Origin of the sequence: Acinetobacter sp. YH12142, from assembly GCF_013418435.1 — a bacterium.
GTDB classification, from domain to species: Bacteria; Pseudomonadota; Gammaproteobacteria; order Pseudomonadales; family Moraxellaceae; genus Acinetobacter; species Acinetobacter amyesii.
On record NZ_VPCB01000003.1, the window covers coordinates 173015 to 230685 of the forward strand.

Here is a 57671-nt window from a genome sequence, read left to right on the forward strand (position 1 = left end):
AAAGCCCTCATCCAACCAAATGCCGATAAAATCTAAGGCCTAAACGTTCGTCTTCCCATGTATATTCGAAGTAGAAATTCTGTAAATTAAAAAAGTCACAATGGCTGTTGAATATATATGGGACTTTCGTTTAAAACCTACTCAACTATCACAAATGATTATTGATCATGCGTTGCAAGGAATGAGAGCGAACCAGATAAATGCCCAGAGCAATATTTCCTTAAACATATAATTCATCCGAAACAGCTAAAATAGTTAAAAAAACCAGAACAAATACTATACAAATGTAGACATTTTTAGATACTATTTGTTAACAGTTGCATAAAAACGCTTCTAAAATAGGAGCTTGATCATGGAAGGCCCCAATCAACCTTCTCGGAAATCAGTTAAAAACGAATCACAATTACTCATAGAATCGATGAATCGCACTTCTGCCAAACATACGCTCATACAGGCAGAAGCATGTGACTTAGAGAATCGTGTCCGTATTGAGCGTGCTTTATCCGACCCGATTGCACGTATCCCGGCACAGTTTAAAAATGCTTATTACAAATTTTTGTACTACAACCAGAAAGACTATTTAAAGCAGGTCAACTATTTCGCTCAATTGGCATTTTTAATCTATTTTTGGGCAGATCGCTATGTGCTGCCAGACGTAGAAATGCTTTCAGGTGTGATTCGTATCATTGCTATTATTGCTGCATTTAGCCTGAACTATGTTCTGTTTAAATATATCAAACAGATTAAATTGCTCGATTTAATATTACCACTAGCGACTTGCCTTTCTGCAATCCTCTGGTTTGAGATATTACTTCAGTCGAAAAATGAACTGGTTCATAGCTATCAATATGCCGCCATTATTTTGATCGTATTGGGTAATTTAAGTATTCATGTGCATTTTCGCCCTTCGATTATGACCTCAGCCATGATCACGGCAGCGATCCTTTTTGGCGCATGGCGCATTAATGATTTTGGTGATTTTACAATATTTTTATTGGTGTACGTTCCTGTGCTGCTGTTCAGTATGTATATCTGCTGGAACTCTACGCTCAACTCTCGTAAAACGTTTCTAAGAGCGCTGCTAGATGACTGGAACTTTCATACCCTGCGCAAAATTGCCCATACGGATGAATTAACCCAGTTAAGCAATCGTCGCCAATTTGTACATGCTGCCAATAAAAAAATCCAAGAAACCCCAATGACGGTCTGTACCAGTCTTTTGATTTTTGATGTCGATCATTTTAAAGCGATTAATGATCAATACGGACATGATGTCGGCGACCAAGTGCTATGCCAAATTGCTGAAATTGCGCGTAAAGAAATGCGGTTTTACGATATGTTGGCGCGTTTCGGGGGTGAAGAATTTATTGTACTTTTGCCTTTTACCGTCCCAGAAGATGCATTAAAAATTGCTGAACGGTTAAGACATAAAATGGAGCAACATCAGTTTCATATGGATGGTCAATTGGTGAAATTTTCGATCTCCATTGGTGTTTCCAAAATTGACCCTGACCACGCCAAACTCGATCAGTTAATTAAACAAGCCGATATTGCTTTATATGAAGCAAAACGCCAAGGTCGTAATCGGGTTGTACATTTTAATTTTATGAATTTTTGCAGCCAAGCTTTTTAATAAATAAACAAATCAAAATGGAGAAAAACCAGCGAATCCATTACACTCAGAGCGGAAGAAAGAAAGATTAATTACAGTAAAATTCTCAGGTTATCTGCATGCTTAAATGGTTTGAAAACTTAGTTGACGCTTATCCTGAACAGGACTTGAATAAACCATTGCCAACAAAATTTTTCCCCTTTGTATGGCAAGCTGCAACGGGTGTAAAAAAATACCTCTTGTTATTGGTATTCTGTACAGCTGGTGTAGCGAGTTTTGAAGCACTGCTTTATGCCAAAATTGGTGAATTAGTCAATTGGATCAGTAAGTCTCAACCTGAAACCTTTTTACAGCAGCACCAGACCAATCTGACCATTTTAAGCTTTATTTTATTGGCAAATATCTTCTTTTCTTGCCTTCAAACTATTATTAAACATCAGATTTTATACAGTACCTTTCCAATGCGCCTACGTTGGAGATTTCATAACTTATTACTGAAACAAAGTTTAGATTTCTTCCACAACGACTTTGCAGGTCGTTTATCTGCCAAAGTCATGCAAACTTCACTGGCTGTACGTGAGTTTTGGATTATTCTTGGTGACATGTTGGCCTATGTCTTCATTTACCTGATTTCGATCACCGTGATTTTAGGTGCTATATCGCCACTGTTGATTGTTCCATTATTACTTTGGCTGGCTTTATTTATTGGTTCTGCATGCTATTTCATCCCCAAATTAAGCAAAATTTCAAATGAACAAGCCAATGCACGCGCAGTAATGACTGGTCGTGTCACCGATGCCTACACCAATATTCAAACGGTGAAATTGTTTGCCCATGCAGGCCGTGAAAGCCAATATGCCAAAGCCTCAATGAAAGAATTTATGGTGACGGTGTATAAGCAAATGCGACTTGCTGCAAAATACAACATCGCGACGAATTTGCTGATCATTGTTTTATATGGTGGCGTACTTGGAACAGCCGTTTGGCTCTGGATGGATGGTCAAGCTGAGCTTGGGGTCATTGCAGCAGCGACCGCCATGATTTTAAAACTCAGTAGTATTTCCGAGTTTATGATGTGGCAAACATCTGCCCTATTTGAAAATGTCGGGACCATTCAAGATGGGATGAAAACCATGGGCCGCCCAATTCATATTCAAGACAAAGCTGATGCAACCGACTTAAAAGTACCGCAAGGCGAAATTAAATTTGAGGACGTCAGTTTTGCTTATAATGATAAAAATGTCATCGATCAATTTAATTTAACTATTCGACCAGGTGAAAAAATTGGTATTGTCGGGCGTTCGGGTGCCGGAAAATCAACACTAATTCAACTTTTACTCCACTTTTATGATATCAACCATGGTCGTATTTCGATTGATGGCCAAAATATAGAAGATATTACCCAAGATAGCTTAAGAAAAAATATTGCTTTGGTGACTCAAGACACCTCGTTATTGCATCGTACGGTCGAAGAAAATATTAAATATGGTCGCCCGAATGCAACAGATGAAGAAATGTATGATGCAGTGCGTAAAGCGAAAGCTGATGAATTCATTCCTCAATTGATCGACTTACGTGGTCAACGTGGTTATGACGCATTTGTCGGTGAACGTGGCGTAAAATTATCTGGCGGTCAGCGTCAACGTATTGCGATTGCTCGGGTATTTTTAAAAGACGCACCGATTTTAATTTTAGATGAAGCCACAAGTGCGCTCGATTCAGAAGTCGAAGCCGCGATTCAATCGAGTTTAGATGATTTGATGCAAGGCAAAACTGTGATTGCCATTGCGCATCGACTGTCAACAATTGCGCAAATGGATCGCTTGATTGTCTTGGATCAAGGACGTATTGCTGAGCAAGGCACCCACGAAGAGCTTGTTGCTTTGAATGGTATTTATGCACACTTGTGGCAGCGTCAAACCGGTGGATTTTTAATAGAACAACATAAAGTAAAATCAAAGGAAGATGAAAATGCTGTATCTGGAAGACCTTAAAGTTGGTGATCACTTTAGCAGTCGTGAATATGAAATGACTGTTGAAGAAATCAAGCAATTTGCCAACGCTTATGATCCTCAGGAATTTCATACAGATGAAGTCAAAGCCCAACAGCACCCGATCTTTCAAGGATTAGCGGCAAGTGGTTGGCATACCGCTGCTGTAACGATGCGCTTATGGACTGAATGTTTCCCTGTGGCTTATGGCTTAATTGGCTCTGAGTCAAGTCTGCGTTGGCCATGCCCAACACGTCCGGGAGATAAAATTCGTGTAGAAGTTGAAATATCTGCAATTACTCCGTCGAAAAGTAAGACAGACCGCGGCATTGTGACCTATGTTACGCAAGCGCTCAATCAGCACAATGACGTTCTTTATATGTCTACGACCAAAATTGTGGTCTTTTCCAAAGATTTTAAACCGAATTAATCCTTAACGGCCTACTTTACAACGCTAAGGTAGGCCGCTATAAATAGTTGAGCCTAGTCAGTTTGTCCAACAATTTTTGTGGGATACAACACGGAATCATGCCAATATAACCTTGAACAGAAGAAAAACCCGCATTGCAACGGAACGCTATGAAAACAATTAATTCCCGTCAGGATCAGGGTATTCCCGGAGTGTATGGATTGCTCCTTTTAGATGTGGTCTCTCGATGGGGCTACACTGCAGAAACATTATTTAGTCCATTCGGATTAAACAGCGAACAATTGGCTGAACCAGATTTCCGTATTCCAACACCCATCGCCAATCAATTGGTAGAGCACGCACTACGATTAACCGGTGAGCCCACTTTAGGTTTTCATTTGGGCAACCAAATGCGCATCTCTATTCATGGTTTTATTGGCTATGCCATCATGACGGCGAAGGACATAACCGATGCCTTAGTCTTGGCAAACCGTTTTATTCAGCTACGCATGCCCTTTTTACAGCTTTTTTTCTCGACTTTTGGAACCAAAGCGACTGTTCAACTACAAACAGACGTTACGATTGAGCCTTTACGTACTGAGATTTCGATTGCCTTAATTTTTGGCATGATCAGCATGGGCAAAGCAATTACCGGTGTGGATTATTCTGCTGGTGAAATTGATTTTGATTTCCCTCAACCTGAAGGTTTTGAGCGGTTTATTGCCAAATATCCACGGCACCAATTTAGATTTGATCAGCCACACCTTTTACTCAGTTTTGATAAGCAATATTTAACCAATAAATTGGTCCATGCAGACCCGATTGCCAGTCAAATCGCGATTAATCAATGTGAAGCTGAACTCTCCGCTTTGGGCGAACGTCACCGTATTGCCATGCGCGTTCGTGACATTTTAACCAACTCCGAGCAGCACTATTTAAGTATTGAGAGCGTTGCTGAACGGCTACACATGTCCGATCGAACCCTTAAACGCCAACTTGCTGCTGAAGGGACTTCATTTTCAACTTTGGTCGACGAAGTTCGCTACCGCCATGCTACTTCGCTTCTATCACGGACTGACTTTACCTTAGAGCAAATTGCTGATGAATTGGGCTATAGCGATGTTGCCAATTTCAGCCGTGCATTTAAACGCTGGAGTGGTCGTAGCCCAAGCAATTGGCGTAAAGATCCGTACTTATAAGTCTTTTGTTTTACGTAAAAAGCATGTATAACTCATGCCAAAAATGAATTTAATGGATTTAAGGAGTTATCAATGAATCATCCTTCAGATTTAAAGTACGCAAGTACACATGAATGGGTGCGAATTGAAGGTGACCTTGTTGTTACAGGCATTTCTGATCATGCACAAGACGCATTGGGTGATTTAGTTTATGTTGAAGCACCAGATGTGGGTCAACATATCACAGCTGGCGAACAAGCGGGTGTGGTTGAGTCGGTAAAAACTGCTTCTGATATTCATGCTCCAGTTTCTGGTGTGGTTGTTGAAGTCAATCCGGACCTTGAAGATGATCCTGATTTTGTAAATGATGCACCTTATAGCAAAGGTTGGATTTATAAAATTAAACCAGACAATATGGCTGATGTAGATGCTTTATTGACCAGCGAACAATACGAAGCTGGTCTGTAAATATTTATAATATCTAAAAAATCAGCCCTCAGGCTGATTTTTTTATTTCAATAAGATGGCTAAATTGCCTTATATAATATTTGCATAAATATCCAGCTTATATTTCTTCCGAAGCTTCGGTACTTTCAGGTTCTTCTTTCTTTTCTTCAACCATACTAAAAGATTGCGCAGCCGCTGAAGTACCATTTGCACGTGAACTTTTAAGTTTAATTTGCAAACGTAATTCATTAGTTGAATCGGCATTTCTTAAAGCTTCTTCATAAGAAATAGCGCCGTCATTATATAAATCAAATAAAGCTTGGTCGAAAGTTTGCATCCCAAGTTCACGAGATTTTGCCATGATCGCTTTTAGTTCATGAAACTCACCTTTCAAAATCAAATCTGAAATGAGCGGCGTATTTAACATAATTTCAACGGCTGCACGGCGTCCTTTACCATCTTCAGTCCGGATTAATCGCTGAGAAACAATCGCTTTCATATTGCTCGATAAATCCATAAGCAATTGATTTCTTCGCTCTTCTGGGAAGAAGTTAATGATTCGATCTAGGGTTTGATTGGCGTTATTTGAATGTAGCGTACCTAAACATAAATGTCCTGTTTCAGCAAAGGCAATTGCATGTTCCATAGTCTCGGTGTCACGAATTTCACCAATTAAAATCACGTCTGGTGCTTGTCGCAAGGTATTTTTTAAAGCGTTATGCCACGAATGACTGTCTACACCGACTTCACGATGCGTAATCATTGATTTTTTATGCTTATGCACATATTCCACTGGGTCTTCAACAGTGATGATATGCCCTGCGCTGTTTTCATTTCGATAATCAATCAGCGCCGCTAAAGAGGTTGATTTTCCTGAACCTGTACCTCCAACCACTAAAACTAAACCACGTTTTTCCATAATCACGTGCTTAAGCGAAGCCGGTAATTTAAGCTTTTCAAAATTTGGAATTTCTGCCGTAATGGTACGAATGACCATACCCACATGTAACTGTTGCTGAAATACATTGACACGAAAACGCGAAACGTTTGGCACACTAATCGCAAAGTTACATTCTAGTTCTGTTTCAAACTCTTTGCGCTGCTTCTCATTCATCAAACTATAGGCGAAAAGCTTTGTTTTCTCAGCATCAAGTTCTTGCTGCCCAAAGGGTTTCATCATGCCTTGATGTTTAATACTTGGTGGAAAATCTGCCGTAATAAATAAATCAGAACCCCCATATTCAACCACTTTGGTTAACATGTGGAACATAAAACGGCGTGCTTCTTCCAGCAATTCAGCAGTGTACATCAACTTGCCCAATATAAAATTTCAAACACCCAAGCACAGATTGTCATTATTTCAGGCGCTGTATTGGGCTTAGATATTATTGTGCATAAAAAGTGTGATTCACTCAAACATAAAATACTGAATTATCAGTATATATTCTAGGAAATATGCCGTTTTTCAATTTTTATATCGCAGTAAACAATAAAGTAAATTTCAAAATAAAAGCCTTAGAACAATCAATGTTCTAAGGCTTTGGGCTAAATCAATTCAGACTGAGTATGCTCTGGATTGTTAAGCACTACGTTTGATTTGTGATGCACGAAGTTCATTCGCAACCTGTTGAATCAAATCAATGGTTTTGTCCCAACCTAAGCATCCATCTGTTACAGATTGACCATAAGTCATGTCACAACTAATTTTTTGATTACCATCCACTAAATGACTTTCCAACATCACACCACGCACTTGGGTATGCTCACGCTCCGCAACAATTGTGCGTAATACTTCAGGTTGCTTCATTGGGTCTTTATGGCTATTACCATGACTACAATCGATCACTAAAGCTGGTAAATCGCCTTTTACTTTACTGCGAATTTTGTCTATTTCAGCCAAACTATAATTTGGACCTGTATTGGAGCCACGTAAAATCAAATGTGCTTGCGGGTTGCCAACAGATTCTAAAACACACGGTAAGCCAGTTTGACTCATACCTAAAAACTGGTGTGGATGCGAAGCAGATTGAATAGCATCTAGAGCAATTTGGATTGAGCCATCTGTACCGTTTTTGAAACCGATGCTGTATGGCATATGACTCGAGATTTCACGATGAATTTGTGATTCGCTGGTACGCGCACCGATTGCACCCCACGCCAATAGGTCATCAAAATAACCTGTCGCCATTGGGCTTAAAATTTCAGAGGCAATTGGCAAACCCATTTCAATAATTTGTAAGTACAGCTCACGTGATTTTTCTAAGCCCAACTGCATATTAGATGAGCCATCTAAACTTGGGTCATACATATAACCTTTCCAGCCCACTGTAGTTCGTGGTTTCTCAATGTATGCGCGCATCACAAGAAAAATTTGATCTGAAACTTGTGTCTGTAATTGTTTTAATTTTTCGGCATATTCCAAAGCAGCAATTGGATCATGAATTGAACATGGGCCTGTAATAATCATTAGACGCGGATCTTGACCCGTCAAAATATTTTGAATCGTTACACGATGTGCAGCAATTTGTTCCGCTGATTGAGCAGATAAAGGTAATTGTTGTTTCAGTTGATGAGGCAAGCTCAAAAGTATTTCTTTCGACTGCGTAGATTTCTGTTGAATTTCTGAATTTTGAGTTTGTTGTAAAGCTGTATTTAGCGCATTCATTGGTTCTATTCCTTTGGACTGTGTACACAAACAGTCCGATCTTTTATCTGAGCGTTATGGGACTTTGGGACTTCAAGGCTTTAGACATAGACTGACTAAAGTAAAACCAATAACCGTTGCTAAAATATGAATTTTTTACTGTAAACATGAGATTTCTCCAAAATATTATAAAAATCAAGACATAAAAAAACCTGATCAGGGTTGCCGATCAGGTATAAACTTGGTGGGCAACCTTTTTCATGCCCGAACGCGTTCAGGCAATTATCTAAACTGCCAGAAGTAATAATATGCGTTTGAGATTAAAGGTTGCTTTAACATCTTGATTTCATCAAAAAGTATCTGTATGAAAATTAAAATACGCTGTATTCATCGGTTTGACAATAGTTTTTTGCTATTTTGTCGTATTAAATAACTCTACTGTCAATAATTGAGACCTATTTTAAAAATTTGATGTGTTGATTAATAAATCAACATTTACTAGAATGCACAACATTAGGCTGTCTCAAGCTTTTTTCCATTTATTTTTTAATTCGAGTATTTGCCAATGAAGTAAGCCCTGTTTTTTCATCATCAAATCCATTTTTTTGATGTGCAAACACATGGCTAATGACTTTGACTGCATTTTCTCAAATATTGTCTTTTTTATAAAATAAAATTAGTTATTTGTATTGCGCATCTTTGCTATTGCAAGGTGCATCTATGACTCAAACAGCTTGTACAATTTCCCAATTAAGCTTGGAATTTCCCTCTAAAACACTTTTTAAAAACCTGAAATTTAACCTCAATCAACAGCAGCTTTCGGCATGTATTGGTCGCAATGGTTTAGGAAAGTCCTGCATCCTTAAAATCTTACATGAACAAAATCTGAAAGATCTCCCCTATGAAGGTGAAATTTCATGGAATGTACCACATGCCTATTTATCACAATTTTCTCGGCTAGAAGCTGACACGATTGCTTCTGCACTCGGTGTGGAAGATTTATTTAGCGCATTTCAACGTATCGAAATAGGCAATGCCAGTTTTGAAGACTTTGAGCTGACTGAAAACCAGTGGCACCGTCCTGCATTATGGCAGCAACAACTTAAGCAGGCGTCACTTCCGACAGATTTAAATTTCCCTGTCGCTCAGCTGAGTGAGGGTCAAAAAACCAAATTGGCTTTGTGTGCATTATTTTTAAAAACCGACCATTATTTACTTTTGGATGAACCTAGTAACCATTTAGATGCATCCTCACGCTTATGGCTCATCGATCGTTTAGAAAACCATCCTGCCGGTGCATTTATTGTCAGTCATGATCGAGAGTTACTGCAACATGTAGAGCATATCTATGCTTTAAATGAGTTTGGACTCACACATGTTACTGGCAACAATGAAGACTACGTTCAACAAAATGATCTGCAAAATAAAGCCTTACAACGTAATGCTTTACAGCATAAACGTGAGTTAAAACAGCTCAAATTACAGCAACACGAAACACAAATGAAAGCACAAAAACGAGAACAACAAAGTCATGCACTACGCAAGTCGGGCTCCCAAGCCAAAGTGTTACTCGATTTTAAAAAGGAACAAGCCGGTCAAAACCTCGCAACAGTTCAAACACAACAGCAGAAGCAATTGGAAGAAAAGAGAACCCAACTGATTCAATCACAGCAACAACTTGAGCATGTCAAAGAGCAGCAATTTGTTTTTCAACATCGCGCTGAAAAAACTGGAGAAATCTTAAGAGTTAAACATTTTCATAGCAAAATATCTCAGCACCAGCCTTTTGACTTGGCCTTACAGGCAGGTGAAAAAATTCATTTAAAAGGAAAAAATGGTATTGGTAAATCTACATTTCTAAAGTATCTGAGTCAGACCACATCACAGTCTAGCCATGAAATATTTTTGTCTGTGAATACCCTGTATTTAGACCAAAACTTGAGTGATTTATCACCTGAACTGAGTGTTTTGGACAATCTAGCAAAGTTTAATCGTGAGGTTTCCTCAACGGAATGGCGTAATCAACTCGGTCAACTTAGAATCCGTGGTCAAAAAACGGAACTGCCATTTCACTGTTTAAGTGGTGGTGAGCGTTTAAAAGTGACCTTGTTAGGCTTAAATTATTTAACACCGAATATTGAGCTTTTATTGTTAGATGAACCTGAAAACCACTTAGATATAGAGTCTAGAGTGTTATTGGCTCAAGCCATTCAGCATTATACAGGTGCGGTGATCCTCGTTTCACATGATGCATATTTTGTAGAATCTTGTGGTATTCAGAATAGCGTGCAATTAGTTGAATAACTCTTGCTCGCTAGATATATTTAAAAAAGCCAAAGTAGATGAACGCTACTTTGGCGAATTTACTGCTTTAGAAATCGTTCTTATTTAACTGATATTACGCACGTAAAAGTAATTTCGCATTTTTAAAATGCTTTTTCAGTCTATTCTACGGAGTCTTACATCTAGGGTTTAGATAAAGAGATTAGCCTTCGGCTGGAGGTACTCTTACGAAGCACGCTTCTCATTAGGCAAAATGAGAAGCAAAGCTTCGCAAGAAAACCATCTTGCGGTGCAATGCACCTCACCGACAAAACTCGTTCACTACCTTCAAATTATTCAAAGTATCGCAAAAACATTTTTGATGAGAAGTAGTCCTGTCTCAAACAGTTGCGGATGACATTACCGCGTATCGTTCTTTTATTTGAATCAAATTGCGTTTCTGATGTTAATACGTAACTTCAACTTCTAATTTAAGATCTCTTAGGACAATATTGCTAAACAATACTGTTTTTTAACGCCCGATTTTCTTCATGATTTTTTGTTTAACGCGCTGCTGAAGTGATGTTGAGCGTTCCTTGAGCTCGGCACGCCAATCATTCGGCACTGAACATTTCGCGAGGCGAACCCAAACGCTGGCAAACTGTTTGATAAAACTGGCTTCATTATAGTGAATACCATATTCCTCACAAAGTGCTTTAATTTTAGGTGCAGCTTCTGCATAGCGGTTCGCAGGCATATCTGGAAATAAATGGTGTTCAATTTGGTGACTCAAATTACCACTGAGTATATGCAACCATTGTGTTCCACTAAAATTACTTGAGCCACGAATTTGACGGAGATACCACTCTGCTCGAGTTTCGTTTTCGGTATTGTCCATTTCGAAGTTTTCCGCATCTTCAGTAAAATGGCCATTAAAGATGACAGCGGAAGCCCATAAGCTACGAATCACGTTGGCTACAGCATTTCCTGCAAAGACAGGAATCGCATTGGGACCTGCAATAAGCGGAAAAAACACATAATCTTTAATCACTTGGCGCTTAATTTTCTGACGTACATCGGCCGCTTCATGCCATACATCTTTCCAAGTTTTGGTTTTATACGCAATAACATCTTCTAAATGTAAACGTTGAATGCCGACATACCACTCAAAGAAAACCATGAGTTGGGCAGCCAGTGGAATATTAAAAAGGAAACGTGGCTCCCACTTTTGCGATTCACTCACACGGATTAAGCCATAGCCGACATCATGGTCCATCCCCACAATATTAGTATAGGTATGATGCACATAGTTATGGGTATATTTCCAGTCTTGGCCTGTGGCAATGGTATCCCAATCATAGTTAGCACCATTTAAGCTTGGGTCATTTAACCAATCAAACTGACCATGCATCACATTATGACCGAGTTCCATGTTCTCTACGACTTTAGAAATACCCAATAAACCCGTACCCAGTAACCACACTGGTGGAATCCAACCTGCAAACATCAACATGCCACGAGAAGCAATCTCGCTATAACGGACAAAATTGCGAATTTTATAAATATACGCTGCATCTTTTTCACCTACACTCTGCATGATTTCACGGCGAATTTGCTCAACTTTTTCGCCAAATTCAGCAGTTTGTTCGGGTGATAAATAACGTGACTTACTATTCGGACGAATATATATCGATTGATTCATGATGATGCCCCTGATTTGTTTTTATGCGGCTTGGGTTAGAGTTGAATACGTACAGGTGAAATTGCCTGAGAGACACATAATTTGATTTGTGTGTTATTCGCATGATCCATTTCGCCAGTGAGTAAGTTTTTCACTGAACCCTGTAATTTGGTACACGAACAGGTATTACAAATACCCATCCGACAGCCATGCGCAGGTTTTAAACCGGCTTTTTCAGCACTTTCCAGTAAATTTCCCTCTGCCAAAAAATCTTGCTGGGCTAAACTAAAAGTAACAGGTTGAGCAGGTACTGAATCATCAGCAATCATCTGAAAATATTCAGTATTTAAATATTCTGAAAGCCTTAACTCACGATACAATTGCTCAATGCTTTGCATCATTTGCGTTGCACCACAGGCATAGCAATCTCGCAGCTTAAAATCAGGAACCATGTGATTTAGCACCTCTGGTGAGATATGCAATTTGGTTTTCAGCGTATTAATCGCATGTAAATGTACATGGTTAGATTGCTTCGCTAGTTGAATCAATTCATCCAAATAAGCATCATCTCGATTGAAGTAAATCAGGTCAACTGTACGTCCAAGCTGAATGGCTTGTTTAAACAAAGCCATGATTGAGGTAATACCACTCCCTGAAGCAAGCAGTAAAATTGGGCGATCCGAATTTAGCTTTAGACCAAACACACCTTGCGGTTGGGATAATTCAACAACATCACCTGTTTTTAATTGCGTCAGGCAGTTGGACACTTTGCCTTGTTGTTTGACGGCAATCACCACATGACCTGATGTATTGATTTCGACGATGCTATAGCTACGTTGATGACGTACACCATCTTTGACAACTGTCACCAGAACACATTGGCCTGGTCGATAGTTTGCTGCTTTAAAATTTTGATTCGCTAAAAAACTCAGTTCATAAAACCCGATCCCCACACAACGTGATTTGACTAATTGTGCTTTTACACGTTTGTAGGCCCAAATTGCATCAAATTTTTCTGCAATAAAATCAATAAAATCTTCCCGAATCCACTCAGGCTTGTAACTTGTAGTTGTCATTTTTTGCCTCGGATAATGCATTAATATACATTTGTTTTTTAAATTATGCTTACATTAAGTTTAGTGCTAATTCCCCACCATGTGAATTCGGGACAAAATCTATCATTTGGCATTTTTTATCATTTTATGTCTAACAATCTGTCACTTTTTGCAAATCCAAATTTGAAGTTCTGATTTGTCGTAACAACACAAATAAAAAAAACTAGGCCAAAGCCTAGTTTTTAAAACAGTGAAAATTAACGCATTAATATTTAATGATTAGTAGATAAATCAATAATATTTAAATCAATGTTTAGTCTTCAAAATGCACAACAGAGCGAATTGATTTACCTTCATGCATTAAATCAAACGCTTCATTGATTTTATCCAACCCCATGGTATGGGTCACGAATGGTTCAAGTTTGATCTCACCTGACATGGCTTCTTCTACCATACCCGGTAATTGTGAACGACCTTTAACACCACCGAATGCAGTGCCTTTCCAAGTACGACCAGTAACCAATTGGAATGGACGGGTTGAAATTTCTTGACCTGCACCTGCCACACCAATAATCACAGATTGACCCCAACCACGGTGAGCACATTCCAAAGCAGAGCGCATCACATTGGTATTGCCAATACATTCAAATGAATGGTCGACGCCCCAGCCCGTCATTTCTACAATCACTTCCTGTACAGGACGTTCATAATCTTTTGGATTAACAAAATCTGTAGCGCCAAATTCTTCAGCCAGTTTGAATTTGTCAGGATTGGTATCTACCGCAATGATACGACCTGCTTTGGCTTTTTTAGCACCTTGTACCACAGCCAAACCAATACCACCTAAACCAAAGACTGCAACTGAGTCACCTTCCTGAACTTTAGCGGTATTTTTAACTGCACCTAAACCTGTTGTTACGCCGCACCCCAACAAACACACATGCTCATGGTTCGCTTCAGGGTTAATTTTTGCCAAAGACACTTCTGCAACCACAGTATATTCAGAGAATGTTGAACAGCCCATATAGTGATAAATCGGCTGACCATTATACGAAAAACGTGTTGTGCCATCCGGCATTAAACCTTTCCCTTGTGTTGCTCGTACAGATACACAAAGATTCGTTTTACCCGATTTACAGAATAAACATTCACCACATTCTGCGGTATAAAGCGGTATAACATGATCCCCTGGTTGCACTGAAGTCACACCTTCACCGACTTCAACCACAACACCTGCACCTTCATGCCCTAAAATTGCTGGAAATACGCCTTCAGGATCATCACCTGACAATGTAAATGCATCTGTATGACACACACCTGTATGGCTAATTTTGACTAAAACCTCACCTGCTTTAGGTGGTGCCACATCAATTTCAACAATTTCTAAAGGCTGACCCGGTCCAAAAGCAACGGCTGCACGTGATTTCATGTCTAAAAACATCCTGTATGGCTTATATTAACAGATGAGTTACAGTAACCTCTTTTTAAGCCTAGATACAACCTTAAAACATGATGTTATGATGAATTTTTCAAGGAATGATTAATGCTATTCGAATGATACAATTACGTGAAATAAGTTGTACTGTCGGTTTAACTGTTTCGATCAGCCTATTAACTGGATGCAGCTTACCTAGCAATCAGTCAAAAAAAGATGTCCCTATACAATCGCATGCAGAAAAATGGATTACGTCTGCTACAGATTTAGAAAAATTAGAACAAAAACAAACGGCTTATTTAGCCTTAGATGATGCTTTCTTAAGTATTGCTTCTCGCCTACATTTGATTCGAAATGCAAAATACACTATCGATTTGCAATATTACATTTGGGAAAATGATGCTATTGGGCATCTGATGTTTCAAGAATTACTGCATGCCGCTGACCGTGGGGTAAAGGTAAGGCTATTAATTGATGATCAAAACGGGACGAAACTCGATCCGACCTTACAAAGCCTTTCAGCTCATCCCAACATTTCTATAAAACTGTTTAATCCCTATAAATTCAGAAAATTACGTGTCATTGATTATGCATTTCGCTTAAAGCACATTAACCATCGTATGCATAATAAATTAATTGTTGCCGATGGTTTTATGGGCGTAACTGGTGGTCGTAACATCAGTAATGAATATTTTGATGCCAGTGAAAGTTTTCAATTTACAGATTTGGACATCCTTTTCTATGGCGAAGCCATACAACAAGCCAATCAGGTGTTTTTGAACTTTTGGAATGATGATTTGAGTTATTCTGTCCAACAATGGATTGGTGCAGGTACAAAAGAAGAATTAAATCAATTAAGACAAACATACCAAGAAAATTCTGCAACGTTAACTAAAGATCAGCAGCGCATTAACTATGCACAGCAACAACTGGCGGCGCAGCTTAAGCTTAGACCTGTGAATTGGGCCGAAGCACATTTTATTGCGGATAGTCCGAATAAAATACGTGGTGAAGCCAAAGAACAAGAATTGATTTATAACCAATTTTCGACCTTGATGGGACAGCCCAAAGAACGCATGGAATTGGTTTCAGCTTATTTTGTTCCCACACAACAAGGGACTGACTTTCTGACAGGCCTTGCAGGTAAAAATGTAGAAGTCCGCGTCTTAACCAACTCATTTTTAGCCAATGACGTCGCTGTCGTTCATGCGTTTTATCAAAAATATCGCAAAGACTTACTCGAAAATGGCGTGAAATTATATGAATTTAAACCATATATTGAGCGTTCAAAACGCACATGGTATGAGGTCATGACTGGAAATATCATCCCTGCGAAAGGCAAAAATGCCTCTAGTTTGCATGCAAAATTTTTCGATATTGACGGTATGGTGTTTATTGGATCGTTTAACTTTGATCCACGTTCCGCAAATTTAAATTCGGAAGTTGGTCTAGTCGTTAAATCTGATCGATTACAAAACGATATTTCTGCCGCATTAAACCAATACTTACCGCAAATTGCATATGAGCTAAAACTGGATAAAAACGGCGAAATCATTTGGTTAGAGCATCAAAAAAATGGAAAAATCAAAACCTATATTCATGAACCAGAAACAACTCGATTCCAAAGATTTAGCATAAAAGCAGTGTCATACCTCCCGATTGAATGGATGATGTAATGACAATGCACTGCTAAATGATTAAATTTTCCTCATCGAGGCTATTTATTGAAATAATCTGAAAAGTTCGATCAAGTCGAAGATGTTCTTGGTCAGTCTCGTTTATATGAGTGCTGGCTTTTGAAAATAACCAAACCATTGATTTCGCCAAGACATTCCACTTGGCCATAATTGGCTGCTTTAAGCGCTGCTAAATGTTCCTCAACTGACTTATACAACTCATGATTTTGCTGAGCATGTGCTGCATATAAATGATCACATACAAAATACACGCCTTGTGTATTTAACAACGTTTTTACAGTCCGATGAAACTCTGCTGCATACGCCTTATGTCTCAATTCATGTAAAGCCTGATGAATAATAATCACATCAAAGGTACTTTTTTCATTGAAGTGAAGAGATTTTTCCCAATCCGATTGTTTGAAATCCCCTGTTATAAAATTGCATTTTAAGCGTTGCGCTACACTTAGTTTTCCTTTTGCCAAGTCATGCATAGCTTCGGAAAAATCAAATGCTGTGTAGTGAATATTTGGACAATGATTAATTAAAAACTCAGCCAAATAGCCTGGACCTGAACCGAGTTCAAGTACGTGCGCATTCGGATTGAAAGCCAAAATAGAGTCAACATACATTTGAAAGATGTCATAACGCCACGTGCGTTTAAGATTCACTTCAGCTGCCCATTGTTTAGCTTCGATTGGATCTTTTAAGTCTATGGGGCTTGGTACATCGTTTGTGTGTATATTATTTTCGCAATTCATTTTTCTTAGACTTAATTTAGATAGATTGAATGCTATTTATACATAAAATATCTCAATAAAAGCAAAGGTTTTACTCACACTTGATGATGCTTTAACATCCACCTCTTATTTTATTTTATCTCCCCCTAAAGTTTTCTAATGCAATTTTTTGATTTAAGCCGCCAATTTAATTTAAGTGATATTTTAACGCCTTTTATGACACTTCCTGAACTTGGTCATCAAGAATGGTTTTTGTCGAAAGTTCGGGTTGAGCATGACTGCTTATCTGACAATGACATGATTGAAGGCCAAGCTGTACTTAAATCTAATCACAATATTCAAATTGAGTTGGAATGGTTAATTCAAGATACAGGTCATGAATTACAGCTTTTATTTAAAGGCATTGAAACTGCTCCTAGCGAAGAAACTTTGGTGATCGTGAAAGGCGCGCAAATTGTAGATGATGCAAACAAAAAAGTTTCATCCCAGACTCTGAGTTTATGGATCGATGGCACTTTACTGCCTATGCTGCCTCATATTCGCAAAGAAATTAAAGCGCGTTTAAACCTTTGGGATTATGTTGAATATGATGGCTAAGGAGTTGATATTTATCCATAAGATGCCACGTTTTGAGTATTGAATGTTTGCCTGTTTAAAAGGGACATTTTCTTCAAGGTATCTCACAATAACGTAAACTTCCCTAAAGTAAGCCTATATCTTTAAATAAGCTTTGGTAGGCTTCAGCTTTTTTTTCCAGTGCTAGTGGATATGCTCTAGATGATGATGGCATACGATATAAAGTCAAATCTCTGCCTGCAAATTCGATATGAACAGCATGCCCAATGTGTGGTTTTTCAGTATTTTCTGGCATCGAGAGCATCAAAGTATCAGTCGCCTTATCTCCCGTCGTCATAATACTGCGGCAATTCGGCATCTGCGTGAGTAACTTCGCAATATCGGTTGGCTGATAAATCTGTAAAAACTTGTCTGATGCATTACCTTTCAAACGAATCACTTGATAGGCAGTATCAAAAATGCCTATACCTTTTTCATTTAAAAAATCTCGAATGAGCTGTTCTTTAAAAGTCTTGCTATCTAGATTGAGAAAATGATTTTTATCCTGAAAAAAACATAGGCCAAAGATTTTCCACATGTCATTTTGAAAATTTGGATAATAAAAATCCATCTTCCAGCGGGTTTTTGGAGGTGGAAAACTCCCTAACATCAAGAGTTTCCCATTTGATGGCAAAAATGGCGCTAAAGGATGCGTTTCGATTTGCGGATTCGCGTCGGAAATGTCTTTGCTCATATAAATTTAACTTCGCCCAGTGGTTGAATCATAAAATGTCTATGAAAATTGTTCAGTGATATGTTTCGCTATTTTTTCAGCCCATAACTGATAAATTTCTTTACTCGGGTGAAAGCCGTCTTTGGCCATTTGTAAATTTTTTTCACGATATTCTTGTAAATCGTATTCAATTAACCGCATATTCGCTTGAGTATTAACATAATTTTTTAACAGCGCATTCATCTTTTGTGAATATTGTCCAAACAACCATGACAATGGAAACGGTAAAGCTGGAAACTCATTCATTGGTGGCACACCTGAAATGATCAATAGCTGTGGATGAAACTTTTCCTCGACAGCTTGATATAAACGCTGCTGGAGGTTCAACCATTGGTCTGGCTGTTTTAAAGCTGTGACATCATTGACACCAACAGAGCTGATCACGACATCAAAGTTCTGCATAGTGACATTGTCCAAAGCATTGATGATTTGCTGGCTGTTATGCCCCATTGTGGCTTCAAGGCAAAAGTGAACTTGATAATCAGGCGATAAAATTTTAAGCAATTGTCCCAATAATGCATCCGACTGATGCTCGACGCCGACACCTGCTGCTGCTGAATCACCTAGTATTAATACCGATAATGGCCGATTACCCTGACCACTCATCCCACAGCGCTCTCCCACCGGTTCTGCTAAACGTGGGGTATTTTTTTTCACACGGTAACCTTGGATCAGTAATGCAGGTAACAGCAGCAGTGTTGATACTTTGAGTAGCATAATATTTGGGTAATGAATTAAAGCTTGTCGACTGCATTATTTTAATTAGTTTAAAAAACAAAGCATTGACTCTATTGTTATTTTTCTACATTTTCTTTTTTTAAAAGCACCATTCTGCGGCATATTGCTAGTTTTTTATATTAATAATGATTATCATTTATCTGATTTCATTCTACCTATTTTATTATTTCAATGAAAAAACTTTCCCTACTTTTTTTGGCTGGTTCTATGAGCTTTGCTGTTTCTTCTGCTTTTGCCCAAATTCAAAATTCACCCGCTTTAACCGATACAATAGAAAAAAAACATTTTCCCTATGCCGCTGCATGTGAAGATGTCAAAGCGCAAAGCCAAATATTACTAAACCTACAACATCAGTTAGGTCAAAATCCAAAACAACATGCTCAAATACTTGAAGATTTTTGGAAGCGTGTAGAGGTTATGGGTACACCAATCATTGAAAACTATGATGAAAAACATGACCGTATAATTTTTTTATGGAAAGGTGCGCAGCATAATGTTCGTCTTATTGGTGGTCCAAGTAATGACCATGAATGGTTGACGCGCCTGCCAAATACCGATATTTGGTTTAAAGAATCAATTATTGATCATCGTTACATTGGCAGTTATAGCTTTGCTGTCGATTTACCGAACTTAGAAGGTTATCTGTCAAATTATTGTCCGCATCTGAATCCAAAACTTAAAGAATCAAGAACGCAGCGTCGTGCTGTGATACAAGTGCAACGGATTGATCCTTTCAACAAAAACACTTATCTCGCAAGTGATGACACGTCAGGCTTACGTAATGAAAATTTTGTGGCCCTTAAAGATACCCCGCCATTTATTGATCCAAAACAATATCCAAATGTGAAACAGCCCAAATTACTAGAGTTTGTTCTAGATAGCAAAATTTTGAATAACTCACGTAAAATCCTAATTTACCAATCTAAAGCCAAGAAAAACCAAAGCTATATCACTGCTATATTTTTTGATGGTCAGCAATATAACGAGTTGCTTAATGTTCCAAAGGCATTAGATATATTAGTTGAGCAAGGTCAGTTACCGCCAATTCAAGCCATTTTTGTTTCTCCACCGAATGATCAGGAACGACCGAAAGAATTAACACCCAATGCTAAATTTTCAGCATTTTTTAGTGATGAATTGATGCCTTGGATTCAAAAAAATGCACCTGCAAAAGTCGATTCGAAGAAAACGGTACTACTTGGGTCAAGTCTTGGTGGTTTAAGTTCAGCTTATTTAGCCTTAGAAAATCCAAATCAAATTAGTCATGTCGTACCCTTATCTGGATCATTTTGGTGGCAAAATGCGGCGACAGACCTCCCAAATGGCATGAGTAAAATCATTCGTGATAAAACCGCACAACCTAAACAGCATTGGTTTATTACTGCCAATAGTTATGAAAGCTCACGAAATAATAATGAACTGAGTATTTTAGAGACTTCGCCTATTGTTGCAGCCGACTTAAAAAATAAAGGTCATGATGTACATTACCAATCGTATATCGGCGGACATTCCTACGCGGTATGGCAAGTTGCCTTACAAGATGCACTCAAACATTTTTTGCGCAAAAGTAGTTTATAAACGTTTAGATCATAAAAAAGCCCTCAATTGAGGGCTTTTTTTGAAGTTGGTATTAATTTAATTCCAGCGGTTTATGCGTTTAAAGGTTCCAAAGTCATTGAAACGTACACCAACCTCACGCATGACTTGGTGTGCAGTTTTTGCAGTTAGGTGACGAATATAAAATGGTTCTTTAACCACAAAATGGTGGATAGCATGGGTCGAACCGAAGTTAAAGCAAAACAATTGCATTGGGAATAACCACCACGGATTTAACACCTGAGTTTGTTTAATGACATCGCGTGGGTCAATATCACCATAATAATGCATATTTGAGCTGATAAATTGTAAGCAGAAAGAGCGTATAAAGTTCGGAATAATCCAAACCACGGCTAGAAAGTTAATCGTCGGTATTAACTTCACTAAATTGACTGACCAACTAATACATTGTCCTAACATTGGAGCAATACCATTCACAACATGATAAATGACAAATACATACCAAATGCCGTAATAAACAAAACTTAAAGGAAAAAATCCAGTCAGTTGAGAGAACAATTCCGTTTTACGTTCTTTTTCAGGTTGTTTTTCAATGAATTGACTAATCATTTTAAACATTTGAAATGGGCGCAAATACACCGTCATCAATTGATCGCTCATGACCAATATACGGCGTAATCCCCAAGGCATGCCATTACTGATGCCCCGTTCTTCCAAGTCGTATTCTGAACCTGAATACTTATGGTGGTTGAGGTGCAAACGACGACGTGCCCAAGGACTAATAGTATTGGGACGTGCTAACCAAACCAAGGCCAACATGAGATGGTGAGCCCACGGCGTCTTTTTAAAATACATATAATGAATCAGGTCATGTTCTAATTCATGTGTCAGTGAAGCAAACATCGCCACCAAAATCACACAAGCCCATGCCGGTAAAATGCCAACAGCAAACGCACAAGCTGAACCCAACATTCCCAGTAGCGCAAAAATAAGGATGGCTGCGCCTATAAAGTTTTGATGTTTTAAAATGGGATATTGCTGACGTAAGTCTTCACCAGCTTTCGTTACGACAGTTCTGACTTTGTTAATTCGCTGTTGATCTGTCATATCGGAAGACATAGACATAGTACAAACCTAAAAATTAATAAACAGTTGTACATTAAAGCAAATAAAAAAAAAGGAAATCGCTATTTTGAGAACAAATCATCGTCTGCTCAAATATTCAACATTTTATTTATTTTCAATATCTTAATTATAAATAATCTGAGTAATTACTCGAATTTTTCTTTGCAAAATTGGCTGCTTTTAATGTCTTTTGATCACAGGTTATCTGTATTCCTTTTTAACCTACAGAGGAAGGTGAAGATCATTTGAGAATAAAAAAGCCCCAAAATTGGAGCTTTATTATTGAATAAAGGTTTAACCCAATTTATTCACGATCTTCAATGGCAATACTTTCATCGCAAGACCTAAAGGCAACCACGGCCATTGTGGTACATAGGCTTTAACCGGTGCTTTCTCAATGGCTTTTGCTAAAAGATGTGAACCAGTTTTTTCATCGACTTCAAATGGCAGTTTTTTCGCACCTTCATTGATCTCTGTACGAATATAACCAGGGAAAATAGTCGTTACTTTAATTGGGGTATCAATCAGCTCTGCACGAATACCTTCAGCTAGAGCAGCAACACCTGCTTTACTTGCACCATAAGCCGTTAAATGTTTAGGCATTCCGCGCATAGCACTCATTGAAGAAATCACCACCAAATGCCCTGCATTTTGGCTACGGAAAATTTCAACTGCAGCTTCGCATTGCGCCAAAGCAGAGATAAAGTTGGTTTCAACTGTCGCACGGTTAATTTCAAAATTACCTTTACCAATACGACGACCTTCACCAACACCTGCGTTGACAATAACACGGTCAATACTGCCAAAATCTGCTTTAAAGGCACGGAACACTTCAAACACTTGATCATAATTTGTGACATCGAGGGTTTTCGCAATGACTTTGATGCCATATTGGCTTTCCAATTCCTGTTTTAGTGTTTCTAGACGCTCTAAACGACGTGCACAAATGGCTAAGTTGTAGCCTTTTTGCGCAAACTCACGTGCCATTCCTGCACCAATCCCTGAGCTTGCACCTGTAATTAAAATTGTTTTAGCCATGATAATTCCTTTGTTTATCTTAGATCCAAGTCAATAAATTTGGATCAACTGCTTTTATAAAATGATGTTCATTTAAACTGAGTAATTGCGGTTCATTTCCGACTAAACGCAGTGTTGTCATACTGGTATTGGCAATGGCCCAATTGAGTGCAAATGTTTTTTCTGGACTCAGCCCTAAAATTTTACCTACGGCAACGGAGATCACTCCACCTGAACTAAACACAACAGCATAGCGTGGTTTGGTTTCAGCCAGTTGAGTGCATAACTTTTCTAGCGCTGTTTCGACTCGACTTTTAAAATGTGGCCAAGATTCATCATATTCATGATGAAATTCTCCACCTGTCCAACGCTCAATGGCGCCTTCAAAAATTTTCGATAAATAAGCACGTGGGTTTTCATGCTTAGATACATCTTCTTTTAATAAATGCGGTTGGTTAAATCGAGGTTCATATTGAGCAAAAACTTGCTGATGATTAAATTCATTCCACGCGTTATCTGTATCAACTTGTGCTTCTGGAAAGCATTCAGCCAATGCAAGATTGGCTGTTTGTTGATGACGTTGCATGGAGCCCGCAACCACATAAGGACTTTCTTTTAAAATACGGTCGAAATACTGTCCCAGCACCTTAGCCTGTAGCTCACCGTTGGGAGAAAGCTTGTCATAGCTTTCCGCACCAAAAGAAGCCTGACCGTGCCGAATTAAATATATCGTGGTCATTTCCCTAAAATATCCTTCATTTTTTCAATATATTTTTGTGCCACGTCATTGGCTTCAAGTTTTTGCAAACCAATAAGTTTTAATGCACGAATATGTAAAGCATGGATCACAATCCAAAAATCTTTGAATGCAGGATTATTGGTTTGTTTGTGGTAAAAGCGATAATAAATTTGCTGTGCGATCACGGCTAAACGGAAAATGCCGAACACTTCATAAAATGTCCAGTTGTCTGTTTGTAGACCAGTTTTTTCTAAGTAATATTCAACGACTTCTTTACGACTAAACATACCTTTCAAGTTAGTCGGCTGGCGTCGAGTCGCTTTAAAAATTGCGTTATCGCCACTTTCAACCCAATACGCTAAAGCTGAACCTAAGTCCATCAGTGGATCGCCAAGCGTTGCCATTTCCCAATCCAATACGCCAATCACTTGGGTAGGATCATTTGGATCTAAAATGACGTTGTCAAAACGCCAATCGTTATGAATTACACAGGTTTTAGAGTCAGCAGGAATATTGTCTTTGAGCCAATTACGGACATATTTAAAAGAAGGAACATTTAAGGTTTTGGCTTTTTCATAGCGTGCGTCCCAACCTTCCACTTGACGACGACAGTAGCCGTCGCCCTTGCCTATTTTTTCTAAAGCTGTGCCTTCATAAGGCACTTGATGCAGTTCAATTAACTTATCGATGACGTTGGTACACAACGCTCGAACTTGAGTTTCATCAAAATTAATTTCTTTGGGTAAGTTTGCACGTGGAATGATGCCTTCTACGCGCTTCATTACGTAGAAATCACAGCCAATCACTGATTCGTCCTGACATAGCGCCACCATTTCAGGGAGTACTGGATAAAATTCTGATAATGCTTTCTGTACGTTATACTCACGTGCCATATCATGTGCAGACTTGGCTTTGGTGCCTTTTGGTGGACGACGTAAGATTAAATCAGCATTGTCGTATTTTAAGCGATAAGTCCAATTTGATGCACCACCTGAATATTGAGTGACTTCTACAGGCCCTTCTATTTCAACGCCATGTTCAATCAACCAATTTCCTACAGCACGGACATCCAGTTCTTCACCCTCACGAACTGAACCGCCTACATCTATCACTGACATGCTTTTCTTCCTAAACTTGAATCTATCATGATGATAAAAATATAATTTTCTATAGTTTTATAGCATGGACAATTCGGGGTTGCCATGCCAAATATGTGACTACAACTTGTTTATTTTTTACGGCGACTGCTGTAACCGCGCTTAGCCAACTCTAATTTGGCAATCATGCCTTTATGTACTTCATCAGGGCCATCAGCTAGACGTAGTGAACGTGCTTGGGCAAAGAAACCCGTAAGCGGTGTATCTCGAGAAACCCCAGCACCACCGTGGATTTGAATCGCCATATCAACGACTTTTTCTAAGACACTCGGCGCGACCACTTTAATGGCAGAAATCTCGGTTAATGCAGCCATATTCCCTTGAGTATCCATTTTATATGCTGCATAAAGGGTCAGTAAACGTGCCTGATCAATCGCAACACGTGCTTCTGCTACGCGTTCTAAATTGCCACCGAGTTTTAAAATTTCTTTACCAAAAGCTGTACGGCTCATACCGCGGTCAATCATCAGTTCTAGCGATTTTTCAGCAGCACCAATACAACGCATACAATGATGAATACGGCCTGGGCCTAAACGACCTTGTGCAATTTCAAAACCTTGGCCTGCGCCGCCAATGAAATTTGCAACAGGAACACGAACATTTGTGAAGCTAATTTCACCATGTCCATGTGGCGCATCATAGTCGCCAAAGACCGGAAGCATACGTTCGATTTTGACTCCATCCGTATCTACTGGAACTAAAACCATAGAATGCTGATGGTGACGGTCTTTGCTTTCATCTGGTGTATGTGCCATAAAAATAATGATTTTGGCATTTGGATCACCTAAACCTGAAGACCACCATTTACGGCCATTCAACACAATTTCGTCGCCTTCAACGACAGCTGTTGCTTCCATATTGGTGGCATCACTTGAAGCAACAGCAGGTTCTGTCATGCAAAACACCGAACGGATTTTGCCGTCTAGTAATGGTGTTAACCACTGCTGCTTTTGTTGTTCCGTACCATAGCGCCAAATCACTTCCATATTGCCGCTGTCTGGTGCATTACAATTGAATACCGTGGGTGCAAGTAAGCTACGGCCTGAAAGTTCTGCGATGTGTGCATATTCTTGTACAGATAAGCCTTGCCCAAGTTCAGGACAAGGTAAGAACATATTCCATAAGCCTGCAGCTTTGGCTTTATCCTTTAAAACCTCTAACTGTGCCGGCCATTGCCATTTGGTCCAATCACCACCTTGGTTCAACTCATGAACTTCTGCCCAAAACTCAGTTTCTACAGGCTCAATTTCATCTTTAATAAATTTTTTTGTTCTTTCAATATAATCTTGTGCACGTGCTGAAAGTTCAAACATGACAATATCCTTTAAATATTATGTTCTTTACGCTTTACAACACCATAACCTGAAATCTAATATGAACAAAATGATTTAATTCAATAGATGAACATGAATAGTATTCATAAAAACACCGTCATTGATATGGGTGTTTTCCACCGTATGGATATCAATTTATATCCACTGTATATCGCAGTTTATGAACAAAAAAGCATTTCAAAAGCAGCACAAATTTTGTGTATTACTCAGTCTGCAGCGAGTCATGCACTTCAACGTTTAAGACAACATTTACAAGATGACTTATTTGTACGTGCTGGGGCAAAAATGCTCCCGACTCCATTTGCTGAACAGATTTATCCCGTAATTAAAAATGCGCTTATTGCGATTCAAAGTATTTCTATCCAAAAACAACAATTTACTCCTTCAATGGTACAGAGCTTAAAAATTGCCGTACATGATGAAATTGAACCGATTATTTTTCCTAAGTTAGTTGAACACTTTCAACAGCAACAGTTTCAGATCCAATTTTCCAGTATTAAATTAGACCGCAAAACCATTGTGGCTGACCTTGCTGCACAGCAAATCGATTTTGCGATTGATCTTGAGCAAAACTTTGGTGAAAAAATAAATTTTCAAACTTTAGTTGAAGACCAATTCGTGGTTTGTAGTCAACATTCCAAGATGGATGAATCTATTTATCTTTCTGCTCCTCACATTGGGGTTTCTTCCCGACGTGCAGGTGTATTAGTTGAAGATATTTATTTAAATCGTAAAAAACACTCTAGAGAGATTTTTTTACGCTGTCAGCATTACTCTACTGCGCTACAAATTTTGGCACAGCAACCCAAGGCAATATTAACGATTCCGCAAAATATTTTGACGCATTTACAGGTTGCTCCCGAACTGAATATTTTTGATGTACCTGTAGACTTGCCGAAAATTAAACTAGGGATGTATTGGCATAATGATTTGGAATTAAATTCGCGGCATATTTTTTTGCGAAGCCAAATTTCTAAAATTTTTGCTTAGGCTATTTTATGATGATATATCAGCTTGCTTAGGCTATTCACATGGATTTAGATTTAATTCTGCGTGATGAAACTTGCTGTATATTTATAGATCAAATGCTGATTATTTAATGTATTTTTAACTGACCGCCGGTTTATTCGACAGCCATAAATCATGAGTTCTTATAAAATCTAAACTCCTGTTTTTATGCGATATGACTTCGTTCATATCATTATGTATGCTTTCAAATCTCTCCACAAATTGGCTCATGGCTTTAGGTGCAGTATTGTGCCTGATCACAGTCTATGTTTTCTATAAAGTCACCATTTTCTTAAAGGATTTTTTTCAACCCTTTAAGAAAGGAAAATCTTACCTCTGCCGTGTATCCGATATTAGTGATGGCGATACCCTCACCTGCTATCGGATGAATCTGAGACGTTCTAAAACCAAACTTCGCTTTGCTTATGTGGATGCGCCAGAATCGACACAAGCCTACGGTAAAGAGTCAGCCCGCCTGATCAAATCCATGGTTTATAAGAAATTTGTCCGTGTAAAAATCACTGATGTAGACCGTTATGGCCGCTGCGTTGGGGTTATTTATCGCTATCGTAAATGCATGAATGAAGAAATGGTAAAACGTGGTGCTGCGTGGGTGTACGAAGAATACATCCGTGACCAAAAGCATTTGCACTATATGATGAATTTACAAAGTAAAGCACGTAAACAAAAGAAAGGTTTGTGGAAAGCCAGTCGTCCAATGCGCCCTAAAGAGTATCGTAAATTACATAAATAACAGACCACATTACAGCATGGCTAAGGAATATTTAATGACTTAGCCATGTCTAATATTTGACCTTTTTTTACTTCGCTATACAATATTGCTGCCCTTTTGGGCATAGAAAATAAATTAGATAATTAAAATTGGAATAATAATGACTGAACTTACTTCAAGCGAATTGAATCCGTTTCAACAAGATCAAAATATTCAGCCTCAAATTCAAAAAGCCGATCATCCACTGTCTCCTGAAGGACGTTTTGGCCGCCTGTCCTATTTAGCGTGGTTATTTATCATTAGTATGATTTATACCTGCCTATTAGGCATCAGCGTCGCACTGGGACTTTTTGCATTTTTCAATTCAGCAGAACGTAGTATTGAAGCACTTTTTAATTCGTTTTTAGGACTCAGTGCGATCGCACTGATTGTCGTTTCTATCGTTGCAATGTTTGTCGCAATGATCTGCATTACGATTCGTCGTTTACATGATCTAAATAAAAGCGGTTGGCTCTGTTTAATTTTTCTCATCCCACTGGTCGGTACCATCTTTAGCATTTATGTGATGGCTGCAAAAGGCACTGAAGGTGAAAATAAATATGGTATTAAACGTCCAACTGAACAAACAGAGAAAGTCATTGGGTCACTGTATCTGATCCTGATGATTGTTTATTTATTGGTTATGATTCCATTGATGTTCAATATGCAAAGTATGATGAGCAATTTAGAACAAGCGCAATTACAAGAACAAGCAATGATGTCTGAAGGTGAACCTGAATTAACGGATGAACAACTTGCGGCTTATTTAGAGCAAGCTGAATCAGAAGGTGAAGAACTTGCTTATGCAGATGGTGAAAGTGTAGAAATTTCAGAAAATGCAGACAGCTCAGCGGAAGATGCAGCAATTGCAGCTGCAGAAGCTTCTGTAGAATAAACACGTATTGTTTAAGGTATCAATTCAACGATATGCATTGAACGATAAGCTTTAAATGAAATGTTTTGCAAGAAAACCTGTGTGCGCACAGGTTTTTTTATACCTGTTTTTTATGCTTTGAGTTGTTCACTTGAATTCAAAATAAATTAGGCGTAAAGTTGCGACAATTTAGTTACCCTAGTTAACTATCATGAATTCCACATTAGGTTTCCGCTCTTCTCTTCTGCGCTGTGCGCGTCTGATGAGTGATGAAATCAACACGATTTTATTGCCCTATCAATTGAACTATTCACTTTGGCAAGTCATGTTTGTCATCCGTGAAAAAACTGCTTGTACATCTATTGAAATGGCGGAATATTTAAATGTATCCAAGCCATCCATCACTAAGCGTGTCAAAATTCTTGCTCAGATGGATATTTTGGCACATGTGCAAACTGACGATAAACGTCAAAAGAAAATGATGCTCAGCGAGACTGGACGTGAGTTATTTCAGCAATGTGCAAAAGACATAGATGCCTTTGAGCAGCGCCTGATCGCGCCATTAGCAAGCCAAGATATCCAACACTCCATTCAAATTTTACACCGTGTCATGCAAGAACTTGAACAAAACACTGTAGGTGATGATCATGCAAGATAAAGCACCACTTTGGACTCGAAATTTTATTTTAGTCAGCGCCATTAACTTCCAATTGGTTTTAACCTTTTATCTCTTGGTTGTGGTGATCGTGGGCTATGCGGTGGCTGAATTGGGTGCGACTACAGCCCAAGCAGGTTTAGTTTCTGGCTTGTTCATTGTCGGCACATTGGTCGGGCGTTTATTGGTGGGCAAGTTCCTAGAACGTTTTGGTCGTAAAACAACACTGATCGTTGGTTTAATTGGCTTTTTAGTCTTTTCTGGTTTTTACTTCATTCAGTTTGGCGTCGGCATGTTGCTTTTCATACGCTTTATGCATGGCTTTATGATGGGTATGGCATCAACAGTGCTGGGTACCTTAATTGCCCAAATCTTACCAGCGACACGTCGCGGTGAAGGCATTGGCTACTACAGCATGAGTAGTACTTTAGGTACGGCTATTGGGCCATTTCTTGCCATTTGGATGATGTTACATATTGGTTATCATGCGATTTTTATCGTTTCTACGATTATCGCATTGAGCTGCCTATTGGTTGCCTTGCTGATTCAAGTGCCCGATTTACCCAAAATCAATAAACCCCTCGATACTGTTGAAGCTGTCAAAAAACCGAGTTGGATTGCTCAATTTGTAGAACCTAAAGCATTACCGATATCATTCATCATGCTTTTCGCTTCAATCTGCTATTCAGGCGTTTTGTCTTTCATTAACTTTTATGCCAAAGAAATCGATTTGGTTGAAACAGCCTCGTTTTTCTTTTTGATGTATGCCATTGCGATTTTAATTTCTCGCCCATTTACAGGCCCGTTGATGGACCGTAAAGGTGAAAATATTGTGATCTACCCTGCTTTTGTGATTATGGGCGTGGCATTGGTATTGCTCAGCATCACACAGAGTTCATGGATGCTTTTACTTTGTGCAGGCCTACTTGGACTCGGTTATGGCAATATTCAGTCGGTCTGCCAAACAGTTGCGGTAAAAAGTGCGCCGCTTGAACGTATGGGCTTTGCCACTTCAACTTTCTTTATCTTTTTGGATGCCGGCTTAGGCTTTGGACCGTACTTTATCGGTAAATTGCTCGACCATATTGGCTACTCACAATTGTATTTGTATAGCGCCTTTGCAGCCTTTGCATGTATTGGTGCCTACTACTTTTTACATGGCCGTTATACCGTTCGAACCGCTTAAACTGTAGCTAAACATCAAATCGTCGGCTGAAACGTCGACGATATTCTAAGGGGCTCAGCCCCGTTTTTTTTTTGAAATAACCGTCGAAATGAGCTTGGGTCATTATAGCCGACATCTCGCATAATCAGATCTAAAGCATGTCCCGTTTCTTCTAAACGCTTTCGTGCAGCTTCAATCCGTATTGATTGTAAGTATTGATTGGGAGGCATATCCAAAGCCGCTTTAAAATGACGAATCAATGTCCTTGTTGTCACATTAAACTGCGCCGCAAGTTCATCTAAGACTATATTTTCATGATAATGCTGTTCTAACCAATCTTGAACTTTTTGCACCAAACCATCCTGATGCGGTTTAGATATTTTCAATAATGAATAGGACAACTGACTATCACGACGATAATCCAATACAAATGATTTTGCCGTGTGGATTGCCGTTTCAAAACCATAAAAACGTTCTATCAGGTGCAGTCCCAAATCAAACCATGCTAAGCCACCTCCAGCACAGTAAATATTTTGATCATGGCTAATGAGCTGATCTGCATTCAGTCTTACCAAAGGATAGCGTTCACGAAACATTTGCTGAAAGCCCCAATGCGTCGTTGCCTGCTTACCATCTAAAAGCCCTGCTTCTGCCAGAAAAAAGTTACCCGTACAATTTCCTGCGATCAGTCCGCTTTGCAATTGCCGAGTTTTTAATAATTCGATCAGTGCTGCGTTTTGCGCTAAAACATCTAAGATCGGCGCACCTATCGTTGGGACAATGATGACATCTGCATCTGTTATTTCAGAAAATGCTAAATCTGCAAAAAGCTTGATGCCATTGATACATTGCACTGCTTGACTATGTTGTGAGGCAATTTTGACCTGAAATAGCCGCTGCACATTTTGTTTTTGGATCCGGTTCCAACTGACTCCCGCCATTGCAAATAGATCAACAACCCCTGTAATCGCAGAAGCCAAAGCACCATCAAATGCTAAAATTATGATTTTCTTCATTTAAAGTTCAAATTATCAAAATGTCATTTTTAACTTATTAAGTGGCATTATTGACAATTCTATATCTAAAAATCAACTGCTAGGCTTAAGACATAAAATTCAACCCGATTAGAGATTGAGCAATGGCGCAGTTAATCAATGACAAAGATTTAAATTTTTTGCTATTTGACGTGTTTAAAGCGCAAGACTTAACGCATTACCCACGTTTTGCTGAGCATGATGCTGAAACCTTCAAAAGCATCCTAGAAACTGCACAAGGTATTGCTCAAGACTTTTTTGCCCCGCATAACGCAACAGCCGATCAAAACGAACCTACGTTTGATGGTCAACAGGTTAAAACCATTACAGAAGTCAAAACGGCATGGAAGCAATTTGCAGATGCCGGCCTACTTTGTGCGCAGCATGATTATGATGCAGGCGGTATGCAACTTCCGACTTTGATCAACATGGCTGCAAATGCCTATTTCATGTCGGCAAATCCTTCGTCAGTGGCTTATTCTTTTCTAACCGCTGCGGCTGCAAATGTGATTCAGGCTTTCGGTACGATTGAACAAAAAGATATGTTTGTACCGCATATGTTCAGTGGTCGCTTTGCAGGAACGATGGCCATGACTGAACCTGATGTGGGTTCATCTTTAGGTGATTTGACCACAAAAGCCATACCACAAGCCGATGGTACCTACCTCATCAAAGGCCAAAAGATGTTTATTTCAGGGGGTGACCAAGACATCACTGAAAATATCGTCCATTTGGTCCTTGCCCGGATACAAGATGCACCTCAGGGCGTGAAAGGTATATCGCTATTTATTGTTCCGAAGTTTAAAACCCTAAGCGATGGTTCACTTGCAGATGCCAATGACGTACAACTGGCTGGCTTATTACATAAAATGGGCTACCGAGGTACAACATCGACAGTACTGAGCTTTGGTGAAAAAGACCAATGTACTGGCTATCTGATTGGCGAAGCAGGTGCTGGTCTTAAATATATGTTTAAGATGATGAATGAAGCGCGAGTGGGTGTCGGCTTAGGTGCAGCCATGATTGGATACCGTGGCTATTTAGAATCGCTCGAATATGCCAAAAACCGCCCACAAGGTCGCTTAGTATCAGATAAAAATCCTGCTGCGAAACCTGTCTATATCATTCAACATACAGATGTGAAACGAATGCTTTTGGCGCAAAAATCCTATGTGGAAGGCGCACTTGCATTATGCCTATTTGCTGCACGTTTAATTGATGAACATCAAGCCGCTAACAATGAAGACAGCGCGCTGTTATTAGATTTAATTATCCCTGTCGTCAAATCATTCCCTTCTGCCTATGGACCAAAAGCCAATGATTTAGCCATCCAAGTTTTAGGTGGCGCTGGCTATACCCGTGAATATCCGCTTGAACAATGCTATCGCGACAATCGCTTAAATCCGATCCATGAAGGCACATTTGGTATTCAATCTTTGGATTTGTTGGGTCGTAAGCTTTGGCAGCACAACAGCAAAGGTTTAATGCTGTTATTACAACGTATGCAAAATACGATTGATCAAGCTCAACATCCAAAAACTCAAGCGCTTGCAGCAATTTTTTCAGCGCATTTAAACACGGTGAAGAAAACCACACAAAGTTTGGGACAAGTCCTCGCCCAAGGTCGTGTCGATCAGGCACTGGGAAATTCTGCGTTGTATCTAGACATGATGGGCAAAGTCATCATTTCATGGCTATGGCTTGAAATGGCCAATCAAGCCCTTGTGAAATTTGAACATTCAGATTTAGCTGAAGATCAACAATACTTAGCTGGTAAATTACAAGCCGCGCAATATTTTATCCGCTGGGAACTACCTGAAATAGAGCACCAAGCCAAGTTATTGCTAGAACTTGATGATACTTGTCTCAACATGCAAGAAAGTTGGTTCTAGCCACTCGTTTAGCTCAGTCCTCAATGGGCTAATCTGGACAAGATTTTCACGGATGAAAATCTTGTCCAACCCTATCTATTTCAATAAAACTGCCATAAAAATAGGAACTTAGTTTTCGTTCCTTTTTTATCAAAATTGAGTGCTATACGTTGTAATTATTGAAAGACTTTAAAACGATCAGCATCATCCATATAGCCTTTTTCTTTCGCTTCACCTTCCACTGAACCAAAAACCAATTGAGCACGAAGTTTCCAATGCGCAGGAATGTCCCATTCAGCATGCACTTGTTCATCCACAATTGGGTTGTAATGCTGTAGTGATGCGCCTAAACCTTCGGTATGCAATGCGGTCCAAGTCGCAAATTGGGCAATGGCAGTTGAATGTTCGGCCCAAATCGGAAAGTTTTCTGCATAAGAAGGAAACTGTGCTTGTAGGCCACTGACCACATCCAAATCTTCAAAGAACAGAACTGTACCTAAACCTGCTGCAAAACTTGCCATTTTAGCCGTCGTCTTCGCAGCACTTTCTTCATCTTTTGCATAAGATTTTAATTTGTCAGCGACTAAGCCCCAAAATTTTTCACTTTCAGCATTAAATAAAATAACAGCACGAGAAGATTGTGAGTTAAATGAAGACGGGCTTTGTTTAATCGCTGTTTGGATCAAATCAGTTAAATATTCTGTGCTTTGGCTTACATTGTCCCCAATAGCATAAATAGTGCGACGTTTGCGAATCAGGTCAATAAACTGATTTGACATATAAAATGGTCCTTTAAAATAAAATGTGCAGATGAGTCAGAAACATTTGGAATGATAAGTCTCGCGACTTTCCAAATGTTTTGAATGCTTCACTTGCTTGATGGGGCACTATGAAACAGTCACTTGCCGCAGTAAATCTGAAGTTCTGATGTGCATATAAAAAATCCTCCTAAGCGGAGGATTTTTCGACTAAAACTGTGTGCAGTTTAGAATTTTGCTTCTAATACATTCGCTGACACTTGGTTTTTCCAAAGCTCACGTAAAGTCGGTAGATAGAATTTTTCACCTAGCTCGACCAACTCTGCATCAATCAAACCATGAACTTCGTGCATGAATAAATAATCAAGTTCAACGGTTTGTAATTTTGACTGTGCTTTTTTATATTCTTTACGTTTTTGCTGTGCTTTTTTTACCAAGTTATCTGCATAAGCACGGTCTTTATATTGGGCAATAGCATTCAAACGTAGCTCAATTACGCCCCACCCACTGAGTAGTAATTTAAATTTTTCAAAATCTGGCGTTGTCGATTCCCAGCTCATTTCTTCAAGATTTTCATTTTCAGGCAAAACTGGTAGCAAAAGCTCCATAACGCTTGGAAAAATCTTTTTAAAATTCAATATAAATTTAACAGGATGCTCGCCCGAATAGTCTTTAAATTGAACGTTCTTTTGGACATCTGTCAAATAGATGGTGAGCATTGGGGGAAATCCTTAAATAAAACACTGTCTTGCAAATATTTATTCAAACAAATGTCAAATAGCAACGAAAACAGAAAAAGAAAGGCATTTTAACAAGTGTGCCAATGAATTCAAAGCCCAATCCAATGAATTACTTGCTTCATCATCAGGCCTTTCTTCATTTTGTTCGTTCCCCTATTTTTAATAAATCGTCTGGTTTCTATACATACATTTCAAGATGAATATGAATCCAAAGAATCTGTATTAGGTAGGATCCAGCTGAAAAATAAAGCAATCATATATCTAATAAAAAGAGAAGCTAAGTATGAGTTAGCTTCTCTTTTTATTTTCAAACACTCTAGATGAATGATCTCAAAAAATTTATTTGGTATTTGGTGAAACCATTTGCTCAGGACGAACCACTTCATCAAATTGCTCAGCAGTGACTAAACCGAGTTCTACCGCAACTTGTTTTAAGGTTTTTCCTTCCTTATATGCAGTTTTAGCAACTTTTGCAGCATTTTCATAACCAATTACAGGGTTGAGTGCCGTAACTAACATTAAAGAATCATGTAAGAAATGGTCGATTTTTTCACGGTTTGGCTCAATGCCTACTGCACAGTGGTCATTGAAGCTATTACATGCATCGCCGAGGAGTTGAATAGATTGCAATAAGTTAAAGGCAATAACAGGCATAAACACGTTTAATTCAAAGTTACCCGATGCACCGGCAACATTAATGGTTGTGTCATTTCCAAGTACTTGAGCAACCACCATTGTCATGGCTTCACTTTGAGTTGGATTGACCTTACCTGGCATGATGCTTGAGCCTGGTTCATTTTCTGGAATACGTAGCTCACCAAAACCACAGCGTGGGCCACTGGCTAACCAGCGCACATCATTGGCGATTTTATTTAAACTTGCAGCAAGTGTTTTTAAAGCACCCGACGCAAATACAGCTGCATCACGCCCTGCTAGTGCTTCAAATTTATTTGGCGCAGTGACAAATGGCAGACCCGTTTGTTTCGCAAGTTCTGCTGCTGCTTTTACAGCATATTCAGGATGTGCATTCAGACCTGTACCGACCGCTGTACCACCTAGTGGTAATTCATACAGTCCTTCTAAAGCTTGATTTAAACGCTTCAAACCATGATCGAGCTGTGAAACATAGCCGCTAAACTCTTGGCCTAATGTTAAAGGCGTTGCGTCCTGTAAATGTGTACGGCCAATTTTAACAATATCTTTAAAATCGTTAGATTTAGCTTCTAAGGTATTACGCAGTTTTGTTACTGCAGGAATTAAAAGCTCATTGATTTGTAGACTTGCAGCCACATGAATTGCGGTTGGGAATGAATCGTTGGTCGATTGAGCACGATTGACATGATCATTGGGATGGACAGGTTTTTGTGAGCCCAACGGATTACCCAGTTTTTGATTGGCAATATTGGCAATGACCTCATTACAGTTCATGTTACTTTGCGTGCCTGAACCAGTTTGCCAAACTACCAGTGGAAATTGTGCATCCCACTGCCCTGAGATCACTTCTTCGGCTGCATTGACGATATAACCAGAAAGTTCCTGAGGGATTTGACCCAATGCTGCGTTAGTAATCGCTGCTGATTTTTTAACGAGACCCATTGCACGAATCATTGGACGTGGTAAACGTTCACCACCAATTTTAAAGTTTTGCAAACTACGCTGTGTTTGTGCACCCCACATCGCATCGCTAGGTACTTCAACATCGCCCATTGTGTCATGTTCAATACGTGTTTGCATAAATGACCTCATATCCTTATCTATAAAATTGAACGTCTGTGCAGAATCAAATTCTGCTGATAAATACAGTTTAGGTAACTTTTTTAGCCTTGTAAATAATAACCATTATCAATTATAAGTGTTTTATTTGATAATCTTTATCGTGATTTTATAAAGAAAATCATGCACGACGATTAAATTTACCCAATACAAGACGAGTTAATTCCCTCTTAATGTTTGTTGATAGAAACGCCATTCATCTTCTAGCATTTTCTTTAAATCTTGTTCAGGCTGCCAATCAAAAGTACTTTTCGCTTTCTGTGTACTTGCCCCAAGCTGGTCATATTCATGGCTTGGGTAAAAACTAGATTCGACCGTCTTAATCTCCGCCTGTGTCACTTCTGAAAGCGTATCCAACAGTTGCTGTATCGAAACCAACTCACCTGAAATATTAAAGGCCTCACAGGCGAATTGCTGCTGCGACAACCATTGCAAACATTGCCACACCGCCTTACAGCAGTCGAGTACATGCAAGAAACTCCGTTCCACAGTACCATCTTCAGTTTTGGCTTGTTTGCGAAGTTCAATAAAATCTCGTTGTAAAGCACCGACTTGCATCGCAAGTGGCACGATATTTTTTGGCAATGGCGCAACAAACTCACCTAAAACTGCATGTTCGAAAGCACCTGCGACGTTTCCTAAACGCAAAATCGCAATTTTCCACTCATTATCGGTACGTGCCGTATCCCGTATAATTTCTTCCACCATTTGTTGAGATTTCACATAGGGATTTGGATAGGTAAAATTGATTTCTGTGTCTTCTGTTAATTCTGCCGAAGACTGACCATATACCGCCAAACTTGATAAATGGATCAGTGTTCGTACACCTGTTCGCTGCATGGCACGCAGCAAACTCATGATACAGCTGACATTATCATTATAGTATTCAAGTGGTTTAAGGACGGATTCTTCCAATGACTTAAAGCCTGCCGTATGAATGACAGCATCGACGGTATATTGTTCAAATACTTTATTGAGTGCGGGAGTATTTCGAATATCGAGTTTGACAAAAGGTACATACATGCCTGAAATAAATTCTAGTCGTTCAAGTGTTTGTAAATTTGCATTGGATAAATTATCCACAATAATGACTTCTTGACCTTGAGCCATTAAACTCAAGGCTATATGTGAGCCTATAAAGCCTAAACCACCAGTCACTAAAATCATTGTTTAGATACTCCTTATAGTTATCAAGCTTTTACAACTCTTTGGCATCATCTTGGTGTCGTCACCAACTTTTCTACAGATCAAAATTATTAAACCTCGCCTCAGCATTTTCCATGAGCCGAACAATCTGCAAGAGCATTCTAGTTTTATCTTACTGCTTTGGAATTTTGACTGTGTTGCAGTTATGAATATTAACTGTATTTGATTTACGACAAATGACCTCGCTAGCGATCCATTTAGAAGACATCACAAGTTTTCGTGGCATTTGAGTTGAAGGCTTTTTGAAGAAGATATTTAATAATAGTTACATTGCGAAGCATGTTAGACAGCAACAAAATATTAGAGATGATCTACTCGAATGAGCAAATAGCATTGAGCAGTCTGACTATTTTTTGAGGTATAGGATCTGGATGTGAACGCCAGATGAATCATCATAAATATTCATCTGGCAAGATGTTGGCAATGTAACTATAGCAGCAGCAAACTTTTGAAATCGCAAATATTTGGCGAACTTAATTTAGCGGATATAGCCTTTTTTAATCATGGCTGAAAATAAAAATTCGTAAACTTTTAAGATCATGCTCACCAAATGAAAACCATAGCTTCGCCATAAAGACAGTCCGACAAAATTAAGCAAAACAGCGATGATCAACGCGCCCGCCATATCCATTGGATAATGCACACCTAAATAGACTCTCGACCATGCAACAAGAAAAGCGAATGCTAGAAATACATAGCCGACGGTTTTTTGCTTTGAAAATATATAAGAAAATGCAATCGTGCTAAAAAACAGCATGTGATCACTCGGGAATGATCCATTCGGTGAATGTTCTATAATCGTGCGTCCAACGTCCAAGACAAAGGGTCTAGGATAGTAAAAAAAACTTGAAATCACTTGGCTGATAAGAAATGCGACGATTGTAAAAACAGTGGCTTTAACGATTTGTTTTTTGATATCAAAATTGCCTTTAAACCAAGCCAAAAACATCAAAAGAATCACGATATAAAATAGATCATTGGCTATAAATATGGCGAAAGAAATGGTGAAATCTAAAGCATTGTCCGAAGCATTGATTGAATTAAATAAACTTAAGTTAAATTTCTCTATATTCATGAGATGGTTTAAAAAATGAAAAGATCATAGCACTCTGTAAAATCAAAAATTGCGTTTTATTCATACAAAGATTTTTCAGTATGTAACCGCACAGTTTATTTATGAAAAGCTGACGGCTTGAAGCTGAATCCAAAATAAACCAAAAGTTATATTTGAAGAAAAATTGGCAATGACTTCGCCGCCCAAATAAGCAAAACTTTGCAAATATTCAGATCATTGAGTAAATCATTGTATACTAGCTTTTTCTTCTGAACTCAGAACAAACTGTCGATCTAGACCGTTTATTCATTTAGTGAATTTCGATGAGTACTCTATTACTAATTACCTCCTCACCTACTTCGATATTGGCTTGGCATGCTTTGGGCCTTGCCCAAGCGCTGAAACAAAAAGGCGAAAACTTTCGAGTTTTTTTCTATCAAGATGGTGTAAATGTGGCAAATGCCCTGCAATGGGTGCCAGATGATCAGCGTAAACTCAGCAGTGAATGGCAAAAACTCGGCATTCGTTTACCTGTTTGCGTAAGTGCAGCTCTCGCACGTGGGATCACAGATCAGGAAAATGCACAGCGTCACAATATTCAGCAACATAATCTAGCTGAGCAATTTGAACTTGTGGGCTTAGGTGAACTTGCCGATGCCGTACAAACTGCAGACCGTTTATTGCAATTCTAAGTATTTTTATTGCCGCGCATTTGTAGCATTGAAAAGGAAAATTACGTGAAATCTGTACTGGTTGTTTTAACCCATGCAAATCTTGCAAGCTTACAAGTACATGAAAGTCTTTCTGCGACCATGGTGCTTGCAACCTTCGGTTGTGACGTAAAAGTGTTGCTCAAAGATGCTGCGCTAAGCTTACTTCAAGCAGAACAAGAGTTTAGTCAGCTCAAGCATGCGTTTAAACTCGCTTCCAACATGGTTGATAGCTTTGAGTTTTATGATCTCACCCCGATTTATATTGAACAAAAAAATTCACAGCATCCATTTGTGATCAATAGTGAACAAGAACTTGAGTTTGTTCAATTCAATACTGAATTGATTCAACAATTTGATCATGTGTTGTATTGGTAAAAGAGGAATGATGATGTCAAATTCTACGCTGTATTTAGTCCAAGCCAGCTATGCCAATACCCTACAGCACATCCAGCAGTTAGCCAGTTTAATCAATCCTGAAGATGCAATCATCCTGATGGGTGAAGCAGTCTTACATATTGCAGATGAACAAATTCAGCAATTTGGCACATGTTATGTACTTGAAAATGATGCTGAAATTTTAGATAAAACTATGAATTATAGTCATATGAAAGTAATCGACTATGCCGCTTTTGCTGATCTATGCCTTGGATTTAAAAGATGTATTTCACTCAAATAAATTGAGTAAAAGCGATCCATTTCTACAATCTTCTCTTTTGGAATGAATATGAATCTTGAATTAGACCAAGATGGCCATTTGGTGGATTACACTATTTGGAATGAAACTGTTGCCCAAGAACTGGCTAAAAGTTTAGAACTTGAGTTAAGCCCTTGGCATTTTGAAGTTTTAAAAGCTGTGCGACAGTTTTATCAACAGTTTGGTCACTCACCGGCAACTCGCCCACTCATTAAATTTTTAATGAAAACGGTGAGCGCTGATATTAATAATGCGGTGTTACAAGACAAATTTAACACGGGTTTGGTCGCTCGGCATTTAAGTCGTTTAGCGGGAATCCCTAAGCCTGCAAATTGTTTGTAATTTTAAAGCAATCTAAATGCCGCTTAGGCTAATTTGGCTAAATAGATGTAAATCAGCATCTTGAAGAAAGCCATAAAACAGCTTAGGCAGGTTTTAATTGATTTAGAGCGATGTAATAGGCTTGGGTAAATATCGGTTTGACCTGTTTGGCTTGGATCGGTTCAGCACAACATGAGCACACTAAAACCGGTTTAAATTTTTGCCCACATGCCTGATGGACATATTCAACAGGTGATCCTAAGCCCTGATCCATATATTGATCGGCCCAATGGGTCATGGCTAGAAGGATTGGATACAAGTCTAAGCCTTTTTGAGTCAGTCGATATTCAAAACGTTCCTGACGCTCGACATAAGCAACTTTGGTTAAAATACCTTCTTCAACCAAACGCTTTAATCGGTCAGATAACACATGACGCGTCACACCGAGATTTTGTTGAAAGTCATCAAAACGTCGAATGCCCATAAATGCATTACGGATAATCAACATGGTCCAACGATCCCCTAGCACTGAAAGTGCACGAGCGATTGAACACGGTTGTTGACCAATATCATCCCATTTCATTTTATGAACCATCAAAAATAACGACCAACACCCAATTTAATTCATGCCTGTTGATTTTGCAAAATCCTTTTTAATAATCTTTGTTGTACAAATCATAAATCCACCTTCATTTCCAGTCATTTATTTATTGGCTTGATCTGTAAATGAACTAAAAATGTATTTTGTCTTTATTGTCTTCAATTATTTCTAGCCATGCACGCGTTGCGGGACTCATGGCAACAGTGGTATTCCAGGCCATACTGAGTTTCCAGTCTAGGTTTGGATTTTCTAATTCAGCCATATGGTATTTTGCCGCATCAAGTTGTTCACAATAAATTTTAGGCAGTAGTGCAATCCCGACATTTGAATCTACCATTTTGGCGATAAAGTCCCACTGGCTACTTTTACACACCACATTTGGCTCAAATCCGACGTAATTTGCCGCCTGTATAATGATGTCATTGAGTGTGAAGGTATCGTCATACAATAAAAAAGATTCTTCTTTTAATTCAATCAACGAAACGGTTTTTCGCTTACGCCACTGTGAGTTTTTTTTAGATAATAAACATAAAGGTGACTCCATCACTGGAATACCACTTAACACCGGTTTCAAGTGACCCAAAATAATTCCGACATCGACCTGTTTTTTTAAAATGGCACTTTCAATACCCGTCGCCCCAACCTCAAAAAAGCTCAATTCAATATTCGGATATTTTCGATGAAACAATGCAATTAACTGACTAAATAGCACCGATGCCAATGGTGGTAAACCGAGGGTCAATTTACCTTGTTTTAAGGCGCGCACTTGTGTGACCGTATCAAGCATCCGTTGTTGTTCGTTCAAAATCACTAAGGCATGCTGATAAATCTGCTCTCCCATATAGGTGAGCTGTGCTTCCCTTTTTCGACCTGCTTCTCCTTTATGAAATAAAGGCACGCCGATCTCATCTTCTAACTGACGAATTAATTTACTAATGGTCGGCTGAGTGACAAAAAGCGCTTCTGCTGCATGACTAAAACTCTGTTTTTGTACGATGGTCACAAAGACTTTTAGGCTTTTAATGTCCATTATTATTCCATTTAAGCATAATTAATAATTAATTATTCATAATTATACAGGGTATGCACTTTTAAAATAGCGTCATCTCCTATTCTGCTGTCGTCTCATGGATACGTTTCCACAATCTACTTCCAAATTTACCCAGTTTCTCAAGACCTTAGCGCAGCTAAGTTTATTGATATTGATCTGGTGGATCGGCTCTTGCATTCAATCATGGTTTAACTTGCCGATCTCTGCTGGCGTGATTGGTTTATTGCTGCTATTAGCTGCATTGTTGAGTGGTTTATTTAAAATGCAGTGGGTCAAACAAGGCTCAGATTTTATTTTGGCTGAACTGGTTCTATTCTTTATCCCCTGTGTAGTTGGATTAATTAAATATCAAGATTTATTACTCAGCTCTGGCTGGCAGTTAATTTTAGCCGTGGTACTGGGTACTGTCTGTGTCATGGTGTTTACAGCATTTACGGTTTATTGGGGCTTTAAACTCGAGGCAAAACTTAAAGCTAAACACCAAACTGCGACAGATCATGATGTCAACACAGCAGGAAAAACCTTATGAACGATTTTGGGTTGAACAGCATCTCTGTATTGTTTTTCGTCCTGACCCTAATCGGTTATATTTTGGCGAAAAAGCTACATCGTAAGTTACCGTATATGGTTCTTTCCCCTGCACTATTCGTCCCGTTTGTGCTGATTATACTCATGCTTTGCTTTCATATTTCATATGACACCTATATGCAAGAAAGCCAATGGATTGTATGGATGCTCGGCCCTGCCACTGTGGCCTTTGCTATTCCCATCTATGAATATCGACAAATTATCCGTCAGCATGCGCTGAGCATTAGTTTAGGCATCGTGATTGGCATGTTAGCTGGGATTATTAGTGCTTTTTATTTGGCACAGTTGTTTCAGTTTGACCAAGAAACGTCTTATAGCTTAATGGCACGTTCCATTTCTACGCCCTTTGCCATGGAACTTACCTCGAATATTGGAGGTTCAGTAGAATTGGTGATTCTATTTACCATGATTACTGGGATTGCCGGCGTGGCTTTGGCTGACCTAGTTTTGGCTGGGCTTAAATTGCATTCACGCTTTGCGCAAGGTGCGGCTCTTGGCAATGCTGCACATGGATTTGGTACAAGTAAGGCGTTATCACGTCATAAAGAAGAAGGTGTTGCAGCCTGCTTGAGCATGGTACTAGCTGGGGTCTTTATGGTATTGCTTGGGCCATCACTTATTCATTTGGTCATTTATCTATTAGGATAAAATAAAAAGCCCAGTGCATTAGCTGGGCTTTTTTTAAATCAGGAGTTAAGTCATTTCACTGTAAAACTAAGCAATTACATAATGAAGTGCTATGACAAACGCTAAAAGACTCATCACCTCTGTGATTTCAATCGCTGCACCAATTGTATCGCCCGTCACGCCACCTATACGCTGAATAAATTTCCATCGCAAATACAGTAAAGTACAAATAAACGCGAATATACTCACCACTCCAAGCCAGCTAAAATACAAACATGCACTTAGGCAGAGTATAAAGATCATGTATGCCGACTTTCGTGGAATAGTTGCTGCTATCGATGAGCCTAAGCCTTTTTCGCGGACATATTGAGTTGTTAAAAACAAAAATAAAGGGGCTAAACGACCCAAGACTGGAAATACAATTATTGCCAAATACATTTGCTGTTGTAGCAAAACATAAAGTGCCGACCATTTGAGTAAGCAAATCACGACGAGGCTCAAAACACCAATCGGCCCACATGCAGGGTCTTTCATGATTTTAAGTGTGCGCTCGGCATCACCAAAGCCACCGACCCATGCATCTGCAGTATCGGCTAAACCATCTAGATGTAAACCACCTGTGAGCCAAATCCAGACCACAAGCAAAATACTGCTGAGTAAGATGATCGGCAGACTATGCAATATAAAGGCAAGCAAGGCAAGAATGCCACCGATCAACAATCCCACCGCTGGATAAAACAACAAAGACTGTCCATTTTGCTGTTTCGATGGCATCGCTTTAAGTTGAATCGGAAACGTCGTGAGAAACTGTAGAGCAATCCAAAAAGGTGTCATTCACTTTGCTCCAAAAGACGAATATTTGCACGATTTTGAACAATGAATGAATTTAATTGTCCCAATTCGGCAGTCATTTCTAATAAATCATCTAAATGACATTGCTGTGCCATACATTTTAACAATTTAATCACGCCACCATGGGAAACCAATAAAACGCGGTGCCAATGATGCTGTTGAGCCTGCAAGACTAACTCATCTAGACCGCTAAATATCCGTTGTTGAAATTGCTGAAGACTTTCTGCATTCGGCGGCGTAAATGTGCTGGGACTTTGCCAAAACTGTGCGAGTAACTCTGGGGTGTTTTCATAGATATGTTTGGTTGATACCGCTTCCCAGTCGCCAAAATGCATTTCTTGAAACTTCGCATTTTCAAACATTGGACGTTTGAGTTGTTGAGACAAATCTAAAGCAAATAAACGGCAGCGCTGTAAGTCAGAAGTGATGATGACATCCCAACTCGCTAAATCGTGTGTATGTATGACGTTCAATACATCATCTATGGTCTGCTGCATCTGCTGCCAACCTTTTTGCGTCAAAGCATCATCTGTAGAGCCACGTAAGGTATTGCTTAGTTCAGTCTCACCATGACGCAATATATCTAAACGGAAATGTTCCATTTAAACTTTTTCACCAATCACAGCAGCTTGTGCAAAAGTCGCCATGTTGTTATGTAAACGACATGCCAAACGAATTAAACCCAATGCCGCACCGGCACCGCTGCCTTCACCTAAACGTAAATTCAACTTCAAAAGTGGATCAGCTTCAAGGGCTTGAAGTAAACGTTGGTGCCCATATTCAGCCGATTGATGACCAAAGAGCATCCATTCACGTACAGAAGGATTTAAACGAACAGCGACCAAGGCAGAAACCGTACTAATAAATCCATCCACCACCATTGCCAAACCCAATTGCGCACAGCGAATGTACGCTCCAGCCATCGCGGCAATTTCCAAGCCACCAACAGCACAAAGAGCTTTAAAGACATCTTGGCCAACATAGTCCTGATGTAAAGCCAAGGCCTGATCAATCACTTGTTTCTTATGTGCCAATTGTTCAGCACGAATACCTGTACCAACACCTGTCAGTTTTTCGGCCGGCTCATTAAATAAAAAACATGCAACAGCAGAAGCAGAACAGGTATTGCCAATGCCCATTTCCCCTGCGACATAAATTGACGCACCTGCAGCGATAGCATCTTCAACACTTTTACGGCCGAGATTCATCGCTTCAATACATTGTGATTCGCTCATCGCAACAGTTTTAGCAAAATTTGCTGTACCCGCTGCAATACAGTAGCGCTCTACTCCTGCATATTCATAAGCGTCACCTACCGAACCACAGTCAATCACTTGTAGTTTGGCTTGATACTCACGTGCAATGACACTAATACATGCACCACCGGTCGTGAAGTTTTGTAGCATTTGGCGTGTGACAGCTTGAGGATAGGCCGAAATATTTTCTTCCATCACGCCATGATCACCTGCAAAGATGGTGATCCATGGGAAGTCGATATTGGGCTGATCCGTGTTTTGTAATGATGCAAGTTGTACCGCAACATTTTCAAGTTCTGAAAGTGAGCCCGTAGGTTTGGTTAGCTGTAACTGGTGATTTGCCGCCTGTTGCTTAGCTTCGATACTCGGATTTTGACAGGGTTCTTGCCACCAGTTCATGCTTTATCTCCTTTTAAGATCATTGGAAAACCTGCAACACAAAACACCACATGGTCAGCAATTTGACCAATTTGTTGATGTAAGCGCCCAGATTCATCGACGAATTTTCGACTGATTTGTCCCATGGGAACAACGCCCAGCCCAGTTTCGTTACTGACTAAAATAATGTCTGACTTTAATATTGGCAGCACCGTAAGTAATTTTTGGCATTGATGCTGTTGAAAATCTGCTTGTTCATGCAGCAATAAATTACTCATCCACAGCGTTAAACAATCGATAAGAATGGTTTGATAAGCCCGATCTATTTCAACTAAGCGATCAGCTAAATACAAAGGCTCTTCAATCAGCCCCCAATGCTCAGGACGGTCTGCTTGATGATGCTGAATTCGCTCCTGCATTTCCTCATCATAGGCTTGTGCTGTAGCCACATAGATGACGGCTTGAGCACTTTCTTTGGCTTTTTTTTCTGCAAGTCGGCTCTTACCTGAACGCGCCCCACCCAAAATGAAATGAATCATGACTGTGCCATCTCTATATTTTGTCTGAACTGATGTTGATAATAAGGACTCAAAGCCCCTTGTAATACTTGAGCCTGATAATGACCAAAAGTCAGTTGCTCGCTTTCAAAATCAAAGCTGTGCTGCTCAATTTGTTGGATTCTTTCAAAAATATCATCGCTATTCCACGCCTGTTTATACAATCCCAATGTAATATGCGGACAATAGTCTATTGGTGCAATTTCATTCGAACTAAAATTCAAAGCTTGACGTAGATGGTCTAACTTACGTTCTAAATCCACAATTTCAATAAACAGCGCGCTTTGAAAGCTATTGATCTGACCTGTACGTAACCGAATATTAGATAGTGATAACTGTCGAAGTTGTTGTTGGTGCAGTGCCAATTCATCTGCTGAGAAATTATCATTCCATCGTTGTTCAGAATGATCGATTAATTGGGTTTTATTCAGCTCTTGAAAAAAACCACAAATAAACACGGTGATATGAAATTGGCGCGTATTCGGCGTGTATAAAAGATCTGAAAACTGCGCTCGAAGTGCTGTGAGATATGCCAATAATTCAGGATCCTGTATTTCTATATACCACAAAGCATAGTGCTGACGACCTTGATGCCAATCGGGATAATCCTGATTGAGCGTCGGTACGACTTGCATTGAGGGTTTTAAAAACACAGATAAATCACTTTAAATTTAATCTGCTTTATTAAAGCATGAATCAAAACAGACTTTGCCCAATTTTGATTTAGTAATATTCATTTAAAGCTGAAATTCATTCATCTAAAGCTTCTTTGTAAGAAAAAAATGCCGAGTCATACTCAGCATTTTGATTCAATATACATTGCGCACAGATAAGCATTATATTTTAGGCAAATTTCGCAGTATCTTTCTGATCTTGCGTTACAGCATGGTTTTTCCAAGATGTAAACTGCTCTGTGGACTGATCAGAAAAATGCTGCAACTGTATCATTACATTGGCCTCAATCTGTTCAATACGTTCCAGTTGTTCAAGCTCGTTGGTCTTTTTCAGTTCTGAAAATTGCAACTGGATAAAGTTGATAACCTGTTCCATCGAACATTGATTTACACTCACGGCATACATCAAACCATAGACAATCCCTTGCTGTAGGTGCTTTGTCTCCAGTCCATATTTCAGATTGGTCGCCAACGAGCCCAACACTCGTTCATTAATTGCAAGTTTACGTAAAGGATCTCGTGCCACACGCGCACATGGATCTTTATACGCATGTTCACAAGAGTTTATAAAGCTTTCTGCCAGTCGTGTTAAATCAAAAGCACGATTAGGTAAGCATCGTGCTAAACCAGCCTGCACCTCGTCAATGAGTTCATGCATAAATTGATCAACACGATGATCTGCAAGTGCCACACCTATGGTTTGATGATTGAACAGTGCAGATTGCCAAGCCAACATGGCATGTACGCCATTCCATAAGCGATTTTTGATTAGCTGAATATCTTCAATATGATCGACCAAAATCATTTGACGCATTTTTTCTAACAAAGGACTGTTATTTTCTACATAGATCGGCATGTCAGACTCAGCATTGAATAAAATTAAATCCATGCTTTGCAATATATGACTTGGGTGGAAATTGCGGCGCATATCCTCAACATATAAAGTAGCCTGACGTTCCTGATCTGGATTTAATTTCGTCGCATCTTCTAAGTCTAATTGAGCATCTACTTCAACTTCATCTAATTGAAATTGTTTGAAGATATTATATTTTATACGGAGCTGACGATATAAGTTTTGGTCACTTAACTTAGATACCATGCGGTTGACCACGGTATCGCAAAAATAGTGTTGTTGCATGATTTTCTCTGCAACAACCGCTCCAGCAAGCTCAGTTAAAGCCTGTTTTAAATGTGACATTAATAATTGTTTTGCTCCGACTTTGTTCAAAATGATCAGCATCGTTAGAGGTTCGATGGCTTTCTCATCATGTGCAATATGTCGTGCATACAGGCCTTGTGCAATGGTTTTGGCCTCTTCTGCAATCGCTTTTTCAGGCAAACAGATGGCAACCAAACTTGACTCTGTGTACATCTCTTGCATCTGCTGAATATTTTCAGCATCAATGACTGCCATGTTTTCAACGCGTTCGTCATAAGACAATTGACCATAGCGAATACTATAGGTACCAAATGCATTGACCGCAGAACGATATAAAGGGTTACGAGTCGATGCATAGATTTTTTTCGGGCGAGTATAACCATCCCAATGCGACAAAATTTGAGCTAAATAGCCACCACCAATCGCCCCAAAACCATGAATACCGACAGTGAGCTGATTAAGTGTTTGTGGAAAAGCCTCTTGCACATGCGGCATCTCTAAATGCGCAGTGAACGGGTCAAGTTCCGTCAAGCAGTCATACATACATTCATAATAATATTTGGCTTTGGACAGCATGTTTTCATTGGGCGATTTAATATCTTTAAACAGTACAGTAATACCGCCAGCGTCAAAGGCTGAAGTCACACCATTTTCCGAATCTTCAAACATCAAACAATCAGCAGGACTTAAATTCAGCTTTGCGGCAGCACGTATAAATATTTCCGGATGCGGTTTACCATTTTCAACTTCATCACCACAGACTAAGACATCAAAGAACTTATACACATTGGCATTGATGAGATATTCTTCTGCGATTGCTCGGCGACTCGATGTTGCTACAGCCATCCGTAGTCCTGACTTGCGTAAGCGTTCTAATACTTGAACCAAGCCTTTTTTGATCGGTACACCAAACTGACGAACATGCTCCAGCTCTAATTCATCTGCACGTTTGCGAATATCTGCGTATGGAATGTTTTCATCATATTCGGCTTGGGCCAATCGATGCGCGCTTTGTGCACTTAGCCCCAAACAATTCATCAGATACGATTCGGAAAACTCAACACCGGTCAATTCAAGAGATGCCTGTTTCAATGTTTGAAACCGTAAACGTTCAGTATCAAACATTGTTCCATCCATATCAAAAATGGCGCCCAGAACCAAATCATTATTAAATTTAAGCATTTAACCTCCGTTATTTTTTTATGTAAAAAGAATAACGGAGAAAACTATTGATTCAGTACTTTGAGAATTAATGAAACAATTGTGGTTATTTTTTAATCAAAAATCTTGCTTTTAAAATCTATTTTGTAAGATCAATCACCGATCAAGTAACATCATGTAATCAAAACCATCTATTGGCAGGATAGTCCTATCTTCACACCGACCTATTGAAGTATTTATACAACTCGATGCATATTTCACTCAGTCACTCGCTTCACGGTTTGAGTTTTGGTTTGAAATAAAAAGAATACGATCAGACCGAGCATCACTAAAAATAAAAAATAATACGGAAATTCTTTGTGCCACTGGTATAAACCCGTGCTAATCAGTGGCCCGACAACAAAGCTCAAAGCCTGAGTGGCTGTACACCAACTTGCCACCTTGGTCTGTAACGCACTGGGCGCCGTTTGCGCTGCACCCGTTGTAAATGCAGGGATTAAACACGCAACCGATATACCATATAACAGGTACGTGGCTTGGAATATCCGTAATTCATTGGTGAAAACCGAAATTAGCAAGGCTGCAGCCATGCTAAACAGCCCAACCCACAGTAAGCGATATACAGACCAATTTAAATATTTAGAAATCAGTGTTTGCATCACCACCAAAGCAATACCCACGATGAGAGAACACTCTGCAAAATGCACTGCGCCTTCTGCAGCAGTCATATTAAAGCGGTCTTGAATATAAAACCCGGCCGTTAAATTTACGGTCACGATGGCAAGATAGAGACTGAATCCCAACATTAACCAAGGATAGCATTGCTGAATGCTCAAATCCGTAGATGGTATCTCATCCTTAGCTGTCACTGGCTTTTCAACGCTATGCTGTTCGGTATGTCGATCAAAGCTGAACACCAAGACCACAGAAATCAACGCTAAAATAATGATTGCAGCCCACAGCGGCGTCATGATTCCACCAAAGCCCAGCAGCAAGGTTGTTAGAAATGGACCAATGATCACGCCTGCACTGTTTAATGCACCAAATTTTGACATCGCTTGTGAACGCTGCTGCTCATTACTAAATCGGGTCATCACATAAGTTTGCAAGGCAATCTGTGGCATCGCCATAAATATCCCAGTCGCTGCGCGTGACAACATCAATAAACTAAACAGCAGCAACATCCCTATCTGAACAGTAAGGCCATACATCAACACAGCTGTAAATAGCCCCCATGTCACAGCCATGCCCACAAAACCGATACTCAAGAGTTGATAAATCGAAAACTTAGATTGATTTTTTGAAATGTAAATGGCACCGATGGCCATCAGCAGCGCACCAACGGAAACCATCGCGCCGCCTTGTAGTTCAGAAAGTTTTAACTCACGAACCAATGGCGCCAACAGCGGCAATATCATCGAGAAACTTGCACCATTGGCAAGACTGGCAGCAATAAACAGTTTGTTATTTCGATCCATTATTTTTGTTATCCATTTTTAATGGCTACGTTATAAACAATAGAGGTGACTTAAGCCACCGCTATTTTGTAAGTCACGATACCGTGCTTTAAACACGATTCAGGATTTAAATCAGTATTTCACTGTATAACTTAAACCGTAGGTACGACCTTGTGCAGCTAGGCTAGAAATTGGGCCATAGACAGTTTCAACCGACTGGCTGTACACCGACTTATAATCCGTATTCCACACGTTGTAGACACCAAAGCCCACATTACCCGGTCCTACTTTTGCATTGGCAATCACGTCCATCGTTGCAAAGCCTTTAATTGCCGCTGCTGGAGCAGATCCATATTTCACAGCATCTTTTTGGGCTTTGTCTGTACCGCCAATCGCTAAAGCTTGAACACGTAGGCTCATGTCATTATCAAACTGCCATTCTGAAAATGCTGTTCCTTTTAAAGGTGCCACACGAATGGCATCCAATTCTTGCCAGTCACCTTGGGTATTTTTAAATTGGCCCGTGGTATATGCAACTGTGCCGCCAACCGTCCAATTTGGTTGAACTTCATAACTGGCATTGGCTTCGACACCATAGATACGCTCATCGGTATCAATAACATCAATGGTGTAATTCGGCGCACCAAATTTCAGGCTTTTATCTGAGTCATTATAAAAAGCCGTCACGCCTGCATTTAAACCACCGGCATTTTGTACACGCCATCCGAGTTCATAGTTATTGACTTTAATCGGGTCAATGGTTTGGCTATTAATCACAGAATTTGCCGGCACATCGCGCAGCATACGTTGCACATCGGGCAAGTTTGAACCTTGTGAGAAATTAGCAAACACTTGCTGTGCATCTGTTAAGTGATACACCGCGCCAACATTAAACAGCGTTGCATTATGTTTTACTTTGCCGCCATTCAGTGTTTTCGCCACATAACCTGGGGTTAAATCTGCAGTAATTGCTTCCATATAAGGCACAGATGAATCGACATCGCTTTCTACACGTTCATGGCGAATGCCTGCTTGTAAGCCAAGTCGGTCAGTTAATTCATATTGCGCTTGGGCAAATACGCCAAGTTTTTCTGTTTCAACATCTGGGCCAAAGGCATAGTAGTTAAACGGCTGATAACTCAAACCATTACTTTGAATAAACGTTGCGCTGTCATACATTTGGATATTTTGTTGATCTTTTTCATTTTCATAGTCCACACCATAGGTTAAACCCAGTTCACGACCATTTAAGTTAAGATCTTTTTGTAGAGCAACACGCGCGCCTAAAACATCGATATCGGTTTCTGACTGATACACCAAGAAGAGTTCAGGTGCCATTTGACGTGCAGATGGGAACCACCGTGCTTTTTCATTTCGATAATAGGTTTCAGCGTTTAGACGGTGGCCTAAAATATCTTGATTTTCATATTGTGCGTTGACGCTATAACGTTCAGTTTGTGGTTGTTCAGCAAGTAGTAAGCCCTTTACTGCATTTAATGACAACGGCAGCTTGCCACCCACGGGCTGTGAGCGCAGCGCATTTAAATTTGGACCATAGTCAGGTCCATAATCACTATCTTGCTCATCATTATAATATTGCGCGCCAAAACTCAGCGTTTGACCATCGGCAATTTTCCAACTGACACGACCATTTAGATCTAAAGTGTCGGTATCTTGACGGTCTGTTTGCGCAATTTCAGGCCCAATACGATTGCCATGGCTATCTTGTATTTCGCCACGTTTGGTATAGCTTGCACCTAAAGTTCCGCGTAAATTGCCTTGATTAAAATTCATGGTTTGCGCAGCTTCATAAGCCAGCGCATCAGACTTAAAGTTATTACCAGAAGTGACACCGACTTTCGTTTCAAAACTTAGCGGCTCAGATCCACCACGTTTGGTGATGATATTGATAATACCGCCTGTTGCACCTGAACCATAAATGCTACTTGCACCAGAGACCACTTCAATTCGTTCAATCATCGACGGGCTAATACTCGCCAGTTGTCGAGATCCATCACGATATCCCGTTTGCGGCACACCATCGATCATGTATTGCACCACACGTCCACGCATGGTCATCCCATAGTTAGACGTTGTACCACTCGATGGAGTCAGTGATGGCACCAATAAACCGACAATATCGGCTGTGCTTTTACCTGCATTGGCTTGTTTTTCAATTTCTTCTTTAGGAATGCTGTACACCGTACCCGCAATATCGGCAATGCTTTTCGCAGAACGAGTTGCCGTCACAACAATCGGTGCCATTTTAGTAGCTTCTGCAGTTTGTGTTTCAACTGCAGTATTTTGTGCAGTGTCTGTCGTGACGTCTTGCGCATAAAGCTGAGTGCAAATTGCTAAGCTGAGACACGTCAGTTGCATCGGTAGAGCTAAACGTTTCATATTCTTTTCCATTTCTTAGAGTTCCGATTGAGTCGGAAGTGTTTGATTTTTAAAATTTTGTGTTTTTAAAACAATGCGCTGACTAATTAAGACGCTGATTACTGAGCCAATTGCCAATACCAAGTAAAAATGTCCATAGCCTAATGATTTTGCGAGAAAGCCTGAAAATGCACCGCCAATGAAGTAAACGAGCAATTCAAAGCACACTAATATGGTGAAATCGGTACCCGCCTGTTCTTTAGAACTGGTCTGCATGAAATAGGCATAGAGTGATGTCATGGCGATATAACGAATGGCTAGCATCAACACGACAAATAGACCTAAAAGCAGATGCCATTGATTCAACCACTCCAATACAACGGCTGCCCCAATGACGGCATATAGCAATGTACGTAACCAACCTGCCCAGACCAACAATTGCGTCGCTTTGATTTTTTTCAGCAATACAGCTGCACTAACGGCTGCAATCAGACCGACACCGGCACCGACCACAGACATCAACACCCCGATCTGAGACAGTGACCATTTTTGGTCGATCAACATGGGATTCAGCATCGCCATAGCGGGTGCTTCCACCACGCGATAACAAACGATGAGCAGCAAAGCCCAACGAATCTCAGGTCGTTTAAACGCTTGTCGTAGGCTTGGTTTGGCTTTGGCAATTTGAGTTTGTGGTTCTTCTTGAATAAAAAACACAGCAAACATGGTTAAAAATGTCAGCAGCGCTAAAGTTGTGAGCGCTGACTGCCAACCCCAATATTGGTAAATCCATAAAGTTGCAGCGCCACCAAGCATGCTACCGACGGCCACCCCAATACTCTGTGCCATACTGCCCAGACGGTAATTGCCTTCGGTAAATTTCTCTACGGTATAACCATCAATCGCAATATCTTGCGTTGCCGCAAACGTTGAAATCCATAAACCAACAATGACAAATAAAGTCAGCCCATAAGAAAACTGCGTAAAGGCTAAAACCAGTACCCCCAGTACCAATGCGATTTGCGTAAACAACAGCCATGTTTTACGTTTACCGAGTTTTTTGACATAGAGCTGATCGATCCAAGGCGCCCAAAAAAACTTGAATGCCCATGGAATATAAAGCAGCGATAACATGCCGATCCAGCGTAAATCTACCCCTTGATGTCGTAAAATGGCAGGCAAAGCCACATTGTAAAAATACAAAGGCAATGCATGTGCTAAGTACAAAATAATCACGACGCTCAAACTCAGGACTGAAATTTGAGATGGTGAAATTGCATGATTTAATTTTCTTGGGTGTTGTTGCATATCCACCTCTGCACTGCCCATTGCAGCGCATCAGACTGTTCTAATGAAACGTAATAAGGCACACTCCACGCTGCATGCAGCGCGGGTGTATTTAAACGTTTGAAGTCATCTGGATCTTGCGCAATACGCACCAGACCCAAACAATATTGAAAAAAGAGATGTTTAAACTTCTTGTACCAAACGGCCTGTATTTGCCGATATTCTTCAGGAAAAGTCGTTCCCTCAGCCGTTTGCATAACCAAAACAAAGGGCTGACTTTTCAGAAAAAAGCGCTCAACTTGAGTCAACCATTGTTCAAACTCTTCCACTGAAACATGCGCTGAAAAGCGCATGTCCAGTATGTGCATGTGGGTGCAGCGATAACTCATGACACCGCCTTAGCTAGTTGCTGATGCTGAAATGCCTTGGAGTCGTTTAAGTAATGACCAAATTTTGAATAAAATGTTTCTCTAAAGCAGTAATACAACATGGCGGTCTTTTCAGGCATTGGGATTAGGCGCTGTGCTTCATAGCACATGTCTTCAACCACGACGGCATAAGGCTTCACACTATGATCAGGCTCTCCCACAATCTTGGCTGATGCGGCATTTTCAAAGATATAAAAACTCAATAAACGCATGACAGGACGTAAATAGCCTTTACCAAAAACGGACTTTTCACCAAATAACAAATGCCAACCTAGATCCAGCTCATCACCGTCGTAGTACAAACCTAAACGATCCCGTTTTCCCTCGTAAATCTCTGTGTAGCCCACATCTTCACCATTGACTCCTACAATCAAAATTCGGTGATGATCATCCGCCAGCATTTTTTCGTAATACACTTTTAGTTCAGTTTCTGACTTATTGAGCTGCCATTGTGGAATCACATGCGGTTCATGCATCCATTTATGAACCAAAGCCATATCTTCTGGATATTGCATTTGTCGTAAGTAGTATTGCGTCTCATTCTCATGGTATTCATAAAAATCAGGTAGTTGTCGTGATAACGTTGTCATGATGTCGTCCTTTAAATTTGTTTAATCTTTTCTGTTCTTAGCTCAAAAATCTGTTTATGACGCAATACGATTAGTTGTCGTTTTCTGTTCGGCGGTATGCTGTTGTTTCGCCCACTGATTTAAAGTGCTTGGACTCACAGGGTTTGCAATAGGATCTAAAAATACAGGTACTGGTCGTTCTGCTTCGTTGTTATAACTGGTGGTAAACAGTCGAACACGGTTCAGACAAATTTTCTCGAAACGTGGACGGAACATACTGAATTTTTCAATACGATCTGCCAATTCAGGATGTGCCTGATGAAATTCGTCAATCACGGTGGAGATGGTTTGCCAAAACTCAAGTTCTGTATGCTCTGGATAATCTTCAAGGAAGACATTACAGATATAGCGGTAATGCACCATGAACAAACCTGTAAAGATAAAGTGACTAAGTTCTTCAGCAGGATGGCGCAGTAAAATTTGCCCTTCAGTTGGTAAATTTTCGAGTTCAGGAAAATCTTCATCAACTAAATTGACATCATCAATAAAGTCCTTCAGCACCATTTTTTTCGGTAAGCCATTTTCATGGATCAACATGGTGTTTTCACCGTGGGGAGAAAAAGCCAAACCATATTTGTATAAACAAATCAGTAGCGGTGTTACACAAACTTCAGCAAAACGTTTCAGCCATTGCAAAGGGGTCAAACCTGAAGCCTCAATCAACACGGATAAAATAGACCGACCATTTATGTCTCGATGCAACAATGCTGCTTGGGAAAGTGCTAACTGGTGTTCACCAATACATGGCTCGACACTTTCACGCCATAAACAACCAAACAATTCTTTAAATTGGTAAGGCGCACCGTCTATCTGATCAAAACATGGCTGTTGCAAAGTTAAACTTGCAACTTCACCCAAAAATGCTACCTGTGTTTTTTGCAGGTCTACATCATGATGTTGAATGTCCTTCAGCCAAGCGGTCACCGCAGGTGCAGCTAAATTTCGTTTTGAAGGCAAACCTCGATATACCGCCGTATTAAAGATACTGACAGGTAACTTTACATAATGACGTTCAGGATGACTGGTATTGCATAAAGTACGAATTGATTGCATTGGCACATAGTCATCTTGTCCAATGTCCAGCTCTACAATGCGCTGATCGACGATTTCATTGGCATAGGTCGGGATTAACCACTGATGCCATTGCCATGCATGTACAGGAATAAAGTAATACTCAGCAGCATCTAAGGCGTTGTCCGCCAATTGCTGTTGAAAATCGTGTAATTGCGCAGAATTCAATTCATGGCGATATAAGCTTTTCGCATCCCAAGCCTCGGTCGAACGAAACTCAGCTAAATCACGATGAACAGCTAACCATAAGACTTTGACCGTTGGAGAAATCTCTGGTGCGGAGCTTAAATAATCATCATAGCCAAAGCCCATACGGCCTTTACTCATAATAAGCCATGGGTGTCCACGTAACATGCCTTCAATTTGATAGTGTGGCGCTGACAAGACAGCATGACTCAGCAATCGCTGTTCATCAAAAACATGGGCTTCTGCTAACCATGTATTGTTCATTTCTTTAATCAAATATGCCTTGGTAAATGGTTTCACCTCAGCTTGATTTGAAAAAGCACGAATAAATTCATGCAGATTCCATGCGGGCTCTGTTGTCGATTCACTTAACTCTCGAACGCTCCCTTCAACAATACGCCAATGCCCAAGCAGAAACTGAGTCGCTTCAAATTGATACGTTTTATCATCCAGTTTGAGTTGCCAAGTGTTATTTTCCACTGGCTGAATCTGAATAATTTCTTCATATAAAAACTCAGCAATCGCCATTTCAATCAGTCTTTGTCCT

Annotated in this window: 54 protein-coding genes and 1 pseudogene (2 of these 55 running past the window's edge); 22 read left to right on the top strand and 33 right to left on the bottom strand. The window is 39.7% G+C overall.

All coding sequences use genetic code 11. The features are described 5' to 3' along the window. From FTU77_RS04090 to gcvH, 6 genes are all read left to right on the top strand, one after another. Positions 1 to 36, top strand: the 3' end of a protein-coding gene (locus FTU77_RS04090) for a mechanosensitive ion channel family protein (protein ID WP_180040356.1). Its footprint begins 1215 nt before the window's first position; 36 of the gene's 1251 nt are visible here — the last part of the coding sequence; the start codon falls outside the window, past its left edge; it ends in the stop codon at positions 34 to 36. A gap of 316 nt (positions 37 to 352) precedes the next feature. Continuing rightward, positions 353 to 1633 carry a GGDEF domain-containing protein gene (locus FTU77_RS04095; protein WP_257220678.1) on the top strand — a complete coding sequence of 427 codons (1281 nt, stop codon included), beginning with the start codon at positions 353 to 355 and terminating at the stop codon, positions 1631 to 1633. Between the two features lie 98 nt (positions 1634 to 1731). Further along, on the top strand, positions 1732 to 3606 hold the full coding sequence (locus tag FTU77_RS04100) for an ABC transporter ATP-binding protein (protein WP_180054811.1): 1875 nt from the start codon (positions 1732 to 1734) through the stop codon (positions 3604 to 3606). Beyond that, positions 3584 to 4033 (top strand): MaoC family dehydratase, encoded by a 450-nt coding sequence (locus FTU77_RS04105; protein ID WP_180054813.1) that lies wholly within the window; start codon positions 3584 to 3586, stop codon positions 4031 to 4033. The genes FTU77_RS04100 and FTU77_RS04105 overlap by 23 nt, the downstream gene beginning before the upstream one ends. A gap of 149 nt (positions 4034 to 4182) precedes the next feature. Continuing rightward, positions 4183 to 5211, top strand: coding sequence for an AraC family transcriptional regulator (locus FTU77_RS04110; RefSeq protein WP_078190954.1), 1029 nt, complete (start codon positions 4183 to 4185; stop codon positions 5209 to 5211). Between the two features lie 72 nt (positions 5212 to 5283). Next, entirely contained in the window at positions 5284 to 5658 is a 375-nt protein-coding gene (gcvH, locus tag FTU77_RS04115) for a glycine cleavage system protein GcvH (protein WP_078193810.1), read from the top strand. A gap of 97 nt (positions 5659 to 5755) precedes the next feature. Here gcvH and FTU77_RS04120 read toward each other — a convergent pair whose 3' ends face one another. Both FTU77_RS04120 and FTU77_RS04125 read right to left on the bottom strand, forming a co-directional pair. Beyond that, positions 5756 to 6946, bottom strand: coding sequence for a PilT/PilU family type 4a pilus ATPase (locus tag FTU77_RS04120; RefSeq protein ID WP_078190956.1), 1191 nt, complete (start codon positions 6944 to 6946; stop codon positions 5756 to 5758). Between the two features lie 270 nt (positions 6947 to 7216). Beyond that, entirely contained in the window at positions 7217 to 8302 is a 1086-nt protein-coding gene (locus FTU77_RS04125; protein WP_180054815.1) for a 3-deoxy-7-phosphoheptulonate synthase, read from the bottom strand. Positions 8303 to 9001: 699 nt separating this feature from the next. Between FTU77_RS04125 and FTU77_RS04130 the strand changes: the two genes are divergently transcribed. Next, positions 9002 to 10585: an ATP-binding cassette domain-containing protein gene (locus tag FTU77_RS04130; protein WP_180054817.1), complete on the top strand. Its 1584-nt coding sequence runs from the start codon at positions 9002 to 9004 to the stop codon at positions 10583 to 10585. 490 nt (positions 10586 to 11075) lie between these two features. Here FTU77_RS04130 and FTU77_RS04135 read toward each other — a convergent pair whose 3' ends face one another. The 3 genes from FTU77_RS04135 to FTU77_RS04145 all read right to left on the bottom strand — a co-directional run bounded on the left by FTU77_RS04135 (position 11076) and on the right by FTU77_RS04145 (position 14708). Beyond that, positions 11076 to 12245, bottom strand: a complete 1170-nt coding sequence (locus FTU77_RS04135; protein ID WP_180054819.1) for an acyl-CoA desaturase — start codon at positions 12243 to 12245, stop codon at positions 11076 to 11078. A gap of 35 nt (positions 12246 to 12280) precedes the next feature. Further along, positions 12281 to 13300 (bottom strand): flavin reductase family protein, encoded by a 1020-nt coding sequence (locus FTU77_RS04140; protein ID WP_168377537.1) that lies wholly within the window; start codon positions 13298 to 13300, stop codon positions 12281 to 12283. Between the two features lie 292 nt (positions 13301 to 13592). Beyond that, positions 13593 to 14708 (bottom strand): S-(hydroxymethyl)glutathione dehydrogenase/class III alcohol dehydrogenase, encoded by a 1116-nt coding sequence (locus tag FTU77_RS04145; protein WP_168377538.1) that lies wholly within the window; start codon positions 14706 to 14708, stop codon positions 13593 to 13595. A 125-nt stretch (positions 14709 to 14833) separates the two neighbouring features. Here FTU77_RS04145 and FTU77_RS04150 point away from each other — a divergent pair, with 125 nt between their 5' ends. Next, positions 14834 to 16390, top strand: coding sequence for a phospholipase D family protein (locus FTU77_RS04150; protein WP_180054822.1), 1557 nt, complete (start codon positions 14834 to 14836; stop codon positions 16388 to 16390). A 92-nt stretch (positions 16391 to 16482) separates the two neighbouring features. On the opposite strand, the gene FTU77_RS04155 is transcribed toward FTU77_RS04150, so the two are convergent. Beyond that, the gene (locus FTU77_RS04155; protein ID WP_180054824.1) at positions 16483 to 17151 is read right to left on the bottom strand and encodes a class I SAM-dependent methyltransferase; all 669 of its coding nucleotides are present in this window, start codon (positions 17149 to 17151) and stop codon (positions 16483 to 16485) included. A gap of 138 nt (positions 17152 to 17289) precedes the next feature. On the opposite strand from FTU77_RS04155, the gene FTU77_RS04160 reads away from it, so the two are divergent. Further along, the gene (locus FTU77_RS04160; protein WP_168377540.1) at positions 17290 to 17727 is read left to right on the top strand and encodes a hypothetical protein; all 438 of its coding nucleotides are present in this window, start codon (positions 17290 to 17292) and stop codon (positions 17725 to 17727) included. Positions 17728 to 17830: 103 nt separating this feature from the next. Here the strand turns inward: FTU77_RS04160 and FTU77_RS04165 are convergent, their stop codons facing one another. Both FTU77_RS04165 and FTU77_RS04170 read right to left on the bottom strand, forming a co-directional pair. Continuing rightward, positions 17831 to 18439: a uracil-DNA glycosylase family protein gene (locus FTU77_RS04165; RefSeq protein ID WP_180054826.1), complete on the bottom strand. Its 609-nt coding sequence runs from the start codon at positions 18437 to 18439 to the stop codon at positions 17831 to 17833. A 39-nt stretch (positions 18440 to 18478) separates the two neighbouring features. Then, positions 18479 to 19195, bottom strand: a complete 717-nt coding sequence (locus tag FTU77_RS04170) for an SGNH/GDSL hydrolase family protein (protein ID WP_180054828.1) — start codon at positions 19193 to 19195, stop codon at positions 18479 to 18481. A 228-nt stretch (positions 19196 to 19423) separates the two neighbouring features. Here FTU77_RS04170 and FTU77_RS04175 point away from each other — a divergent pair, with 228 nt between their 5' ends. Beyond that, positions 19424 to 20794: an alpha/beta fold hydrolase gene (locus tag FTU77_RS04175; RefSeq protein ID WP_180054830.1), complete on the top strand. Its 1371-nt coding sequence runs from the start codon at positions 19424 to 19426 to the stop codon at positions 20792 to 20794. A gap of 57 nt (positions 20795 to 20851) precedes the next feature. Here the strand turns inward: FTU77_RS04175 and FTU77_RS04180 are convergent, their stop codons facing one another. The 5 genes from FTU77_RS04180 to FTU77_RS04200 form a co-directional block, all read right to left on the bottom strand. Further along, positions 20852 to 21898, bottom strand: coding sequence for a fatty acid desaturase (locus FTU77_RS04180; RefSeq protein WP_180054832.1), 1047 nt, complete (start codon positions 21896 to 21898; stop codon positions 20852 to 20854). 294 nt (positions 21899 to 22192) lie between these two features. Next, entirely contained in the window at positions 22193 to 22936 is a 744-nt protein-coding gene (locus FTU77_RS04185) for an SDR family oxidoreductase (protein ID WP_078190968.1), read from the bottom strand. Positions 22937 to 22955: 19 nt separating this feature from the next. Further along, the gene (locus FTU77_RS04190; protein ID WP_078193820.1) at positions 22956 to 23654 is read right to left on the bottom strand and encodes a histidine phosphatase family protein; all 699 of its coding nucleotides are present in this window, start codon (positions 23652 to 23654) and stop codon (positions 22956 to 22958) included. Further along, a complete protein-coding gene (locus FTU77_RS04195) occupies positions 23651 to 24772 on the bottom strand; it encodes a phosphotransferase family protein (RefSeq protein ID WP_078193821.1) in 1122 nt (373 codons plus the stop codon). The genes FTU77_RS04190 and FTU77_RS04195 overlap by 4 nt, the downstream gene beginning before the upstream one ends. A 110-nt stretch (positions 24773 to 24882) precedes the next feature. Further along, positions 24883 to 26124: an acyl-CoA dehydrogenase family protein gene (locus FTU77_RS04200; RefSeq protein ID WP_180021746.1), complete on the bottom strand. Its 1242-nt coding sequence runs from the start codon at positions 26122 to 26124 to the stop codon at positions 24883 to 24885. 93 nt (positions 26125 to 26217) lie between these two features. Between FTU77_RS04200 and FTU77_RS04205 the strand changes: the two genes are divergently transcribed. The 5 genes from FTU77_RS04205 (at position 26218) to FTU77_RS04225 (ending at position 30640) form a co-directional block, all read left to right on the top strand. Next, positions 26218 to 27135: a LysR family transcriptional regulator gene (locus FTU77_RS04205; protein WP_180054834.1), complete on the top strand. Its 918-nt coding sequence runs from the start codon at positions 26218 to 26220 to the stop codon at positions 27133 to 27135. Between the two features lie 217 nt (positions 27136 to 27352). Continuing rightward, the gene (locus FTU77_RS04210; RefSeq protein ID WP_180021742.1) at positions 27353 to 27907 is read left to right on the top strand and encodes a thermonuclease family protein; all 555 of its coding nucleotides are present in this window, start codon (positions 27353 to 27355) and stop codon (positions 27905 to 27907) included. A gap of 139 nt (positions 27908 to 28046) precedes the next feature. Further along, positions 28047 to 28820, top strand: coding sequence for a DUF805 domain-containing protein (locus FTU77_RS04215; RefSeq protein WP_180021740.1), 774 nt, complete (start codon positions 28047 to 28049; stop codon positions 28818 to 28820). A 190-nt stretch (positions 28821 to 29010) separates the two neighbouring features. Then, positions 29011 to 29457 (top strand): MarR family winged helix-turn-helix transcriptional regulator, encoded by a 447-nt coding sequence (locus tag FTU77_RS04220; RefSeq protein ID WP_180054836.1) that lies wholly within the window; start codon positions 29011 to 29013, stop codon positions 29455 to 29457. Beyond that, positions 29441 to 30640: an MFS transporter gene (locus FTU77_RS04225; protein ID WP_180054838.1), complete on the top strand. Its 1200-nt coding sequence runs from the start codon at positions 29441 to 29443 to the stop codon at positions 30638 to 30640. The genes FTU77_RS04220 and FTU77_RS04225 overlap by 17 nt, the downstream gene beginning before the upstream one ends. 7 nt (positions 30641 to 30647) lie before the next feature. Here FTU77_RS04225 and FTU77_RS04230 read toward each other — a convergent pair. Continuing rightward, positions 30648 to 31635, bottom strand: a pseudogene (locus FTU77_RS04230) (GlxA family transcriptional regulator). A 122-nt stretch (positions 31636 to 31757) separates the two neighbouring features. Here FTU77_RS04230 and FTU77_RS04235 point away from each other — a divergent pair. Then, positions 31758 to 33545, top strand: coding sequence for an acyl-CoA dehydrogenase (locus FTU77_RS04235; protein ID WP_180054841.1), 1788 nt, complete (start codon positions 31758 to 31760; stop codon positions 33543 to 33545). A gap of 155 nt (positions 33546 to 33700) precedes the next feature. Here FTU77_RS04235 and FTU77_RS04240 read toward each other — a convergent pair whose 3' ends face one another. From FTU77_RS04240 to FTU77_RS04260, 5 genes are all read right to left on the bottom strand, one after another. Continuing rightward, positions 33701 to 34303 (bottom strand): nitroreductase family protein, encoded by a 603-nt coding sequence (locus FTU77_RS04240; RefSeq protein WP_180054843.1) that lies wholly within the window; start codon positions 34301 to 34303, stop codon positions 33701 to 33703. Positions 34304 to 34509: 206 nt separating this feature from the next. Continuing rightward, a complete protein-coding gene (locus FTU77_RS04245) occupies positions 34510 to 35001 on the bottom strand; it encodes a hypothetical protein (protein WP_180054845.1) in 492 nt (163 codons plus the stop codon). Positions 35002 to 35361: 360 nt separating this feature from the next. Continuing rightward, positions 35362 to 36756, bottom strand: a complete 1395-nt coding sequence (gene fumC / locus FTU77_RS04250; RefSeq protein WP_111884341.1) for a class II fumarate hydratase — start codon at positions 36754 to 36756, stop codon at positions 35362 to 35364. A gap of 198 nt (positions 36757 to 36954) precedes the next feature. Then, positions 36955 to 37962: an SDR family NAD(P)-dependent oxidoreductase gene (locus FTU77_RS04255; RefSeq protein ID WP_180011423.1), complete on the bottom strand. Its 1008-nt coding sequence runs from the start codon at positions 37960 to 37962 to the stop codon at positions 36955 to 36957. A gap of 517 nt (positions 37963 to 38479) precedes the next feature. Beyond that, positions 38480 to 39076, bottom strand: a complete 597-nt coding sequence (locus FTU77_RS04260; RefSeq protein ID WP_180054847.1) for a phosphatase PAP2 family protein — start codon at positions 39074 to 39076, stop codon at positions 38480 to 38482. Positions 39077 to 39378: 302 nt separating this feature from the next. Here FTU77_RS04260 and tusD point away from each other — a divergent pair, with 302 nt between their 5' ends. From tusD to FTU77_RS04280, 4 genes are read left to right on the top strand one after another with little or no spacing between them, the layout of a single operon-like run. Then, a complete protein-coding gene (tusD, locus tag FTU77_RS04265) occupies positions 39379 to 39747 on the top strand; it encodes a sulfurtransferase complex subunit TusD (RefSeq protein ID WP_180054849.1) in 369 nt (122 codons plus the stop codon). A gap of 45 nt (positions 39748 to 39792) precedes the next feature. Then, on the top strand, positions 39793 to 40143 hold the full coding sequence (locus tag FTU77_RS04270; protein ID WP_078193833.1) for a hypothetical protein: 351 nt from the start codon (positions 39793 to 39795) through the stop codon (positions 40141 to 40143). 13 nt (positions 40144 to 40156) lie between these two features. Continuing rightward, complete coding sequence (locus tag FTU77_RS04275) at positions 40157 to 40444, top strand: DsrH/TusB family sulfur metabolism protein (protein ID WP_180054851.1); 288 nt, start codon at positions 40157 to 40159, stop codon at positions 40442 to 40444. Positions 40445 to 40492: 48 nt separating this feature from the next. Beyond that, positions 40493 to 40804, top strand: a complete 312-nt coding sequence (locus FTU77_RS04280) for a TusE/DsrC/DsvC family sulfur relay protein (RefSeq protein ID WP_180026275.1) — start codon at positions 40493 to 40495, stop codon at positions 40802 to 40804. A gap of 82 nt (positions 40805 to 40886) precedes the next feature. Here the strand turns inward: FTU77_RS04280 and FTU77_RS04285 are convergent, their stop codons facing one another. Together FTU77_RS04285 and FTU77_RS04290 are read right to left on the bottom strand one after the other, a co-directional pair. After that, positions 40887 to 41366, bottom strand: a complete 480-nt coding sequence (locus tag FTU77_RS04285) for a helix-turn-helix domain-containing protein (protein WP_078191046.1) — start codon at positions 41364 to 41366, stop codon at positions 40887 to 40889. A gap of 148 nt (positions 41367 to 41514) precedes the next feature. Then, on the bottom strand, positions 41515 to 42414 hold the full coding sequence (locus FTU77_RS04290) for a LysR family transcriptional regulator (RefSeq protein WP_180054853.1): 900 nt from the start codon (positions 42412 to 42414) through the stop codon (positions 41515 to 41517). Positions 42415 to 42511: 97 nt separating this feature from the next. Here FTU77_RS04290 and FTU77_RS04295 point away from each other — a divergent pair, with 97 nt between their 5' ends. Further along, positions 42512 to 42964 carry a CidA/LrgA family protein gene (locus FTU77_RS04295; RefSeq protein WP_111884333.1) on the top strand — a complete coding sequence of 151 codons (453 nt, stop codon included), beginning with the start codon at positions 42512 to 42514 and terminating at the stop codon, positions 42962 to 42964. Then, complete coding sequence (locus FTU77_RS04300; RefSeq protein WP_180054855.1) at positions 42961 to 43671, top strand: LrgB family protein; 711 nt, start codon at positions 42961 to 42963, stop codon at positions 43669 to 43671. Before FTU77_RS04295 ends, FTU77_RS04300 begins: the two co-directional genes overlap by 4 nt. 66 nt (positions 43672 to 43737) lie before the next feature. Here FTU77_RS04300 and FTU77_RS04305 read toward each other — a convergent pair whose 3' ends face one another. From FTU77_RS04305 to FTU77_RS04360, 12 genes are all read right to left on the bottom strand, one after another. Continuing rightward, positions 43738 to 44484, bottom strand: a complete 747-nt coding sequence (locus tag FTU77_RS04305) for an adenosylcobinamide-GDP ribazoletransferase (protein WP_180054857.1) — start codon at positions 44482 to 44484, stop codon at positions 43738 to 43740. After that, a complete protein-coding gene (locus FTU77_RS04310) occupies positions 44481 to 45104 on the bottom strand; it encodes a histidine phosphatase family protein (RefSeq protein ID WP_180054859.1) in 624 nt (207 codons plus the stop codon). The genes FTU77_RS04305 and FTU77_RS04310 overlap by 4 nt, the downstream gene beginning before the upstream one ends. Continuing rightward, the gene (cobT, locus tag FTU77_RS04315) at positions 45105 to 46157 is read right to left on the bottom strand and encodes a nicotinate-nucleotide--dimethylbenzimidazole phosphoribosyltransferase (RefSeq protein WP_180054861.1); all 1053 of its coding nucleotides are present in this window, start codon (positions 46155 to 46157) and stop codon (positions 45105 to 45107) included. After that, the gene (gene cobU / locus FTU77_RS04320; RefSeq protein ID WP_180054863.1) at positions 46154 to 46675 is read right to left on the bottom strand and encodes a bifunctional adenosylcobinamide kinase/adenosylcobinamide-phosphate guanylyltransferase; all 522 of its coding nucleotides are present in this window, start codon (positions 46673 to 46675) and stop codon (positions 46154 to 46156) included. Before cobU ends, cobT begins: the two co-directional genes overlap by 4 nt. Further along, the gene (locus FTU77_RS04325) at positions 46672 to 47346 is read right to left on the bottom strand and encodes a 2'-5' RNA ligase family protein (RefSeq protein ID WP_373685805.1); all 675 of its coding nucleotides are present in this window, start codon (positions 47344 to 47346) and stop codon (positions 46672 to 46674) included. The genes cobU and FTU77_RS04325 overlap by 4 nt, the downstream gene beginning before the upstream one ends. A 190-nt stretch (positions 47347 to 47536) precedes the next feature. Further along, positions 47537 to 49708, bottom strand: a complete 2172-nt coding sequence (mtlD, locus tag FTU77_RS04330) for a bifunctional mannitol-1-phosphate dehydrogenase/phosphatase (RefSeq protein WP_180054865.1) — start codon at positions 49706 to 49708, stop codon at positions 47537 to 47539. Between the two features lie 236 nt (positions 49709 to 49944). After that, a complete protein-coding gene (locus FTU77_RS04335; protein ID WP_180054867.1) occupies positions 49945 to 51165 on the bottom strand; it encodes an MFS transporter in 1221 nt (406 codons plus the stop codon). 111 nt (positions 51166 to 51276) lie between these two features. Next, a complete protein-coding gene (locus FTU77_RS04340) occupies positions 51277 to 53544 on the bottom strand; it encodes a TonB-dependent receptor (protein WP_180054869.1) in 2268 nt (755 codons plus the stop codon). Between the two features lie 15 nt (positions 53545 to 53559). After that, positions 53560 to 54831, bottom strand: a complete 1272-nt coding sequence (locus FTU77_RS04345) for an MFS transporter (protein WP_257223574.1) — start codon at positions 54829 to 54831, stop codon at positions 53560 to 53562. After that, the gene (locus FTU77_RS04350) at positions 54807 to 55199 is read right to left on the bottom strand and encodes a hypothetical protein (protein WP_180054873.1); all 393 of its coding nucleotides are present in this window, start codon (positions 55197 to 55199) and stop codon (positions 54807 to 54809) included. Before FTU77_RS04350 ends, FTU77_RS04345 begins: the two co-directional genes overlap by 25 nt. Beyond that, positions 55196 to 55828 carry a GNAT family N-acetyltransferase gene (locus FTU77_RS04355; RefSeq protein ID WP_168378659.1) on the bottom strand — a complete coding sequence of 211 codons (633 nt, stop codon included), beginning with the start codon at positions 55826 to 55828 and terminating at the stop codon, positions 55196 to 55198. The genes FTU77_RS04350 and FTU77_RS04355 overlap by 4 nt, the downstream gene beginning before the upstream one ends. 54 nt (positions 55829 to 55882) lie before the next feature. Continuing rightward, positions 55883 to 57671: the 3' portion of an IucA/IucC family siderophore biosynthesis protein gene (locus FTU77_RS04360; RefSeq protein ID WP_180054875.1), read on the bottom strand. The gene runs 47 nt beyond the window's last position; only the last 1789 of its 1836 coding nucleotides appear in the window; the start codon falls outside the window, past its right edge; it ends in the stop codon at positions 55883 to 55885.

Excerpts from the sequence above, each read along its gene's own strand:
- FTU77_RS04245 (WP_180054845.1), bottom strand. The coding sequence starts at position 35,001 with ATGCTCACCATCTATTTGACAGATGTCCAAAAGAACGTTCAATTTAAA.
- FTU77_RS04175 (WP_180054830.1), top strand. The coding sequence starts at position 19,424 with ATGAGCTTTGCTGTTTCTTCTGCTTTTGCCCAAATTCAAAATTCACCC.
- FTU77_RS04295 (WP_111884333.1), top strand. The coding sequence starts at position 42,512 with ATGGATACGTTTCCACAATCTACTTCCAAATTTACCCAGTTTCTCAAG.
- FTU77_RS04165 (WP_180054826.1), bottom strand. The coding sequence starts at position 18,439 with ATGAGCAAAGACATTTCCGACGCGAATCCGCAAATCGAAACGCATCCT.
- FTU77_RS04170 (WP_180054828.1), bottom strand. The coding sequence starts at position 19,195 with ATGCTACTCAAAGTATCAACACTGCTGCTGTTACCTGCATTACTGATC.
- mtlD (WP_180054865.1), bottom strand. The coding sequence starts at position 49,708 with ATGCTTAAATTTAATAATGATTTGGTTCTGGGCGCCATTTTTGATATG.
- FTU77_RS04220 (WP_180054836.1), top strand. The coding sequence starts at position 29,011 with ATGAATTCCACATTAGGTTTCCGCTCTTCTCTTCTGCGCTGTGCGCGT.
- FTU77_RS04310 (WP_180054859.1), bottom strand. The coding sequence starts at position 45,104 with ATGGAACATTTCCGTTTAGATATATTGCGTCATGGTGAGACTGAACTA.
- FTU77_RS04345 (WP_257223574.1), bottom strand. The coding sequence starts at position 54,831 with ATGCAACAACACCCAAGAAAATTAAATCATGCAATTTCACCATCTCAA.
- FTU77_RS04155 (WP_180054824.1), bottom strand. The coding sequence starts at position 17,151 with ATGAATTGCGAAAATAATATACACACAAACGATGTACCAAGCCCCATA.
- FTU77_RS04140 (WP_168377537.1), bottom strand. The coding sequence starts at position 13,300 with ATGACAACTACAAGTTACAAGCCTGAGTGGATTCGGGAAGATTTTATT.
- FTU77_RS04190 (WP_078193820.1), bottom strand. The coding sequence starts at position 23,654 with ATGACCACGATATATTTAATTCGGCACGGTCAGGCTTCTTTTGGTGCG.
- FTU77_RS04275 (WP_180054851.1), top strand. The coding sequence starts at position 40,157 with ATGTCAAATTCTACGCTGTATTTAGTCCAAGCCAGCTATGCCAATACC.
- FTU77_RS04335 (WP_180054867.1), bottom strand. The coding sequence starts at position 51,165 with ATGGATCGAAATAACAAACTGTTTATTGCTGCCAGTCTTGCCAATGGT.
- FTU77_RS04235 (WP_180054841.1), top strand. The coding sequence starts at position 31,758 with ATGGCGCAGTTAATCAATGACAAAGATTTAAATTTTTTGCTATTTGAC.
- FTU77_RS04285 (WP_078191046.1), bottom strand. The coding sequence starts at position 41,366 with ATGAAATGGGATGATATTGGTCAACAACCGTGTTCAATCGCTCGTGCA.
- FTU77_RS04240 (WP_180054843.1), bottom strand. The coding sequence starts at position 34,303 with ATGTCAAATCAGTTTATTGACCTGATTCGCAAACGTCGCACTATTTAT.
- FTU77_RS04200 (WP_180021746.1), bottom strand. The coding sequence starts at position 26,124 with ATGTTTGAACTTTCAGCACGTGCACAAGATTATATTGAAAGAACAAAA.
- FTU77_RS04100 (WP_180054811.1), top strand. The coding sequence starts at position 1,732 with ATGCTTAAATGGTTTGAAAACTTAGTTGACGCTTATCCTGAACAGGAC.
- gcvH (WP_078193810.1), top strand. The coding sequence starts at position 5,284 with ATGAATCATCCTTCAGATTTAAAGTACGCAAGTACACATGAATGGGTG.
- FTU77_RS04160 (WP_168377540.1), top strand. The coding sequence starts at position 17,290 with ATGCAATTTTTTGATTTAAGCCGCCAATTTAATTTAAGTGATATTTTA.
- FTU77_RS04120 (WP_078190956.1), bottom strand. The coding sequence starts at position 6,946 with ATGTACACTGCTGAATTGCTGGAAGAAGCACGCCGTTTTATGTTCCAC.
- FTU77_RS04145 (WP_168377538.1), bottom strand. The coding sequence starts at position 14,708 with ATGAAATCACGTGCAGCCGTTGCTTTTGGACCGGGTCAGCCTTTAGAA.
- FTU77_RS04340 (WP_180054869.1), bottom strand. The coding sequence starts at position 53,544 with ATGAAACGTTTAGCTCTACCGATGCAACTGACGTGTCTCAGCTTAGCA.
- FTU77_RS04350 (WP_180054873.1), bottom strand. The coding sequence starts at position 55,199 with ATGAGTTATCGCTGCACCCACATGCACATACTGGACATGCGCTTTTCA.
- FTU77_RS04180 (WP_180054832.1), bottom strand. The coding sequence starts at position 21,898 with ATGTCTATGTCTTCCGATATGACAGATCAACAGCGAATTAACAAAGTC.
- FTU77_RS04300 (WP_180054855.1), top strand. The coding sequence starts at position 42,961 with ATGAACGATTTTGGGTTGAACAGCATCTCTGTATTGTTTTTCGTCCTG.
- FTU77_RS04215 (WP_180021740.1), top strand. The coding sequence starts at position 28,047 with ATGACTGAACTTACTTCAAGCGAATTGAATCCGTTTCAACAAGATCAA.
- FTU77_RS04110 (WP_078190954.1), top strand. The coding sequence starts at position 4,183 with ATGAAAACAATTAATTCCCGTCAGGATCAGGGTATTCCCGGAGTGTAT.
- FTU77_RS04260 (WP_180054847.1), bottom strand. The coding sequence starts at position 39,076 with ATGAATATAGAGAAATTTAACTTAAGTTTATTTAATTCAATCAATGCT.
- cobU (WP_180054863.1), bottom strand. The coding sequence starts at position 46,675 with ATGATTCATTTCATTTTGGGTGGGGCGCGTTCAGGTAAGAGCCGACTT.
- FTU77_RS04135 (WP_180054819.1), bottom strand. The coding sequence starts at position 12,245 with ATGAATCAATCGATATATATTCGTCCGAATAGTAAGTCACGTTATTTA.
- FTU77_RS04210 (WP_180021742.1), top strand. The coding sequence starts at position 27,353 with ATGCTTTCAAATCTCTCCACAAATTGGCTCATGGCTTTAGGTGCAGTA.
- FTU77_RS04095 (WP_257220678.1), top strand. The coding sequence starts at position 353 with ATGGAAGGCCCCAATCAACCTTCTCGGAAATCAGTTAAAAACGAATCA.
- FTU77_RS04225 (WP_180054838.1), top strand. The coding sequence starts at position 29,441 with ATGATCATGCAAGATAAAGCACCACTTTGGACTCGAAATTTTATTTTA.
- FTU77_RS04290 (WP_180054853.1), bottom strand. The coding sequence starts at position 42,414 with ATGGACATTAAAAGCCTAAAAGTCTTTGTGACCATCGTACAAAAACAG.
- cobT (WP_180054861.1), bottom strand. The coding sequence starts at position 46,157 with ATGAACTGGTGGCAAGAACCCTGTCAAAATCCGAGTATCGAAGCTAAG.
- FTU77_RS04125 (WP_180054815.1), bottom strand. The coding sequence starts at position 8,302 with ATGAATGCGCTAAATACAGCTTTACAACAAACTCAAAATTCAGAAATT.
- FTU77_RS04130 (WP_180054817.1), top strand. The coding sequence starts at position 9,002 with ATGACTCAAACAGCTTGTACAATTTCCCAATTAAGCTTGGAATTTCCC.
- FTU77_RS04185 (WP_078190968.1), bottom strand. The coding sequence starts at position 22,936 with ATGGCTAAAACAATTTTAATTACAGGTGCAAGCTCAGGGATTGGTGCA.
- FTU77_RS04195 (WP_078193821.1), bottom strand. The coding sequence starts at position 24,772 with ATGTCAGTGATAGATGTAGGCGGTTCAGTTCGTGAGGGTGAAGAACTG.
- FTU77_RS04105 (WP_180054813.1), top strand. The coding sequence starts at position 3,584 with ATGCTGTATCTGGAAGACCTTAAAGTTGGTGATCACTTTAGCAGTCGT.
- FTU77_RS04355 (WP_168378659.1), bottom strand. The coding sequence starts at position 55,828 with ATGACAACGTTATCACGACAACTACCTGATTTTTATGAATACCATGAG.
- FTU77_RS04255 (WP_180011423.1), bottom strand. The coding sequence starts at position 37,962 with ATGATTTTAGTGACTGGTGGTTTAGGCTTTATAGGCTCACATATAGCC.
- fumC (WP_111884341.1), bottom strand. The coding sequence starts at position 36,756 with ATGCAAACACGTATTGAACATGACACAATGGGCGATGTTGAAGTACCT.
- tusD (WP_180054849.1), top strand. The coding sequence starts at position 39,379 with ATGAGTACTCTATTACTAATTACCTCCTCACCTACTTCGATATTGGCT.
- FTU77_RS04205 (WP_180054834.1), top strand. The coding sequence starts at position 26,218 with ATGAATAGTATTCATAAAAACACCGTCATTGATATGGGTGTTTTCCAC.
- FTU77_RS04305 (WP_180054857.1), bottom strand. The coding sequence starts at position 44,484 with ATGACACCTTTTTGGATTGCTCTACAGTTTCTCACGACGTTTCCGATT.
- FTU77_RS04280 (WP_180026275.1), top strand. The coding sequence starts at position 40,493 with ATGAATCTTGAATTAGACCAAGATGGCCATTTGGTGGATTACACTATT.
- FTU77_RS04150 (WP_180054822.1), top strand. The coding sequence starts at position 14,834 with ATGATACAATTACGTGAAATAAGTTGTACTGTCGGTTTAACTGTTTCG.